This window comes from Polyangium sp. 15x6, from assembly GCF_029960785.1.
GTDB lineage: Bacteria > Myxococcota_A > Polyangia > Polyangiales > Polyangiaceae > Polyangium.
This window is the reverse complement of sequence record NZ_JASBQE010000096.1, coordinates 1-45,366: the sequence shown is the minus strand read 5'-3', so window position 1 is coordinate 45,366 and position 45,366 is coordinate 1. Positions and strand designations below refer to the sequence as shown.

General features: G+C 70.3%; 29 protein-coding genes. 14 read left to right on the top strand and 15 right to left on the bottom strand.

Annotation, left to right across the window (positions count from 1 at the left end; genetic code table 11):
• Positions 1 to 111 precede the first annotated feature (111 nt).
• Positions 112 to 3,192, bottom strand: a complete 3,081-nt coding sequence (locus tag QHF83_RS42360) for a DVUA0089 family protein (protein ID WP_282423786.1) — start codon at positions 3,190 to 3,192, stop codon at positions 112 to 114.
• 289 nt (positions 3,193 to 3,481) lie between these two features.
• The gene (locus QHF83_RS42355; protein ID WP_282423785.1) at positions 3,482 to 4,570 is read right to left on the bottom strand and encodes a phosphodiester glycosidase family protein; all 1,089 of its coding nucleotides are present in this window, start codon (positions 4,568 to 4,570) and stop codon (positions 3,482 to 3,484) included.
• A gap of 271 nt (positions 4,571 to 4,841) precedes the next feature.
• Here QHF83_RS42355 and QHF83_RS42350 point away from each other — a divergent pair, with 271 nt between their 5' ends.
• Positions 4,842 to 8,861 carry a M36 family metallopeptidase gene (locus QHF83_RS42350; protein ID WP_282423784.1) on the top strand — a complete coding sequence of 1,340 codons (4,020 nt, stop codon included), beginning with the start codon at positions 4,842 to 4,844 and terminating at the stop codon, positions 8,859 to 8,861.
• Between the two features lie 3 nt (positions 8,862 to 8,864).
• On the opposite strand, the gene QHF83_RS42345 is transcribed toward QHF83_RS42350, so the two are convergent.
• Together QHF83_RS42345 and QHF83_RS42340 are read right to left on the bottom strand one after the other, a co-directional pair.
• Positions 8,865 to 9,665, bottom strand: a complete 801-nt coding sequence (locus QHF83_RS42345) for an alpha/beta fold hydrolase (protein WP_282423783.1) — start codon at positions 9,663 to 9,665, stop codon at positions 8,865 to 8,867.
• Entirely contained in the window at positions 9,662 to 13,117 is a 3,456-nt protein-coding gene (locus QHF83_RS42340; RefSeq protein ID WP_282423782.1) for a hypothetical protein, read from the bottom strand. The genes QHF83_RS42345 and QHF83_RS42340 overlap by 4 nt, the downstream gene beginning before the upstream one ends.
• Before the next feature lie 249 nt (positions 13,118 to 13,366).
• Here QHF83_RS42340 and QHF83_RS42335 point away from each other — a divergent pair, with 249 nt between their 5' ends.
• The 8 genes from QHF83_RS42335 to QHF83_RS42300 all read left to right on the top strand — a co-directional run bounded on the left by QHF83_RS42335 (position 13,367) and on the right by QHF83_RS42300 (position 23,820).
• The gene (locus QHF83_RS42335; RefSeq protein ID WP_282423781.1) at positions 13,367 to 13,969 is read left to right on the top strand and encodes a DUF4142 domain-containing protein; all 603 of its coding nucleotides are present in this window, start codon (positions 13,367 to 13,369) and stop codon (positions 13,967 to 13,969) included.
• A 309-nt stretch (positions 13,970 to 14,278) separates the two neighbouring features.
• Positions 14,279 to 15,127, top strand: coding sequence for an HAD hydrolase family protein (locus QHF83_RS42330; RefSeq protein WP_282423780.1), 849 nt, complete (start codon positions 14,279 to 14,281; stop codon positions 15,125 to 15,127).
• Between the two features lie 150 nt (positions 15,128 to 15,277).
• Positions 15,278 to 16,852 (top strand): hypothetical protein, encoded by a 1,575-nt coding sequence (locus QHF83_RS42325; RefSeq protein WP_282423779.1) that lies wholly within the window; start codon positions 15,278 to 15,280, stop codon positions 16,850 to 16,852.
• A gap of 18 nt (positions 16,853 to 16,870) precedes the next feature.
• Positions 16,871 to 18,433 carry a VWA domain-containing protein gene (locus QHF83_RS42320; RefSeq protein WP_282423778.1) on the top strand — a complete coding sequence of 521 codons (1,563 nt, stop codon included), beginning with the start codon at positions 16,871 to 16,873 and terminating at the stop codon, positions 18,431 to 18,433.
• A gap of 125 nt (positions 18,434 to 18,558) precedes the next feature.
• The gene (locus tag QHF83_RS42315) at positions 18,559 to 18,885 is read left to right on the top strand and encodes a rhodanese-like domain-containing protein (RefSeq protein WP_282423777.1); all 327 of its coding nucleotides are present in this window, start codon (positions 18,559 to 18,561) and stop codon (positions 18,883 to 18,885) included.
• Between the two features lie 291 nt (positions 18,886 to 19,176).
• Positions 19,177 to 21,657: a serine/threonine-protein kinase gene (locus tag QHF83_RS42310; protein ID WP_282423776.1), complete on the top strand. Its 2,481-nt coding sequence runs from the start codon at positions 19,177 to 19,179 to the stop codon at positions 21,655 to 21,657.
• A 168-nt stretch (positions 21,658 to 21,825) separates the two neighbouring features.
• Positions 21,826 to 22,158 (top strand): DUF2325 domain-containing protein, encoded by a 333-nt coding sequence (locus QHF83_RS42305; protein ID WP_282423775.1) that lies wholly within the window; start codon positions 21,826 to 21,828, stop codon positions 22,156 to 22,158.
• Between the two features lie 18 nt (positions 22,159 to 22,176).
• Positions 22,177 to 23,820 (top strand): acyl-CoA synthetase, encoded by a 1,644-nt coding sequence (locus QHF83_RS42300; RefSeq protein WP_282423774.1) that lies wholly within the window; start codon positions 22,177 to 22,179, stop codon positions 23,818 to 23,820.
• 7 nt (positions 23,821 to 23,827) lie between these two features.
• Here QHF83_RS42300 and QHF83_RS42295 read toward each other — a convergent pair whose 3' ends face one another.
• The 4 genes from QHF83_RS42295 to QHF83_RS42280 are packed head-to-tail and all read right to left on the bottom strand — an operon-like array spanning position 23,828 to position 29,153.
• Entirely contained in the window at positions 23,828 to 24,550 is a 723-nt protein-coding gene (locus QHF83_RS42295; RefSeq protein WP_282423773.1) for an STAS domain-containing protein, read from the bottom strand.
• 5 nt (positions 24,551 to 24,555) lie between these two features.
• Complete coding sequence (locus QHF83_RS42290) at positions 24,556 to 25,722, bottom strand: FIST N-terminal domain-containing protein (protein ID WP_282423772.1); 1,167 nt, start codon at positions 25,720 to 25,722, stop codon at positions 24,556 to 24,558.
• Positions 25,723 to 25,780: 58 nt separating this feature from the next.
• Positions 25,781 to 26,809, bottom strand: coding sequence for a threonine/serine dehydratase (locus QHF83_RS42285; RefSeq protein ID WP_282423771.1), 1,029 nt, complete (start codon positions 26,807 to 26,809; stop codon positions 25,781 to 25,783).
• Between the two features lie 16 nt (positions 26,810 to 26,825).
• The gene (locus QHF83_RS42280) at positions 26,826 to 29,153 is read right to left on the bottom strand and encodes a GH92 family glycosyl hydrolase (RefSeq protein WP_282423770.1); all 2,328 of its coding nucleotides are present in this window, start codon (positions 29,151 to 29,153) and stop codon (positions 26,826 to 26,828) included.
• A gap of 88 nt (positions 29,154 to 29,241) precedes the next feature.
• Here QHF83_RS42280 and QHF83_RS42275 point away from each other — a divergent pair, with 88 nt between their 5' ends.
• Both QHF83_RS42275 and QHF83_RS42270 read left to right on the top strand, forming a co-directional pair.
• Complete coding sequence (locus QHF83_RS42275) at positions 29,242 to 30,759, top strand: serine/threonine-protein kinase (protein ID WP_282423769.1); 1,518 nt, start codon at positions 29,242 to 29,244, stop codon at positions 30,757 to 30,759.
• Positions 30,760 to 30,771: 12 nt separating this feature from the next.
• Positions 30,772 to 33,645, top strand: coding sequence for a TonB-dependent receptor (locus QHF83_RS42270; RefSeq protein ID WP_282423768.1), 2,874 nt, complete (start codon positions 30,772 to 30,774; stop codon positions 33,643 to 33,645).
• Here QHF83_RS42270 and QHF83_RS42265 read toward each other — a convergent pair whose 3' ends face one another.
• The 6 genes from QHF83_RS42265 to QHF83_RS42240 form a co-directional block, all read right to left on the bottom strand.
• Positions 33,646 to 34,632 carry an NAD(P)H-quinone oxidoreductase gene (locus QHF83_RS42265; RefSeq protein ID WP_282423767.1) on the bottom strand — a complete coding sequence of 329 codons (987 nt, stop codon included), beginning with the start codon at positions 34,630 to 34,632 and terminating at the stop codon, positions 33,646 to 33,648.
• A gap of 48 nt (positions 34,633 to 34,680) precedes the next feature.
• The gene (locus tag QHF83_RS42260; RefSeq protein WP_282423766.1) at positions 34,681 to 36,252 is read right to left on the bottom strand and encodes an ABC transporter substrate-binding protein; all 1,572 of its coding nucleotides are present in this window, start codon (positions 36,250 to 36,252) and stop codon (positions 34,681 to 34,683) included.
• A 400-nt stretch (positions 36,253 to 36,652) separates the two neighbouring features.
• Entirely contained in the window at positions 36,653 to 37,702 is a 1,050-nt protein-coding gene (locus QHF83_RS42255) for a hypothetical protein (RefSeq protein WP_282423765.1), read from the bottom strand.
• A 99-nt stretch (positions 37,703 to 37,801) separates the two neighbouring features.
• Positions 37,802 to 38,833 (bottom strand): carboxypeptidase-like regulatory domain-containing protein, encoded by a 1,032-nt coding sequence (locus QHF83_RS42250; protein ID WP_282423764.1) that lies wholly within the window; start codon positions 38,831 to 38,833, stop codon positions 37,802 to 37,804.
• A gap of 12 nt (positions 38,834 to 38,845) precedes the next feature.
• Positions 38,846 to 40,276, bottom strand: coding sequence for a protein kinase (locus tag QHF83_RS42245; RefSeq protein WP_282423763.1), 1,431 nt, complete (start codon positions 40,274 to 40,276; stop codon positions 38,846 to 38,848).
• A 132-nt stretch (positions 40,277 to 40,408) separates the two neighbouring features.
• Positions 40,409 to 41,056: a DUF2267 domain-containing protein gene (locus tag QHF83_RS42240; protein ID WP_282423762.1), complete on the bottom strand. Its 648-nt coding sequence runs from the start codon at positions 41,054 to 41,056 to the stop codon at positions 40,409 to 40,411.
• A 105-nt stretch (positions 41,057 to 41,161) separates the two neighbouring features.
• Between QHF83_RS42240 and QHF83_RS42235 the strand changes: the two genes are divergently transcribed.
• Positions 41,162 to 42,184, top strand: coding sequence for a Glu/Leu/Phe/Val dehydrogenase dimerization domain-containing protein (locus QHF83_RS42235; RefSeq protein ID WP_282423761.1), 1,023 nt, complete (start codon positions 41,162 to 41,164; stop codon positions 42,182 to 42,184).
• Between the two features lies 1 nt (position 42,185).
• Here QHF83_RS42235 and QHF83_RS42230 read toward each other — a convergent pair whose 3' ends face one another.
• Positions 42,186 to 42,980, bottom strand: a complete 795-nt coding sequence (locus QHF83_RS42230) for a hypothetical protein (RefSeq protein WP_282423760.1) — start codon at positions 42,978 to 42,980, stop codon at positions 42,186 to 42,188.
• A 440-nt stretch (positions 42,981 to 43,420) separates the two neighbouring features.
• Here QHF83_RS42230 and QHF83_RS42225 point away from each other — a divergent pair, with 440 nt between their 5' ends.
• Both QHF83_RS42225 and QHF83_RS42220 read left to right on the top strand, forming a co-directional pair.
• On the top strand, positions 43,421 to 44,179 hold the full coding sequence (locus QHF83_RS42225) for a hypothetical protein (RefSeq protein WP_282423759.1): 759 nt from the start codon (positions 43,421 to 43,423) through the stop codon (positions 44,177 to 44,179).
• Between the two features lie 54 nt (positions 44,180 to 44,233).
• Positions 44,234 to 45,235 carry an NAD-dependent epimerase/dehydratase family protein gene (locus tag QHF83_RS42220; RefSeq protein WP_282423758.1) on the top strand — a complete coding sequence of 334 codons (1,002 nt, stop codon included), beginning with the start codon at positions 44,234 to 44,236 and terminating at the stop codon, positions 45,233 to 45,235.
• The last annotated feature ends 131 nt before the right edge of the window (positions 45,236 to 45,366 follow it).

Here is a 45,366-nt window from a genome sequence, read left to right as displayed (position 1 = left end):
GAGAAACCGCGCATCGCGCGGTTTCTCGGCCCTCGGTCCAGGCCGTGCCTGGTCCGGGGTGCAGGGGGCGGACAGCCCCCTGCTGGGGTGCGGGGCAAAGCCCCGCGCCTCTCAGGGCGTGACGCAGAAGATCATCGCCCAGCTATTGAGGGTGCCCTGGTCCGAGGTCGTGTCGTCGATGACTTTGAGCTTCCACCTGCCGACGGGCGACTTGCCGTTGACCGGGGTCAGCGCTGTCTCCGGCGAATAGCAGCCCGAGAAGGGCGCGGTGCCACCGCTGACCGCCGAGGAGCAGGTCGAGTCGAGGATCGTGTTCGTGTAGTTGTCGCCCGAGCTGCCGTTGTCCGAGGTGATGTCGAGCTCACCGAGGCCCGGCGGCTGCAGGTACGCGTCGATGTCCCCGGACCAGGTGTGCGTGGCGTTGAAGAGCACCGCCGCGCGGTTCACCGTGCCGACGTTCGCCACGCCGAGATAGCTGCTGATGCCCGTGGTGTTGCCGTCGAGCAGGGCGATGGGCGTGTCGTACGCCCGGACGACGACGAGGCGCTGGCCCGCCGCGCAGGCCGGGAAGTACGCCGGAATCGTGCAGTCCGAGTCGGCGGCGTCGATGAGCGTGTCGCCGTCGTTGTCGATGCCGTCGTTGCAGTACTGCTCGACCTTCGTGCACACGTTCGGGGTCCCGATGCACTTGTAGTTCGGCTCGAGCAGGCACACGGACGAGCAGCCGTCGCCGCTGACCGTGTTGCCGTCGTCGCAGGCGTCGGTGCCGTTGATCGTGCCGTTGCCGCAGCTCGTCGTGCAGACGCTCGGCGTGCCCGTGCAGGTGTAACCCTGCTCGATGGCGCAGGTCGCGGAGCAGCCGTCGCCGCTGTTCTTGTTGCCGTCGTCGCAGACGTCGGTGCCGTTGATCGTACCGTCGCCGCAGCTCAGGGCGCAGACGCTCGGCGAGCCGGCGCACTGGTAGCCCTGCTCGATGACGCAGCTCGCGGAGCAGCCGTCGCCGCTCGTCAGGTTGCCGTCGTCGCACACCTCGCTGCCCGCGAGGATGCCGTCGCCGCAGAGCGCGGTGAACGTCACCTGGAGCTGGTAGGCGCCGATGGTCGCGTTGCTGGCGTACTCCTCCACGTGCACGTAGTACGTGCCCGGGGCGAGCTTGCGCGCCGCCGCGTCCGCCGACGTGGTCGGATCGATCACCGAGCAGCTGTTGAGGCCGTCGTCGTCGTCCTCGACGAGGACCGTCGTGCAGTTCGACGCGAGGAGGTAGATCTTGGTGTCGTTGCCCGTCGGGCAGGTGCCCACCGACGGGACGAAGGTCTCGATCTTCACGTCCGCGACCGCGGGCACGGTGAACGCGTAGTAGTCATGGTCGCCGATGGGCGTGATCTTGCCGGTGACCGCGAAGGGCGGCATGAGCGGGCCGGTCGCCGTCGCGCACGTGTTCGGCTCGGACTCGACGAGGACGCAGGTGCTCGGCGCGCCGAAGCACACGAAGAACGGCTCGGCCTGGCAGGTGGCATTGCAGCCGTCGCCGGCCGTCTTGTTGCCGTCGTCGCAGCCCTCGGCCGCCGCGTTCACGAAGCCGTCGCCGCAGGTCGCCGCGATGCAGCCCGGCAGGCAGGCATCGTCGTCGTTCAAGTTGCCGTCGTCGCACGCCTCGGTGCCGGCCGGGATGCCGTCGCCGCAGACCGTCTTGCACGCGCTCGGCTCGCCGCTGCACACGTAGCCGAGCTCGGCCTGGCAGCTCGCGGAGCAGCCGTCGCCGCTCGCCGTGTTGGCGTCGTCGCAGGTCTCGGGGCCCTTGACGAGGCCGTCGCTGCAGATCGCGGTGCAGGCGCTCGGGGCGCCCGCGCAGAGCCAGCCCACCTCGGTCGCGCACGCGGCGTCGCAGCCGTCGCCGGCCACGGCATTGCCGTCGTCGCAGGTCTCGGCGCCCGTGAGGAGGCCGTCGCCGCAGAGCGAGACGACGCAGACGTTCCCCGCGCAGATGTTGCTCGTGCAGTCGCCGTTCACGAGGCAGCCCTTGCCGAGGTCGCAGGTCTGGCAGGTGCCGCCGCCGCAATCCGCGTCCGTCTCGGCGCCATTCTTCACGGTATCCGTGCACGTCGCCGTCTGGCAGACGTTGCCCGTGCACACGCCGCTCTTGCAGTCGGTCGGCTGATTGCAGACGAGGCCGTCGGCGCAGGCGGGGCAGTCCGCGCCGCCGCAGTCGACGCTGGTCTCGCTGCCGTTCTGGATGGTATCGCCGCAGGTCGCTCCCTGGCAGGTGCCGTCCGTGCAGACCTTGCTCGCGCAATCCGAGTCGATCGAGCAGACGAGGCCGGTACCGCAGGGCGAGCAGTTCGGGCCGCCGCAGTCGACGTCCGTCTCGTTGCGGTTCGTCACCTGGTCGGTGCAGGTCGGCAAGCAAATCGAACCCGAGCAGGAGCCGCCCACGCAGTCGCTGTCCTCTGCGCAGCCGAGGCCGGGGCCGCAGGGGCTGCAGGTGCCGCCGCCGCAATCGACGTCCGTCTCGGCGCCATTCTCGACGGTATCCGTGCAGGTGGGCGTCTGGCAGGTGGCGGAGTCACACACGCTGCTCTGGCAATCGGATGACACCTTGCAGACGAGGCCGTCGGCGCAGGGGGCGCACACGGCGCCGCCGCAGTCGACGTCCGTCTCGGAACCGTTCTTCACGGTATCGGCGCACTCGGCCGGGACGCAAACGTTGTTCGCGCACACATTGTCGGGGCAGTCCGCGTGCGCGAGGCACTCCACGCACGTGCCCGCGCCGTCGCAGAACTTGCCGTCGTTCGTGGTGCAGGTGTCGCCGGCCGGGAGCGGGTTGTTTTCCGGCTGCCCCGCATTGCAGACGTCCTGGGTGCAGTCGTTCTGATCGTCGAGAATGTCGGTGTCGTCGTTCTCGAGCGTGATCTCGCCCTTCCCGTCGCAGATCTCGCGGGCGCAGTCGCCGGGCATCTGCGTATCGCTCGGGGTGCCCATGGCGGCGAACGTTTCGCCGCAGACGCCCGAGGTGCAGGTGCGCGTGCGGCAGACCGTGTCGGCGCCCGGGCAATCCTCGGGCGTCCTGCACGCGCCCATGCCGCCCATGCCCGTCCCGCCTTCACCGCCGGCGCCGCCGGTGGTGTCCGGGGGAGCCGTCTCCTCGCAGCCCGTTCCTGCGCTCACTGCCACGAGGAGCGCGAAGGTCGCCACGGCGTACCTTGTGATTCCGAACCTTCTCCATCGACTCATGGGCGACATGCCCTTTCTCCCCGTCGGCGCCGTGCCGGCGCGAGGGACCAACGGCCCGCTGTTTGCCAACGCGAGACCTCACCACAGGCGAAAAACCCGGTCAAGGGGGAGATCGGCCCGGAAGCACCCTCCGCAAGCCGTTTTCGGGGCTTATGGCGTACGTGCCTTCCGCCGCATGCTCCCGCCTCCCGTGAACTCTGCGGTCTGCCCTACCCAACCCGTCGGGCGAGGCGGGGGACGCGAGCGCCGGCTAACGGGGCGCGGGGGCGCCGGATTGTTTCTGCTTCAGGTAGAAAAAGTCCCGAGGTGCAGGCTTCGATACATATCCGCTCTTCGTGTATTCGACCTTTTCGATCAGCGTCGACACGACCGCGGGCGGGGTGGAATGGTCGTACAGGAGGAACCGCGTATACGACCAGTTGATGTCGAGCTCCGCAGCGGACACGGCGCCGGCCGATTTCATCGCGGCCGCGAGGTCACGCGCCCATACCCACTCGCCGATCGCAAAGAGGAGCGTCGTTCCGTCCTCGTGCAATCCGATCGCCGTGCGTCGAATCTCGCGATCGCCTCCCTCGGCCGCGCCCCAGAGCCGCGCCGTGTCCTCGTTCGGCAGGCGCGGGTGGAGCGCGCCGCCCTCGAGGAGGCAAGGCGGCGTCTGCCGGTACGACCGGATCTGCGCGGTGACGGGCGCGAGCGCCGGGAAGCTCGCGATACGCACGGATCCGTCCCCGAGCAGCGCCACCGTGCAGCCATCCTCTCGCGGCGGGAGGAAGACGTCGCCGTCGACCATCATCCCCCATTTGCCGTGCTTCGCCATGAAGCCGCCATTGAACACCGCAATCAGCGAGGGCAGATCCGCCGCCGGAACGAGCCCGGGGCGTCGATCATTCGACACCACGGTCGACGTGGGCTCCTCCGTGCCCGCGACGAGGCGCAGATCGACCCGGCGCAGATCGATCGCCACGAGGAGGACGTACGGGTGGGGTTTGATCGGGTGCGGATGGACCATGGCGCGCGCGAGCGCGCCGGTGCCGCGCGCGGCGCCCTCGTCGAGGAGCGTGAAGACGCCGTCGCCGGGTTTGGCGGTGCGGGCGTGGGGCGGCGTGAAGGCGGGCGGCGGAAAAGGAGGACCCGAATTCGTGGGAGCAGCAACCGCTCGTGCAGCAGCGGTCTCCGGAGGGCTTGGTTCCGCAGGCTTCGGCGGCGGCGTCACGACGGGCGGCGCCGCGGGACTCGCGGTGATCCGCGGCGGCGGCGCCGAATGATCGAGGGGAGGGGGCGTCCCGCCGCACCCGGAGGCGAGGATCGAAAGGAACCACGGGAAGAACCGACGGACCATGTCGCGCCGCCATTAGCACAAGTCGCGCGCCTGGCACCTCGAATAGCGAAAGAAAAGCGGCGCGGAGGGAAATTCCAAGCCGTGGTCGACGGAATCTTGCATCATCGTCCGAATACGTGCGGAAGCGCGCGCCGGTCCGCGGCGACACCATAACGTTCAGCGTAAATTCGCTTCCCTCTCGCACGATAAGCGAGTACGCCTCCCTCCTTGGCCCGGCACCCGCCTGCTTCACACGGAGGCGGCGGGCGCGTCCACGTTGGTGGAGGATTCGATGAAGCGCTCCGTTCGTTGTCTCACCATGCTCACGGCGCTGGTCGGCGCTTCCTTCGCTCATGCGAAGGAGCTGCCGAACTTCGATGCTTATTATCGCGCGCAGCCGGCTCCCGCCGGGGGCCCGCGCGTCTTACGGTCCCCCCTCGGCGGACACGTCACGTCGGTGCACCCGCACACCGGCGCTCCCACTTTTTTCTGGGCCTCGCGGGATCAGAGCGGCACGAAGGCGCTCGTCGCGAGCACGAAGCCCGACGTCGCCGCGCGCAAGGCGCTCGTCTCTGCGGCCGAGATGCTGAGGCTCCCGGAGGCCGCCATCCAGGCCACGGTCGTGCGTGAAATTCACGATCGCGGCGCGGGCGGCGTCGTCGTGCGCCTCGGCCAGGAGATCGACGGCGTCGAGGTTTTCCGCGGCGGCGCGAACGTCATGCTCGATCGCAGCCATCGCCTCGTGGCCGCCTCGAACAACCTGCATCCGGCCGGTTTTGCCGGAAACAAGCGGGTCCCGCGCACGTTCGTCGTGACACCCCAGGGCGCACTCGCCAGCGCGTTCCGGGATTTCCACGGCACCGATCTGCCGGTGGCGAACCTCCTTCCGCGCGGTGAAAAAGGTCGTTACCAGACCTTCGATCTCCTGCCCACGCAGGATCACGAGTTTGCCGGCCCCGCGCGCGTGAAGAAGGTGTACTTCCCGCTGCCGGATCGCCTCGTTCCCGCTTACTACCTCGAAATTCGCCCGCGCGAGGTGGGCGAGAAGGACGCGGGGCTCTACGCCTACGTGATCGCGGCCGACGACGGGCGTGTCCTCTATCGGCAGAACCTCTCGCACGACGCGGCCTTCAATTACAGGGTCTGGGCCGACGCGAACGGCGACAAACGCCCCCTCGACGGCCCGCAGGCCGATTTCACGCCGCACCCGACGGGCCAGCCCGACGGCTCCGCGCCCCCGTTCATCGAGCCGGTCCTGGTCTCGATGGATGGCTTCAACAAGAACCCCCAGGGCACGTTCGATCCGTGGTTGGCCTCGGGCGCGACCTCGACGTCCGGCAACAATGTCGACGCGTACGCCGACCACGCCCAGCCGGACGGCTTCGGCAATGGCGACACGCGCCCGAACGTGACGGCGCCCGGCACGTTCGATCGTACGTACGACGTGAACCTCGCGCCGACGGCGAACCCGAACCAGATCATGGCCGCCGCCACGCAGCTCTTCTACGTGACGAACTGGCTGCACGATTACTGGTACGACTCGGGCTTCGACGAGAAATCGGGCAACGCGCAGAAGAGCAACTACGGCCGCGGCGGCGAGGAAGGCGATCCGCTCCTCGCCGAGGCGCAGGACGACGCGTTCAACAACCAGAGCCGCAACAACGCGAACATGCAGACGCCTGCGGACGGCGAGTCGCCGATCATGCAGATGTACCTCTGGTCGGGCGCGAGCGCGCGGAGCCTCACGACGAACCCTGGCGGCAAGGGATACGGCACCGACGTCGCCGAATTCGGGCTGCAGGTCTTCAACACGACCGGCTCCCTCTCGCTCGTCGACGACCAGTCCACGGCCACGACGAACGAGACGCCCGGCACGTTCCGCGACGGCTGCCAGTCCATCAAGAACAACGTGGCCGGCAAGATCGTCGTCATCGATCGCGGCTCCTGCACGTTCAAGCAGAAGGCCGTGAACGCGCAGGCCGCGGGCGCGATCGGCATGATCCTCGCGAACCACCTGAACGAGCCCGCCCCGCCGTACATGCCGAACGGGGACCCGAACCAGGCCGTGACCATCCCCGTCCTGTCCGTCACGCTGGCCTCGGGCAACGCCATCAAGCAGGCCATGATGGGCGGCGATGTGACGGCCACGATGGTCCGCTCGGCCGCGGGCGTCGAGCGTGACGGCACGATCGACAACCACATCGTCGCGCACGAGTGGGGTCATTACCTGCACAACCGGCTCGCGTACTGCGGCTCCAACATGTGCGGCGGCATGGGCGAGGGCTGGGGCGACACGGTCGCGCTCCACATGACCCTGCGCGAGGGCGACGATCTCGACGGCGTCTTCGGGATGAGCGTCTACGCCACGGCGACGCTCGGCGACAGCGGCTACTACGGCATCCGGCGCGTCCCGTACTCGACCGACATGACCAAGAACGGCCTGACCTTCCGGCACATCGCCGACGACCAGGCGCTGCCGGATCACCCGATGGCCGTGATCCCCGCGCCGAACTCCGAGGTGCACAACGCCGGCGAGGTGTGGGCGACGATGATGTTCGAGGCGACGGTCGCGCTGCTCAAGCGCAGCCAGCAGCCGGGCGCGCCCTACGACTTCGAAGGGGCTCGCCGCCGCATGGCCGACTACATCGTCGCGTCGCTCAAGACGGTCCCGCCGGACGCGACGTACCTCGAGCAGCGCGACGCGATCCTCATGGCGGCGTCCACGGTCGACCTGAAGGACATGGAGATCCTCGCCCAGGCCTTCGCCAAGCGCGGCGCGGGCTCGTGCGCGGTCTCGCCGCCGCGTGACTCGAACGACAACGTGGGCGTGGTCGAGAGCTTCGAGGTCAAGGCCTCGGTCTCCGATCTCGCGGGCGAGCTCGACGACGCCGTCCAGTCCTGCGACTCCGACGGGCGCCTCGACGCCCAGGAGTCGGGCCGCGTGACGATCGAGCTCAAGAACACGGGCGTCGCGCCGCTCACGGACGCCGTCGCGAGCGTGACGGCGCAGCAGGCGGGCATCTCGTTCCCGAACGGCACGCAGGTGCAGTTCGGCACGGTCCCGCCCTTCGGGACGGCCAAGGCCACGATCGACGTCGCGCTCGACGGCTCGGTCGCCGGCATCAACTCGGTCAAGCTCGACATCGCCGTGACGAGCGCCGAGACGTGCGAGCCCAAGTCGACGCTCGTCGAGGTGCCGTACATCAACTACGACAACGTGCCGGAGTCGGCCACGATCGAGAGCGCCGAGAGCGACATCGAGACGTGGACGAGGTCGGGCGACGGCGCGGATCGGGTCTGGAGCCGCATCCAGAACGGCCCGCCGAACCACGTCTTCCACGGCGTGGACTCGGGCAGCTTGAGCGACACCGCGTTCGAGTCGCCGGCGATCGTCGCGGGCCCCGGGCCGCTCACGATCACGCTGAAGCACCGCCACGAGTTCGAGGTGGGTCCGCCGCCGCAGGGCGGTGGCACCGTCAACTACGACGGCGCCGTCATCGAGATCTCGACGGACGGCGGGCAGAGCTGGCAGGACGCGGCTCAGTTCGCGATGGTGCCCTACACCGGCACGATCACGAACATCTCCGACAACCCGCTCGGCAACCGCCAAGGGTTCACGAACCGGAACGCGGCGTGGCCGAACTTCAACACGATGACGCTGAACTTCGGCAACTCGCTCTCCGGCAAGACGTTCAAGCTGCGCTTCCGGATCGGCACCGATCCGGCGGCCGGCGCGTACGGCTGGGAGATCGACGACATCGACGTGCAGGGCGCGGTGAACAAGCCGTTCGCGTCGATCGTGGAGGACAGCACGAACTGCGCGGGCCTGCCCGTGGCGAACGCCGGCGCGGACCTCGTGGTGTCGGGTGGTGACGAGGCCACGCTCGATGGTTCGAAGAGCAGCGATCCGGACGGCGATACGCTCACGTACAAGTGGACGCAGACGGAAGGGCCCGAGGTCGCGCTCACGCCGAACGATGGGCCGAAGCCGACGTTCGTCGCGCCGAACGTTCAGGCCGAGACGGTCCTCACGTTCCAGCTCACCGTCTCCGACGGCAAGGGCCTGGCGAGTGACCTCGTGAAGGTGACCGTCACGCCGGGCATGGGCAGCGGCGGCGAGGGCGGCGCGGGCGTCGGCACCGGCGCGGGCGCCGGCGGCGTCGGCGGTGGCCCGATCCTCGTCGACGACGAAGGTAGCTGCGGCTGCGCCGTCGTCGGTGACGAGCAGAAGAGCCCGGTCGTGCCCGCGGCGGCCGCCCTCGGCTTGCTCGGCGCCGTGTTCGCGCGGCTGCGTCGTCGGAACCGCAAGTAATCGTCACGGCCTCGAGGCGGCGGCCCGCTGGGCCGCTGCCTCCAGCGCCTTCTGCCAATCCCCCCGCATCGAAGCGTTCACCGTGTGCCCCACGCCGGGGTAGGTGGTGAGCTCCGCCGAAAAGCCCGCCGCGACGAGCGCGCGCACGGTCTCGGTCGCGCCGGCGAGCGGCACCATCGTGTCCGCGTCGCCGTGGAACGCGTGGACGAGCGGGGCGAACTTTCCCATCGGCCACGAGCTCGGGTAGAGCGGCGGCGCGAGCAGGCCGGCGAGGGGAAGCGCCTCGCCGATGCGCTCGGGGTGTTTGACCGCGAGCGTGAAGCTCAGCATCCCTCCCTGGGAAAACCCCGTCACGATCGGCCGGCCGTGCGTGGGCCGCGTCCGTTCGAGCTCCTCCAGCATCGCGGCGAGCCCGTCGGCCGCGAGCGCCGTGCCTTCCCCGAGCTTCGCAGGATCTCGACGCGCGAGCGGGAACCACGAGAAGCCGTCGCCGTGCGGCGAGGTCCCGTACGGAACGACGACCCGCATGCGCGCTTCGATCCGATCGAACAGCCGAACGAACGACTCCGGACGATCTCCGAGCCCGTGGATCGCCACCACGAGCGGCAGACGTTCGGTCGCGGCGGCGCCGCCCGTCACGCGTTCGAGGTACCGGATCCCCGCCGCTTCGGGCGGCCCGGACGTGGCCTTCGCTTCGACCTTCGGGGCTGCGCTGGCCGGCGGAGGCTCGGGTGGCGTCTCCCGCCCGCACGCGGGCGCGAGCAGCACGAGCGCGACGAGGGCAGCGGCCTTTGCGTGGTTCATGCCGAGGCCAGGCGCGCGGCGCGTTCCCGTTCGAGCCGCGGCGGCGGGAGGATCGACGCGCCGAAGAGCACCCGCCGCGGCGCCTCGCCCGCGACCTCCTCGCGCCACGACAGGGCCCACTCGGCCCAGGGGATGTGCTGATCGCGGAACAGGATCTTCCGTAAATCGAGCGGCTTGGGCTCGACGCCCGGACGCTCGCCGCGCACCACGGGTGGCACGAGCGGGCCGCTGAACCCGGCGTCGAGCGCGTAGATCACCTCGGTCCGGTAGCCTTCGCCCGGCCAGAGCACGAGGCCCTCGTCGGCGATGTCGTACGGCACGTCCTCGCCGAGCGCCGCGCGGATCTGCTCGCGCACGAGATCCACGCCGGCCATGCGGTAAAACCCGGCGATCGCGTTCTCGAAGAGGATCCGATCCGAGCCGTCGAGCGCATCGACGAACCCTGGCTCGGTCACGCTCGCCACGACGAGCCCGCTCTGCTCCTCGAACGCGATCACGGTCTTCGCCTTGGAGATCGCATCACAGGCGAGCTCGAGGCGCAGCCGGTTCGAACCGAGCTCGACGCTCTGCACGGTGATGGCGCCCGCGCGGAAGCGGGGGCATGCCGCGAGCAGGCCGCTCACCTCGCGATCGACGGCGCGCCGCACGGTCTCGCGCAGGTCGTCGAGCTGCTCCTGCAGGCCGCGCAGCGAGCCGTGCCCGCGCTCGACGCCGCGCGACTCGTCGAGCTCCGCGCGCCGCGCCGCGCGCCGAAGTTTTCCGTAGAGCTTGGGCAACGTACCCGAGTGGAACCCGGGCCGCATGAGCGTGCCCACGGTCTCGCCTTGATGCCCGATCGGCACGGGCCCCAGGTTTTTCGCGCGGTTCTCGCGGTAGAGGCGGAAGTTCTCCTTGAACTCCCACACGAGGAAGCCGAACACGCTCGGGAACAGGAACACCGTCGTCGCCGCGATCGTCCCGCCGATGACCGGGCCGAGCGGGGCGAGCGCGTGGTTCATGACCGTCAGCATCTCGGCGAGCTGCTGGATCAGCATCTTCTGCGCGACCGTGACCACCGGGAAGTGCTTCACCGGGTTGATCTCGGGCTCGATGAGCAGCGTGATGTAGAGCCGGATCACGTACGCCACGAAGAACCACACGAGCCCGAGCGTCGCCTTGAGCGGGATCGTGGCGCGCTTGTCGCCCTCACGGAACCGCAGGAATTCGTCGACCCGGTAGAGCGTGCGCTCCGAGAGCTCCAGCATCGCGCGGAAGATGCTCATCACGAGCCGCAGGAGCCCCGGCAGCGCGCGCCCCTTCAGCGCCTCCCAGCCGAGCGCGATCTGGTCGAACACGACCTCCTGCGCGACGAGGCCCGCCCGCGTGTTGAGCAGCACGCTCGCCGCCACGAACACGCCCGCCGCGCCGAGGGGCCCGATCACGCCGGGCACGTCGCGCAGGGGCGTCGCCAGGTAGAGGATCGTCGCGACCACGAGCGGCATCAGCACGTACCGCGCGAGCGCCCGCGCCATGCCGCTCTCCAGCACGCGCCGGATCGGCCCGAGCGAGAAGACCCACCGCGGCAGGCGCACGAAGACGGCCGCGAGCGCGTGGCCGAGCATCGACAAAACCCGCATCGCGCCGGCGCGGATGGCTTCGCTGTGGATGAGCCCGAAGAGCACGGCGGTCATCACGAGCAACGACGGCGTGCTCACGAGGTGCGGCGGCACGAAGCCGAGCGCCTTCGCGGCCGGCCCGACCATGTGCTGCAAGCCCTCCAGCACCACGAACGCGCCGCCGGCCGGCAAGATCACGAAGAGCGTCACGAGCCGGCCGAGCTTCGTCCCGAAGAACACGCTCGACACCTTCTGCAAGGCGCGCAGGTACACCTCGCCGCGGCGGTAGACGCCGTCGAGCGAGACATCGAGCGCCTTGTCCGCGAGCAGCAGCGGATCGCCGCGCACGAGCTCACCCGGGAGCGCGACGTCGGCCATCTTGAGCTGGCTCCGGGAGAGCGCGTCGCGGAGCTGCCCGATGCTCAAGAACCCGCGCGCCACCACCTGATCGCAGAGCTCCTCCACGAGCTTCTTCCGCGCCACGCGCTCGGGCACGCTCGCGGGCCGGAGGCCCACGCCGTCGAGCGTCCCCTCGATGACCGGCCGCAGCGTCTTCCGCACGTTCTCCTCGGCCCGCCGCACCGCCATGCGCAGGAGCCGCGCGATGAGCCGTCGATCCGCGGACGGCATCTCCACGTGCCGTAGCTTTTGCAGGGCGCTCCGCAGGTGCCGCGCGATCTTGAGCGGCCGCGTCGCCGGCAGCTTCCGCACGATCGGGCGATCGCCGAGCGAGAGCGCCCACGTCACGAGATCGACCGCCGACGCCCCACGCTCGTGCGCCACGCAGGCCCGCTGGAGATCGTAGAGCAGCCGCGCCTCGACCGGATACCGGAGCGCTTGCCTCTCGCTCGCCGTCACCGCGAGCGGCATCAGCGACGAGGTCCACGGCACCCGCGGCGCGCCCTCCGCGCTCTCGCCCGGGCCCACGAGCGCCGCGTCGAGCCGCGCGCCGAGCGCGTCGAGATCCCGCTGCACCTGGGCGCGCAGCTTCACCTGCTGATCCTCGCCCGCCGCCGGCATCGCCGCGAGCAGCGAGAGCGCGGCCCGCACGTGGTTCCCCTCGGCGCGCGCCTTCTCGGCCTGGGCCACGAGCTTCTGCGCGCCCGCGACCGTCGTCGCGCGCCGCGACAGGAACGCGGGCAGCACGTCGAGCGCGGGCAGCGCCGAGTACGTCGGTGTCGTCGACTCCTTGCCGAACGGCGTCTCCGAAGGCTCCGCCGCGCCCTCGGGCCTGCACGCCGCGAGCAGCGCGCGCGCGTCCACGTCCCCGCCGATCACCGCGAGCGCTCGCGACGTGTCCCGCAGCGTGGGGAACGTCCTCGCAACGAGGCGCGGGGCGAAGTGGTGGAGCTCCAGCAAGAGCGCGGCGAACTCCGTGTAGACCTCCGCGTCGTCGGCCGGGGGCAGGAGTAGATCGTCGGCCCGCAAGACGCGCCGGATCTCGTCGAACTCCGTTTGCCCGATCCGATCGATCCGCGCCCGGATCCCCGCTTCATCGAGCGCGCCGCGGCGCCGCGCGGCTTCGAGCGCGAGGTGCACGCGCCCGTGGAACGCCCCGCGCCAGAGCCGCGCCAGCACCTCGGCCGGCGACGCGTCGAGGATCTCCGATCCCTTCGGCCTGGGCAGGAGCACCACGTGCTCCGGCAGCCTCTTTCCGGCCTCGCCGAGCTCCGCGGCTGGCACGAGCGCGAGGAGCTCGTCCCTCCCGAGCGCGTAACACGACGCGTGCGGCACCAGGAGCCCGATGCCCACGATTCGCCGGTGGCGCTTGATCACGCGGGCGACGAGGCGACTGTCCACCACGAGCGTGCCGGTCTCCGCGCTTCGCAGGCTTCGCTCGATGGGGGTCGTATCCATGCGGAAGAGCGAGGCGGCGGGGACGGGGACGATCCCGAGCGCCGCGCTCGGCCCCACTTACACCACGGAGCGCGGAGGCACAACGACCCGGGCGGAAAGCATGTTGCCGTCCGGGGCTCCCCGACCTCGGGAGACGGTGGGGCCGGCTCTCGCCACGCGCCGCGGGGCTTCATGGCCATGGGGGCGCTGACGCGTGGATCTCGGCTCTGACCGAAGCGAGCGAGCGGCGCCTTTGAGAGGAGACGACGCATGGCTCACGCATTCCATCGGTCCTTCGGCCGTGCCTTCCTGCTCTTCGCGCTCGGTTCCGTGGGCGCGTGGGGCTGCGGCACGGAGGCGGGGAACAACCGCCCGGGTCAGGCCACGGAGGAGCCCTGGGAGCCGCCCTCGCACGGACAGATTCTGGCCGTCGTGTCGACCATCGATCGAGCCGAGATCGAGGGCGCGAAGACGGCGCACCAGCGGACCACGAACGACGCGGTCCGCGCCTACGCGCAGCGCCTCGCCGACGAGCACGAGGAGGCCGAGACGCGCATTCAGTCGCTCCAGGAGAAGCTCCGGGTCAAGCAGGAGGGGAGCGAGATGCAGTCGAACCTCCGCCGCGAGGCCGAGCGCATGGCCGAGCGACTGCGGACCGTGCCGGCCGCCGAGTTCGACGTCACCTACCTCGACACGCAGATCGCCATGCACCAGCGCGCGATCACGCTCCTCGACGCGCAGCTCATCCCGAACGCCGACTCGACGGAGATCGAGACCTTCCTGCGCGACATGCGCGGCTCGCTGGTCCAGCACCTCACCCAGGCGCGGCGCCTCCGCAGCCGCTTCCCGACCCCCCCGGGCGGCGGGGTCTGACCCCCAGAGAGCCGATAAACACGAAAAATATCCGAGGCGCCCAGATCGGACAGGATACGTCCGATCTGGGCGTCGATTTCCGTCGGCCCCCTGCCATTGCATGATAATCTCGGCTACGGCTGGCGTCATGGACGGGGAGCTGGCGGCCGAGGGCCTCGCCGCGGCCGATCGTGGCCTCCCTCGTCCCGCGCCTCGGGGGCCGCCTTTTTCTTTCCGGCTTTGGCCTCGTTCGCGAAGGAATGGATCCCATGCTTGTCTTGAAAAACCCGAACCCCGGCCATGTTCTGCCGGCCATGCGATGGACGCGCCATGCCGCCGCTCGGTGATCGCCGCACGTATCTGCCGCGCATCGCGGCCCCGCGCTGGGTCGTCTTCGCTGATTTCGACGAGACCTACCTCGCGCACGACGGCTCGCCCGAGCGCCGCCGCGATCGGCGCTCGCTCGAGCAGCTCCTCCTCGAAGAGGCCTCCGCGCTCGGCCTCGTCTTCGGCTGGGTCGCCGACGGGCCCATCGACGTCGTCGCCGCCACGGTCGGCACCCACGGCCTGCGCGTCGTGCCCCATTTCATCGCGAGCTCCTGGGGCGCCGAGCTCGATTTCTTCACCCGCGAGGAAGGCCGCCGCCCGGTCGCCGAATGGGACGCCCGCGTCGCGCAGAGCGGCTTTTCGAGGGCCCGCGTCGCCGCCGCGCTCGACGATCTCCTCCGCCGTGGCGTCCACCTGGTCCGCCGCGAGCAAGCGGGCAGACGCATCGATAGTTACATGTTTCAGCCGAACGGCCGCGGCCGGCACCCCGAGATCGCCTCGATCCTCCACAAGATCGCCGAGCGCCATGGGATCGGCGTCCACGTCTATCCCTGCCACCCCGCGCTCGGCGAGCCCGAGGGCGCCTACGACGTGGATTTCGTGCCGCGGGGCGTCGGAAAACGCCAGGTCGCCGATTTCGTCCTCGAGCGCCTCGGCATCCCGCGCTCCCGGGCCTTCGGCTTCGGCGACGACGTGGGCGACGTCGACATGCTCTCTGCTGTCGAGCACGGCTACCTGGTCGACAACGCTACCGACGAAGCCCGCCGCCGCTTCTCCCGCACCGCCGGGGCCAGTTATGCCCGCGGGATCCTCGACGTGATCGAGCGACGCCTCGAGCGCGTCCACCTCTGATTCGCGCCTCCGCCGCGACACCGCTGTCAGGGCCGCGCGCCGGCCCTGGTAGCAGGATCTCTTCGCGAATCCCGGGAATACGTGTATGGCACATGGTTTGCTGGCCGTGCCCAGCCTTCGTCTTTCCCTCATGCAGGAGATGAAATGCCGATGGAACGACCTTATGCGGCGCGTCGCGCGCTGCTCCACCCGTTGTGGCTCGGATCTCTCGCCGTCCTCGCCCTGAACGACCACGTCCTCAAGGGCGCGGGCGTCCTTCCCGGCGCGATCACGGGCAAACTGAGTGATTTCGCCGGGCTCGTGGTGGCGCCCGCGCTCCTCGCGGTGCTCCTCCGCCTCGGGAGCCGCCGGAGCCTTTTCCTCGCGCACCTCGCCACGGGCGCCGTCTTCGCCGCCATCAAGCTCTCGCCCGCGGCGGCGCGCGCCTTCGAGGCGTTCACGGCGCTCACGCCATTCCCCTGGAAAATCACCGTCGATCCCACCGATCTGATCGCGCTGCCCGCGCTCGCCCTCGCGTGGCGTGTCCTCGTCCCGGCCATGCAGCGCCCGCTGCCCGAGCGCCCTCTGGCCCAGCGCACGGCCGTCGTGTTCGGATCGCTCGCCTGTGCCGCGACCAGCGAGCCCGTCGACCCGCCGCCGACCTGCGACCCCGATTTCTGCGGCGTCACGCCCACCGAGGCTGGCGCGCTCTCCCTCGGCAATACCACGGACGGCGAGCGCCTCGTGCGCCTGCGGCCGCTCAAGGACTCGGTCCAGGTCGATTGCGAGACCCTGCTCGCCGATCCCGAATCCGCGCTTTCGCGCGAGCTCTTCGCGCCGGCCGAGGCGTGGCTCCTCCAGCCGGGCCGGGGTTTGCCTCTCCAGAACAATGACACGGCGGGCTGCGTCGCCTACCTCGTCGACGCCGACGGCCTCTCGCCCACGCTCCTCGCCTGGTCCTCCTCGACGTTCCCGACCCAGCTCGTCTCCACGGTGACGAACTCGGACGACCGCCTCATGATCCCGCTCTCGCTCGATTCGAATGGCAAACTCTCGCTCGGCCCGCACGAGGCCGTCTTCAAGGCGCCCGCGCTCGAAGAGCCGCCCGTCGCCCCCGGCTGCACCACACCCGACGAGAGCGTCGGCATCGAGTGGTCCACGCCGGTCCCCATCGGCGGGCCTTGGATGGTGGAATCCATCATCTCCTCGCCCGACGATTGCCACGCCCTCGTGCTCCAGAACAAATCGACGATGTACGTCTGCGTGCCCAAGGCGGCCATGCCGTTCAAGGCCGGCGACAGCCTCATGATCGACGAGCGTGATGGCATCGCCGGCTCTGCCCCCGAGACGAACGGCGAGCCGCCCGAGGGCAAGATCCTCATCCTCCACAGCGACACACACACCGTGGTCGCGGTGCGCGGCAACGTCCTCGCGCGGTATGGGTTCACGGGCACGGACGCGCCGCTCGGCGAGCCCACCGTCGAGTCCGACCTCGCCGAGGGCTGCACCGGCGCGCACGACGAATGCGGCAGCCTGCTCGTCCCGCTCGAGCTCAGCTTCCTCGGCGCGCACGTCCCGTCGATCTCCTTCCTGCGCGCGGGCAAGAGCATCGACCTCGCGGACGGCTACGGCACGCTGCACCTCGTGCGGGCCGAGGCCATGCCCATCCGCGACACGGAATGCCCGCCCTTCGCTCGCTCCAGCCGTCATTACGAATCCGTCCTCGTCATCCCCGCGGCGCCTTGATTTCGGGAGGAAACCACCATGGACCATCGAATCGGTACAGCGCTCCTTTCGACCTTGCTCGCCTCGCTCGTGCTCACGGGCTGCGCGGCCGACAGCGCGGAGTCGGGCGGCGCGAGCGCCGCTCCGGAGCCCGGACCCGGCGCGACCGGCGTCTCGCAGGGCGGCGCCCAGGACTTCGGCCTCTTCCGCCAGATCCTCGAGGACGGCAAGATCCCGGGCCCCGGCGCGCTCGACGACCTCGGCTTCTTCGCCGAGCACAAGCTCGATTACGCCCCGCCGACCTGCGGCAACGACGTCTGCATGCACGGCCTGCTCGGCGTCATGGGCAACATGATCACGGGCTCGAATTGCACCCTCGTCCAGATCGGCATGAACTCGCCGATCGACGTGAGCAACATCGCGCGCCCGCCCTTGCACCTCGTCGTCGCCGTCGACGTCAGCGGATCCATGGCCGGACAGCCCATGGATTACATGAAGGCGGGCCTCCTCGAGATGATTCCGGCCCTGAAGCCCACGGATCGGATCTCCCTCGTGACGTACTCGACGAGCGCCAAGCTCGTCCTCGATCACGTGAGCGCGTCCGATACCCAGGCGCTCGAGAGCGCCTTCCAGGGCCTCTTCGCCGCGGGCTCGACGAACCTCTACGACGGCCTCTTCACCGCGTTCTCCGTCGCCGATCAGCATTTCGATCCGACGTACCAGAACCGCGTGCTTTACCTCTCGGACGGCATGGCCACCGCGGGCCTGCAGAACCCCGACAAGCTCACCTCGCTCGCCGAGGCGTACGCGAAGAAGGGCATCGGCGTGACCACGATCGGCGTCGGCAAGGATTTCGACGTCGAGGTCATGCGTGATCTCAGCGAGGTCGGCGCGGGGAATTTCTACTTCCTCGAAGATCCGAAGGCCGTCGTCGAGGTCTTCACCGACGAGGTGAATACCTTCCTCGTGCCCGTCGCGCTCGACGTGAACATCGACGTGACCGTCGGCGGCGGCTACGTCGTGCGGGGGATCTACGGGACGAACGGCTGGCAGACGGCCGAGGGCGGCGGGACCATCTCGATCCCGAGCCTCTTCCTCGCGGGCCGCACGAGCTCCGAGGATCCCATTTCCGAGGGCCGGCGCGGCGGCGGCGGCGCGATGATTCTCGAGCTCGTGCCGCGCTCCGGTGCGATCAGCGTGCCGGATCCCTACGAGGTCGGTTCGCTCGTCCTCTCGTACAGGGACCCGCTCACGGGCTTCACGAAGTCCCAGGTCACGGACATCAAGGCCCCGCACGTGTACGAGGATCCGCAAGAGTTCTTCACGGACGAGACCGTCGAGAAGGGGTTCGTCATGCTGAACATCTACGCCGGCTTCAAGCTCGCGGCCGAGCTCACGGCCGACAGCGATCCGCGCACCGCGCGCCGCACACTCGAGGCGCTCCGGCCGAACGTCGACACGTGGCTCGCGGAGCATCCCGACCCGGACATCCAGGACGATCTCAAGTACATCGACCTCTTCATCGAGAACCTGCAGGTCGTCGAGGCGAGCACCACGCCCTACGAGCCGGCCGATCCGCCGCCGCCCTGGCCCGCCGACTGACAAAGCCGGCCCACCGACACCGACACGATCCTGCCCTTCGATCGAGGCGCCGATGCCCGGCGCCTCGATTTCCCTTACGCTTCGAGTCGCGCGTTCCAGCGCGCCCAACCAAGCAAGAAGGGATCATGAAGCACAGGCACATGTTGGTCGCACTCGCGGCCGCCATGCTCCTCGCCCTGCCCGGGTGCAAGAAGCCCGGCGGATCCACGGGCGAGCACGGCGCCGAGGCCGAAGGATTTGGTCGGCTCACGGTCGACGAGGTCGACGCCAAGATGAAGGAGGCGAAGGAGGGCAAGCTCGCCTTCCACGTCATCGACAACAACGCGCGATCGACCTTCGACAAGGGCCACCTGCCCGGCGCGAAATGGGTCGATCACGAGAACGTGCGAGCCGAGGATCTCCCCGCGGACAAGGAGGCCACGCTCGTCTTTTATTGCGCAAACGATCATTGAACGGCTTGCCATGAGGGCGCGGTCGGCGCCCTGAAGCTCGGTTACAAGAAGGTCTTCATCATGCCCGCCGGCCTCGCCGGCTGGAAGAAGGCCGGCAAGCCCGTCGAGCCCTCCTGAACCCGCCCGCCGGTTTTTCCCCGCCGGTTTTTCCGTTCCTCGCATCCTACGCATCCGGAGCTTCCCCCGACGCTCGCGCCTGGGTATAACGGCGCCGCGCGTTTCACAGGGAAAATCGAGAGGAGCACGTCCGTGGGCGACGATCGGAACGAGCTGGGCGAAAGGGCCCCGGGCATGCGCCCCGACGACGCGCTGCCCGACCTCGATCCCGAGCCGCGATCCATCGCGCCGCCGAGCAGCATCCCGCTCTCGCCGGGCACCGTCGTCGCCGACAAGTTTGCCCTCCAACGGGTCATCGCCTCGGGCGGCATGGGCACGGTGTTCGAGGCGTGGGACACGCTCATCGAGCGCAAGGTCGCGCTCAAGCTCATGCACCCGCACTACGCCACCGACCCCTCGATGGTGGCCCGCTTCCGTCGCGAGGCGCAGGCCGCGGCGCGCGTGCAGCACCCGAACATCGTGAACGTGCTCGAGGTCGGCCGCCGCCGCGACGGCGCGTTTTACCTCGTGCAGGAGCTGCTCGTCGGGCAGACCTTGCGCGAGCACCTCGACGCGCGCGGGCCGCTCGAACCCGACGAGGCCCTCGCGATCCTCGTGCCCGTGATGAGCGGCATCGCGGCCGCGCACGCCTCCGGCATCATCCACCGCGATCTCAAGCCCGAGAACGTGATCCTCTCGCGCTCGCCCTCGGGCGAGATCATCCCGAAGATCATCGACTTCGGCCTCGCCAAGCTCCACGACCCGGGCAAGCAGAGCCTCACGCGCCTCGGCATGCTCCTCGGCACGCCGCAGTACATGGCCCCCGAGCAAGTCCTCGCCGAGAAGGTCGACACGCGCGCGGACGTGTGGGCGATGGGCGTCGTCACGTTCGAGATGCTCTCGGGCGTGCAGCCCTTCGGCGCCGACGGCCTCGCCAGGCTGCTCGCCAAGATCGTCTCGTCCGAACCGCCGCCTTCGCTCGACTTCGTCGCGCCCAAGGCCGCGTGGCCCTTCGCGCCCGTGGTCGCGCGCGCGCTCGCCCGCGACCTCAAGGAGCGCTTCGCCACGATCCTCGATTTTCGCGACGCCCTCTGCGAGGCCCACGGCGGCGCGCGCCTGCTCGTCGGGCACGCGGCGCCGCACGCGGGGCAGCTCGCGGTGCCAGGGCTCGTGGACGTCGTCCCGATCGAGGATCCGGTGCTCGACGCGCCCGTGCACGACCTCGCCGAGGGGTTTGCTGCGCAGAATGCCGACGACGGCGGCGGGTACGTCCGGGTCAACCGCCCTCCGCCCCCGCTGCGCCCCGCCGCCGTCCCGCAGCGGCCGCGCGTGCCCGTCTTGACGCCGCTTCCGGCGTCTCGGACCGAATGGGGCGGCCCCGAGAGCCGGAGCCAGACGGACGAGGATCCGGTCAAGCTCGCCGAGGAGGCGCTCGACGTGAACGCCCTCGGCGACGCGATTCGCTGGGCCGAGATCGCGCTCGAAGTGCCCGGCGAGAGCGAGGACGTCCGCGGCAAGGCCTGGCTCGTGCTCGCCATCGCGCACCGCTGGCTCGGCCATTACAGCGAGGCTGCGCGCGCCGCGCAGGAGGCCATGGCCCGCATGGCGCGCGGCTCGAACGGCTGGCATGCCGCGTTCGGGCACCTCGTCATCGCGTATGGTTACCTCGGACGAAAAGATCGCCTGCTCGCGCGCGTCGACGAGCTCGTCCAGCTCGAAGAGGAGGAGGGCGTCACGACCGAGGCGCACCTCGTGAGCGCCTGCCGGCTCGCCATTTTCGTCATTCGCGCGGGCGTCCCGCCGCTCGGCCGCAAGCTCGCGCGGGACGCCCACAGCCGCGTCGCGCGGGCGGGCGCCGTGGGCCCGTTCCTGCGGGCCTGGCTCGCCGCGGCCCGGGCCGAGATCGCCATCTTCGAGGGGGATCCGGCGGCGTATCTGCGCCGCGTCGAGGCCGCCGTGGACGGGTTCACGGAGGCGAGCGACGTCCGGAACGCCTGCGTGCAGCGCACGAACGTCGGGCTCGCGTACATGCACCTCGGCGCTTACGATCGGGCCTGCTTCGGCCTGCGGCGGGCCGTCGCCGTGGCCGAGCCCATGCAGCTCGATTTCGTGCCGTTCGCCCAGGGCGCGCTCGGGTATTGCCTCGCGCACCTCGGCCGCGACGCCGAGGGGCTGCCGATCATCGAGGCGGCCCTCGAGACCTCGCGACAGCGCAAGGATCGGCGCCGCGAGGCGGGCCTGCTCGTGCACGCGGCGCGGATCCGGGCGATGCAGGGCGATCACGTCGGGGCGGTGACGCTCGCGCGCACGGCCGCGGAGGAGGCCGAGGACATCCCGGCCCAGCGCGCGTATGCGCTCGCGGTGCTGGCGAGCTCGCTCCTCGCGGAGGGCCACGCGGTCGCCGCATTGGCGCCCGCGAGCGAGGCGGCGAGCCACCTCGACCGGATTGGCGGCATCGAGGAAGGCGAGGCATTGACGCGGCTCGTGCAGGCCCTCGCGCTGCACGCCACCGGCCAGGAGACCGAGGCCAAGCGCCGCCTCGGCGAGGCGCGGCGGCGCCTCCTGGAGAAGGCCGACAAGATCGGCGACCGGCGCTTCCGGCGAAGTTTCCTGGAGCAGGTGCCGGATCACCGGCGGCTCCTCGAAACCGCGGCGCAATGGCTCGGGCCGGCGTGACGTCACGCTGAGCGTATCGTCCGCCACGGAGACCCGCTCCTTGCCAGCTTGTCAGAGCGCGCTTCGGGCGGGCCGACATTTTGACCGGGAATAAAGCGCGTCACCCTGCGAAATGCGGGGAAATCGCGATCGTCCTTGCTGGCCCGGGGCTTGCGATGGACGCCTGGCATGAGCCGAGAAGCCCTTGCCAGAGAGGTCGAGAAGGATTCGCGTGGTGGTCGGACCGTGCTCGTGATCGGCGGCAGCGGCGGCATGTCGGACAGGTATCGTGACGTCGCCGAGAAGCACGGCTTGACCCTCAAGCACTACGAGACGCGCGTGCCGAAAGGGGTTCGTCGCGACGTGGGGAAGGTCGCGCTCGTCATCATCATGGTGACCATGGTCTCGCACGCGCTGCGGGATCAGGTGCAAAACCTCGGGATCGACGGCGCGCAGGTGGTGTATCTGCGGAGCGCGTCGGTCTCGGCGCTACGAGGCGCGCTCGAACAGTGGGAGGCGTGATAGGCTCCCGGCCCGAGCATGAGCACGAAGCCGAACCCTTACGAAGAATTGCCTCGAACGAAGGCGAACTACGCGCCGCTGACGCCGATCACGTTCCTCGAGCGCGCGGCTGCGGTGTACCCGAAGCGCGTCGCCATCGTGCATGGCCGCATCCGTTTTACCTGGTCCGAGGCGTACGAGCGCGCGCGTCGGCTCGGCTCGGCGCTCGCGCGGCGCGGGATCGGCGTGGGCGACACGGTGGCCGTGCTCCTGCCGAACATCCCGGCCATGCTCGACGCGCATTTCGGCGTCCCGATGACCGGCGCGGTGCTGAACACGCTGAACACGCGCCTCGACGCGGCCACGATCGCGTTCATGCTGGATCACGCGGAGGCGAAGGTCCTCCTCGTCGATCGTGAGCTCTCGGGGATGGCGCGGCAGGCGCTCGCGCTCGCGCAATCGAAGCCGTTCGTCATCGACGTGGACGATCCGATGTACGAGGGGCCGGGCGAGCGTATCGGCGCGCTCGAATACGAGGCCTTCCTCGCGGAGGGAGATCCCTCCTTTTCGCCCCGCATGCCCGAGGATGAGTGGGAGGCGATCTCGCTCAACTATACATCGGGGACGACGGGTGATCCCAAGGGCGTCGTGTATCACCATCGCGGCGCGTACCTGAATGCCATCGGCAACATCGTCACCTGGAGCATGCCGAAGCACGCCACGTACCTGTGGACGTTGCCCATGTTCCACTGCAATGGCTGGTGTTTCACCTGGACGGTGGCGGCGAACGCCGGGACGAACGTTTGCCTTCGAAAGGTCGACGCGCGCCATGTCTTCGAGGCGATCCGCGAGCACCGGGTGACGCATTATTGCGGCGCCCCGATCGTGCACGCGATGCTGGTGAACGCCGATCCCGCGCTCCGGGAGGGGATCGGGCACCGCGTCCACGCCATGGTCGCCGCGGCGGCGCCGCCGGCGGCGATGATCGAGGGCATGGAGCGGATGGGCTTCGATCTGACGCACGTATATGGTTTGACCGAGACCTACGGGCCCGCGGCCGTCTGCGAGAAGCACGAGGACTGGGCGGCGCTCGACATCAGCCATCGCACGGAGCGAATGGGCCGCCAGGGCGTGCGTTACCTCGTCGAGGAGGGGCTCACCGTGATGGATCCCGAGGCCATGGAGCGCGTGCCTGCCAATGGGGAGGTCATGGGCGAGGTCGTGTTCCGCGGCAACATCGTCATGAAGGGATACCTGAAGAACCCGCGCGCCACCGAGGAGGCTTTCCGGGGCGGCTGGTTCCATTCGGGGGATCTCGCCGTCCTCCAGCCGGACGGGTACGTGAAGATCAAGGATCGCTCGAAGGACGTCATCATCTCGGGCGGCGAAAACATCTCCTCGCTGGAGGTGGAGGACACGCTCTATCGGCACCCCGCCGTGCTCGCCGCGGCTGTCGTGGCCGCGCCGGATCCGAAATGGGGCGAGACCCCGCTCGCGTTCGTCGAGACGAAGGAGGGGGCCGCCATCACGGAGGCGGATCTCATCGCGTTTTGCCGGACGCACCTCGCCCATTTCAAGGCGCCGCGGAAGGTCGTCTTCGGTCCGCTCCCGAAGACCTCGACCGGCAAGATCCAGAAATTCTTGCTGCGCGAGCGCGCGCGGTCGACGGACGCGATCGAATAAAAAGACTTCACGAGCGGGCCGCGCGCGGCGTGCGTGAGGCGTGCGCGATGGCCTGCTTCAGGCTCGATCGCGTGCGGATTCGCGAGAGATCCACGCCGAGCTCGATCACCGTGCGGGCCACGTCCGCGCGCAGGCCCGAGAGCTCGACCTCGGCGCCGAGCAGGCGCGCTGCGTGCGCGACCCGGAGCAGGTGCTCCGCGGTCTCGGCCGTCATCGCGTGAATGCCCGTCAAATCGACGACCACGTGCCGCGCCGACGACCGCGCGACCTCGTCGAGCAGCGCGTTCGTCATCATCTCGGCGCGCCGCGCGTCGAGCTCGCCGATGAGCGGCAGCACCACAACACCGTCGAGCACATGGATGATCGGCGTCGAGAGGGCGAGGATCGCCGCTTCTTTCTCGGCGACGAGATCCATCTCGGCCTGAAGCGCGGCCTCGGCCTCCTCGGCGCTCGCTTTTTGCAGGTGCGCGAGCGTGGCGAGCCGCTCCTCGTTCCGCTCGGCGGCCACCTCCAGATCCCGCACCGCGGCCTCCGCCGCGCGCGCCCTTTGCCCGAGTTTTCGGTGTGCCCGCGCGGCCTCGCGGTGGCGCGAGACGAGCATCCGCACGACCGGCGAGGCCGCTTCGCCGCATTGCAGCGGGCATTCGTCGCAGTCCCCGAGCTGTTCCCAGAAATCGTCGAGGGAGCCTGCCGCGCCTTCCTGTTCGAGGACGCAGGACTTGCAACGCATGGCCCCTAGCCCTCGAGCAGCGCGATGGTGAAGGTCTCGTTGTGGCACATGCAGACGCCGTCCACCGGGGACAGCTCGCCGTGCGTGTAAAACCCGGCCTTCGGGATCGACCCGAGCCGCTCGAGCGGCTTGTTGAGCTCGTCGCGATACCTCGTGCCCAGCACGAGCTTGCGCGCCATGCAATCGAAGAGGAGCGCGCACGAAGGGTTTGGCAGGGCACGCAGGGCTCGCTCCGTGGCCACCTCGGCGGCTCGGATCACGTCGTCCCGCGTCCCGGTCGTCATGCGCACGATCGTGCCCTCGGGCAAATCCCCGCCGAGGATGAGCGCTTTGCGCTGGGTATCGATCCCGGCGACGGCCCGGAGCACGGCGATCTCGCCTTCGGCCGGCCGGCACGTGCCTTCGAGGCCGCCCACGACCGCGAGCGGGAACTCGACGGCGACCGAGGCCACGGCGGCCGCGCGGGCGCCGAGGTACTCCTGATAAAGCTCGAGCGCGGGGCGATCGTCGATCGTCCGCACGACGTTGCCCTTCTCGACCCCGGTGATCCGGTGCTCCCCGCCGACCGGGATCCAGCCGCTGCGCGCCGCCGTCGCGATCCGAATGGGCCCCGAGAACACCACGACGGACGCGCCGCCCGAGAGCACCTCTCCGTCGGCGATCTGATAGGCCCGGACGAACTGCCCGAGATCCCCGGCGCCTCCGCCGACCATGGGGAACGTCGCCCCGAGCACGTCATGCAGGCCGTGGAGGACGTGTGGCCCGTTGACACGCAGGCTGTCGTAGAACACGAGGAGCAGGCTTGGATCGAGGGCCCGCGCGCGCTCGCCGAGGCGCCGCCCGAGCGCGCGATCGTCTCCGTCGTTCGATACGTCGGCGAGCGGCGTCACGCGCAATGCGCCGCCGAGCCTGAGCCCCATGGCCGTGACGGACTCCGTGAGGCCGCCGCTATCGTCGATCTCGGCGAAGCTCGAGCACCCCGCGATCCGCACGTCGCTGCCGAGGCGGCCGCGCAGGCCGTCGAGCACGGCGCGGCCGTCGTATTTCGCGGACCCGAAGAGCAACACGAAATCGGGCCGGCCGCCCATCACATCGATGAGCTCGTCCGCGGCGTCGCGGCCCGCGCGGCGGGCGTCGTCGTGGACGATGGATACCGTGGACGCCTCGATCATGGTCTCCCCTCCTCGATAACATCCGATGGTCGGCGAACTTTTGCGTGCCTGTCAAGGCTCAGGCTTCATTTCGTCCTGCCTCCGGAGGGGAAAGAATGGCGCGGAGCGTTGCTTCCGACACGTTGCGCCCGGTAACGACATTCACCACGCGCGGCCGCGCCACGCCGGTCCGGGTGAGATCGATCTTCCCGGCGAGCAGCGCCGCGGCGCCCACGGCGGCCGAACCCTCCACGACGAGGCGCTCCTCGCGCAGGAAATGGCGCATCGCCTCGGCGATGTCGGCCTCCGTGACGAGGACGAGATCGTCGAGGAAGCGCCGGCAGAGGTCGAACGTGATCGAGCCTCGCTCGACATTCCCGGACAAACCATCCGCGAGGCTCGGCAGCTCCTCGGCCTCGGTGACGTGGCCCGCGGCGAGGCTCGCGTGCATGGCGGGCGAGGCCTCGCTTTGCACGCCGACGACGCGGGTGCGGGGCGCGATCGATTTCACGTAGAGCGCGATGCCCGCGGCGAGCCCGCCGCCGCCGACGGGGACGATGACGAGGTCCACGTCGGGGAGATCGGCGAGGATCTCGAGCCCGACCGTGCCCGCGCCGGCGATGACGTCGACGTCGTTGTAGGGCGAGACGAACGTGAGCCCACGCTCGGCCTCGATGCGCCGGCCGTCGGCCTCCGCGACGTCGTAATTGCCCACGGAGACGATGAGCTCGACGGGATAACGCCAGAGTGATTCCAGCTTGGCGGGAGAAACCGTGCGGGGCACGACGAGCGTCGCCCGCGCGGAGAGCGCGGACGCGGCGTGGGCGAGGCCGAGTCCGTGATTGCCCGCGGACGCGGCCACGAATCCGCGCCGAAATACCTCCTGCTCCTCGTCGCGCAATCGTAGGAGCTTGTTCGCCGCGCCGCGCACCTTGAACGAGCCCGTGGGCTGGAAGAGCTCGAGCTTGTGGAAGACGTCCGCCGAGATCGTGGCCGAGAGCGGCAGGCTCGGATCGAGCGGGGTTTTTCGAATGAGGCCGCTCGGCGCGAGCCTCTTCGCCGCGGCGAGCACGTGCCGGGGCGAGACCGGGGGGAGGGGATCGTTCATCGTTGAAATAGGTTTGTCAGGGCGTGGTGACGCCGAAGGGGCCGGGGGCGGGGCCCATCTCGAAGTGGAGCGTGCCGCCCTGGGCGAGATCGCCGTGGAGGATTTCGGGTTTGTCGAGCGCGACACCCTTCCAGGTGGCGGCTTGCACGTAGATGTTCTCGGCCGAGACCGCGGGGGCTTCGATGACGATCGTGCCTCCCTTCACGGCGATCTCCAGGCGAGGGAAGAAGGGCGTGCCGAGGATGTACCGATCGGTGCCGGGGATCGGATAGAAGCCGGCGGCCGTGAAGAGGTACCAGCAGGAGAGGGTGCCGCCGTCGTCGTTGCCGGCGAGGCCGCTGGGTTTGTCGGTGTAATGGGCGTTCGCCACCCAGCGGACGTATTTCTGCGTGAGGTCCGCGCGGCCGACCTGCGCGAAGCCGTAGGCCGCGTGGATGTCCGGCTCGTTGCCGTGCCAGTAGTCGTTCCGCGGCACGGACGACGCAAGATGGTCCTCGATGGGGCGTACTTCGAGGTCGGCGGCGGTTTCGTCGAGGAAGTGCTGGAGCTTCTCCACGAACGGCGCTTGCCCGCCGAGGAGCTCGGCGATCCCGGGGATGTCGTGCTGCGCCCAGAGGCTATGCCAGCCGTTCGCCTCGGCGTAATGGTCCGAGATGGCGTACGGGTCGTAAGCGCTCTCGGCGAAGGCCCCAGCCTCGTCCTTGGCGCGGATGAAGCCCGTCACGGGATCGAAGAGGTTTCGATGGTTTTTCGCGCGCTCGGCGAACATGGCCGCGTCGTCCGTCTTGCCGAGCGCCTTCGCGAAGAGGCCGAGCGCGAGGTCGTCGTGCGCATATTCGAGCGTGTGCGAAGCCGAGCGGCCGACGCTCGACGGCACGTAACCGTACTCCATGTACGGCACGACGTGGCCACGCCCGCCGCGCCCGCCGGGCGGCTCGACCGTATCCACCGCGGCGCGACGCGCGATGGCGTAGGCGCCCTCGGCGTCGAAATCGGTCACGCCCTTGATGTAGCTGTCGGCGAGAACGATGTCGGCGCTCGCCCCGATCATCGTGCCGGCTTCGCCGGTGGCGATGGGCCATTTCGGGAAGAAGCCGGAGATCTCGGCCATCGCATGGAGCGATCGGGCCGTGTCGCGCGCGGCCTCGGGCGCGACGAGCGAATAAAACGGGGTCACCGTGCGGTAGGTGTCCCAGAGCGATTGATCGGTCAGGAAGGAAAAACCGTCCGCGGTGCGCTGCTGCCCGCCGTAGAGGTAACTCCCGTCGACGTCGCTCGACGCGGTGGGCATGAGGAACGCGCGGTAGAGCGCCGAATAAAAGATGCGCCGCTCGGTCTCGGTGCCGCCCCAGAGCTTCATGCGGCCGAGGAGATCACTCCAGGCCGTGGCCGTCTTCGCCCGCGTGCCCTCGAAATCCCAGTCCGGGATCTCGGCTTCGAGGTTTTTCGTGGCGTTCTCCAGCGAGACGAACGAGAGCCCGATCTTCAATTCGATCACCGCGTCCGCGCCGAGATCGAAGGAGAGCGCGAAGCCGACCTTCGTGCCGCTGGCGGCCGTCCCCTCGGCGGGCGCGTCGCCGTTCGACCAGACGCGCGCCGCTTTCCACGGCGCGCGCGTCCGGGCGTCGAAGAAGACGTCGTAGCCCCCGAAGCCGCCCGACATCCCGCCCACGTGATGGAGTTTGCCCCGGATACGTTGCGCCTCGGGCTCGAGCGTGAACTCGGCCTGCGTGACCTCGCCTCCGCTCAGGTGATGATCGAGATCGAAGACGACGTGCCCCTCCTTCGTGCCGGTCGGATACCCGTGGCGGTGCTGCGCCGCGTGGCGCGTCGCCGTGAGCTCGCTGTGGATCGAGCCTCGATCGAGGGTGACCTCGTAATACCCGGGCGAGGCGCTCTCCGTCGCCTTGTCGAAGTGCGACTCGTAGCCGGGCGCCGAGAAGCGCGACGCCTCGAAGGCGTCGATCGGCATCACCCCGAGGACGCCGTAATCGGTCGCGCCCGTGCCGTGCAGGTGCAGGTGCGAAAAGGCCCGGACCTGATCGTCGCCGGCCCAGTAGCCCGAGTAATGCAAAAAATTGATGGTATCGTAGGGCCCGCGGGTGTCGGGGCCGACCTTCGCGAGACCGAACGGCGCCGCCGCGCCGGGGAAGGCGCTGCCATTCGCGTAGCCGAAGCCGCCGCTGCCGACGCGCGGATCGGCGTAGACCAGCGGATCCTCGACGCGCGTGGGCCTCTCCGTGGGCAGGTCCTGCGGCTCGAGCGTGCATCCCGTTCCGCCGAGGACGTTCGTCAGACCGAGCACGAGGAGGGGCGCGAGGGATCGAGCGAGGCGAGGCCGCATACGCGCAGCGAACACGAAGGAGACGCGGCCGTCAACCCGAGCCTTGCGACGACGCGCGAGATCCCTTAGCGTGGATTTCGCGCTCGGCATGAATGACCTCATCGGCGGCCGATACCGGATCGAACGTAAGCTCGGCGCAGGCGGAATGGGGGCCGTCTACGAGGCCACCGATACGCAGAGCGGCGCGCGCGTTGCCGTGAAGCTCGTGACCGCGGAGGTCGCGAGGAACGAGGTGCTGCTCGGGCGCTTCGAACGCGAGGTGCGCGCGGCGCGGGGCCTCGACACGCCGCACGTGGTGCGCGCGCTCGACGCGGGCCGCGACGGCTACGCGGGCCTGCCCTTCCTCGTGATGGAGGTGCTAGAGGGCGAGGACGTGCGCGCGCTCTTCAAGCGGCTCGGCCCGATCCGCCCCGATCTCGCGGTGCGCATCGTGGTCCAGGCCTGCCGCGGGCTCGACGTGGCCCACGCGCAGCGCATCGTGCACCGCGACGTGAAGCCGGCGAACCTGTTCCTCGCGAGCGGCCCGGGGCCCGGCGAGCGCACGGTCAAGATCCTGGATTTCGGCATCGCGAAGCTCGCCCCCGATCCCGAGAGCATGGCCGAGGCCGGCGAGCTGACGAGCTTGACGCAGACCGGCAGCATGCTCGGATCGCCGCTCTACATGGCGCCGGAGCAGGCGCGCGGGCACAAGCACATCGACGGGCGCGCCGATCTCTGGTCGCTCGGCGTGGTGCTCTACCAGGCCCTCACGGGCGTGACGCCGCACCGGGACAGCGGCGCGCTCGGCGATCTCATCATCGCGATCTGCACGGAGCCCGCCGAGCGCGTGGAGCGGCTCGCGCCGTGGGTGCCGCCCGAGGTGGCGGCGATCGTGCACCGCGCCCTCGATCTCGATCCCACGCAGCGTTTCCAGAGCGCCGCGGAGATGCTCGCGGCGCTCGTGGCGCTGCTCCCGCCCGGCGAGGCGAACGCCGCGATCCACGAGGGGATGCTGGTTCCGCTGCCCGAGCCGGAGCGCGCGCGGGTCTCGGTCCTGCCGCGCCCGCCGGCGTTCTCGCAGCCGCCCCCGGCCCCTTCACGGCTGCCGGCGGAGACGGGCCCGCAACTGATGGCGGAGCCTCCGACGATGCGCTGGTCGGGCGCGGCGCTCGGGATCTCGGCCGAGACGCCGGCGGCCATGCAGATCGGCGCGCCCTCGTCGGCGCCCGCGGCGATCACGCAGGCGACGCCGCCGAAGCGCCGCTCGGGCGCGCTCACCTTCGTGGCCATGGCGGCGCTCGCGCTCGTGGTGGGCGGGAGCGTCGCGTTCGTGGGGCTGCGGTTGCCGGAGGGGCCCGGACAAACGACGACGGGACAAACCCCGACAGGACAAACCCAACCGGGGCAGGCATCGCCCGGCATTTCGCCCACGAATACGCCGGCCGCGGAGCCCGCGGTCACGACGGGGCAGGCCGAGGCGGGGGACGTGCCCGCGCCGAGCGCCGCGCCGGCGAGCCCGAGCGCGAGCGGCTCCTCCCGAGGCCTCGCGCCCTGGCCTCGCGCGACGACGCGCGGATCCGCCGCGCCGAAGCCCACGGGCAAGAGCGACATTTACCTGGGTCGGTGACGCGTGTCCTTGATGAGGCCTCCTCGCGTCTTCGGACCGATCCTCGCCGCCGCGCTCGTGCTCCTCGGCGCGGCGCGCGCCTCCGCCGACGGGCTCGCCGACGAGGCCGAGCTGCATTTCCAGCTCGGCGCCGCCGATTACCAGAAGGGCGATTACACGAGCGCGCTCGAACATTTTTTGCTGTCGAACCGGCTCGTCCCGAACCGGCGTGTCGTGTTCAACATCGCGCGTTCGTTCGAGCAGCTCAAGCAATGGCCCGACGCGCACCGCTACTACGTCGACGCCCTCGCCGGGGAGACGGATCCCACGGCGATCGAGGCCTCGAAATCGGCGATCACGCGCCTCGCGCCGAACGTGGCGATCCTCGACGTCGTCACGGATCCGCCCGGCGCCACCATTTACATCGATCGAAAAGATCTCGGCTCGCGGGGCCGCACGCCGCGGCCGCTCGCCGTGAACGAGGGGAAATACCGCGTCATCGCCGAGCTCCCGGGTCACGAGGTCGCGACGAGCGAGGAGGTCGTGGCCAAGCGCGGGAGCGAGACACGCGTCGCGCTCTCGCTCGTGCGGATCGTCGGCAAGGTGAAGGTCGCCGTGACGGGCGCGCCGCGCGCGGCGGTGCGGGTCGACGAGGAGACGGGCCCGCCCGCGTGTTTCGCGCCGTGCGAGCTCGCGCTGCCGCCGGGCAAGCACGAGCTTTACGTGACGGCCGAGGGCGCCTCGGCGCCGGCGCGACCGGTGAATGTGGTGGCGCGCGAGACGACCGAGGTGAACGTCACACTGCGGCCGCCGGTGGGCATCGTCGTCGTGGGGACGACGGAGGCGGGGGCGCTCGTGACCATCGACGGTCGCGCGGCCGGTTTTTCGCCCGCGGTGATTCGCGAAGTGCCCGCGGGCGCGCGACAGGTGCGCGTGAGTTTGCCCGGGCACGCGCCCGTGGTGCGCGACATCGTGGTGCGACAGGGCGAGCAGGTGGATCTCGGCACGCTCGACCTCGTCCCGCTGCGCGAAGTGACGGCGGCGTCGCGGTTCGCCGAGCGGATCGAGGACGCGCCGAGCTCGGTCACGGTGATCGATCGGCGCGAGCTCTCGGCGTTCGGGTATCCGACGATCGCGGAGGCGCTGCGCGGCGTGCGCGGCGTGGCCATCGCGAACGACCGGGGGTACGCGTCGGCCTCGATCCGCGCGATTGGCCAGCCAAACGATTATGGTAGCCGCGTGCTCGTGCTCTCGGACGGGCAGGCGCTCAACGACGACCTCCTGAACAGCTCGTACATCGGCTCCGACGGCCGGGGCGATCTGCACGACGTGGACCGCATCGAGATCGTGCGCGGCCCGGGATCGCTGCTCTACGGCGCCGGCGCATTCTCGGGCATCGTGAACCTCGTGACGCGGTCGCGCGAGGAGCCCACGGGCGTGCATGTGGGCGTCGGGAGCTACGACGGCGCGGTCCTGCGCGGGCGCGGCGGGTTTCACCTGCGGAAAGGGCAAGACAAGGGGATCTGGGCGAGCGGGTGGGGCGCGCAATCGGACGGGTTCGATCTGGAGGTGCCGATCACGGGCCAGGCCGAGCCATTCCGGGCGCGCGGGGTCGAGGCCTTCCAGGCGGGCGGCACGGCCGGGCGCGCGTACTGGGGCCCGGCGACGATGCAATGGCTCGTCCACCACCGGACGCAGTCGATCCCGGTCGGCGCCTACGCGACGACGGCCGGCAATCCGCGGACCTCGTTCGGCGATACACGCATGATGCTGGAGGCGCGCTTCGAGCCGCGCCTGACACAATCGCTGCAATTGCTCGTCCGCGCGCACGCGAACCGTTACGTTTATCACGCGACGTACGCGTTCGACAACGAGGTCGACAACATCGAGGATTTCGCGGGCACGTGGCTCGGCGGCGAGGCGCGGCTCGTGTATTCGCCGGGGCCGCGGCTCCGCGTCACGGTGGGCGGCGAGGGGCAATGGCACCCGGAGGCGACGCTCCAGGGTCGCGAAGATGTCAATCGCGTGACCACGGAGCGATACCTGAACGAGCGGCAGCCTTATCGATTCGCCGCGGGGTATGCGCTCGCGGAGGGCGCGCCGCTCCCGTGGCTCCGGCTCTCCGGCGGCCTGCGCATCGACGTGTACAGCACGTTCGGCGCGGTGTTCGTGCCGCGGGCGGCGATCATCACGCGGCCCGTGAAAGACGGCACGCTCAAGCTGATGGGCGGCCGCGCATTCCGGGCGCCGAGCATTTACGAGCAGCTCTACAACGACAACGGCCAGTCCCACGAAAAACCAACGCAGCAGCTCGACGCCGAGAAGATCTGGTCCGGCGAGATCGAGTACACGCACCGTTTCCTCGAAGACTGGGCGGCGCTCGTGGCCGTGCACGGGAGCCACATCGACGGGCTCATCTTCACGAAGCCGATTCCCGGGCGGCCCACGGTGGCGTACGCGAACAGCGACACGGGCATGCTCGTGCTCGGCGCGGACGCCGAGATCCGGCGCGAATGGCGCAAAGGGTGGATGCTCGCCGCGACGTACGGATATCAGCGCGCGACGTACCTCGACGAGACGCTCGCCGACGCGCGGGTGCCGAACGTGCCGGAGCACCTCGCCGGCTTTCGCGGCGTGATCCCGGTCGTGCCCTCGATCGCGTCGCTCGGGCTCCGCATGACGCTGGAGGCGCCGCGCCTGCTCGTGGGCGGGGGCGCGACGGATACCCAGGTGGTCGGCGATGTGACGGTGTCGGGCGAACTGAAATCGTACGGAATTCGGTACGTCGTGGGGGTGTACAACATCGCCGACCGCCGCGTGCTCGTGCCCGTGACGGACACGTTCCAGAGCCGGACGATGCCCCAGAATGGGCGGACGTTCCTGGTAGATTTGATCGGGACTTATTGATCAGGTCCGGGCGTCGAGCAGGACCTTGCCAAACGACACGTTCGACGCGACGTACCGGTGCGCCTCGACCGCCTCCGAGAGCGGAAACACGCGATCGACGACGGGTCGCACGATTCCCCGAGAGAGCCACGGGCCCATCGTGCGCTCGAGCAATTTCGCCGCCTCGATCTTCTCCTCGATCGGCCGCGAGCGAAGCACCGTGCCGATGACCTCGAGCCGCTTCTGCAAAAGCATGCCGAGCGGAACGGACGCGCTCGCCCCCGCCGTCAAGCCCACGATCACGATGCGGGCCTTCTTCGCGGCCGCGGCGATGGTCTCCGGGACGTAGGCGCCGCCCACGAGGTCGAGCACGACGTCCACGCCGGCCCCGCCCGTGCGCGCGAGGACCTCGGCCGCGAAGACGCCGCCCGGGACGACGATGCCTTCGTCGAGGCCGAGCTCGCGGCATCGGTCGAGTTTGTCCGCGGTGCGGCTCGTGCCGATCACGAAGCAGCCGAGCGCGCGGGCGATCTGCACGCCCGCCGTGCCGACGCCGCTGCCCGCCGCATGCACGAGGACCCGCTCGCCGGGCGCGAGGCGGCCACGCACGAGGAGCGCGTCGAGCGCCGTCAGGAAGGCCTCGGGCACGGCCGCGGCGTCCTCGTCGGAGAGGTTCGCGGGCGCGGGGACGACCTCGCGCTCGTGCGCGATGAGCCGATCGGCATAGGCGCCGCCCGCGACGATGCCATAGACGCGCTCGCCGCCCGAATACCGGGTGACGCCGGGGCCGACGGCGTCGACGGTGCCGACGTATTCGAGGCCGGGGATGTCGGCGGGGACGCCGGGCGGAGCGGGGTAGAAGCCGGCGCGCTGGAGGAGGTCGGCGCGATTGACGCCCGCGAGGTGGACGCGGACACGGACGTGGCCGTGGGGCGGCTCGGGATCGGGCAGGTCGCGGAGCTCGAGGACTTCGGGTCCCCCAGGAGAACGAATGACGACGGCGCGCATGGGCCGCGTGTAAGCAGGTCGCGGCGGGAACGCAAGCCGCGCGTCCGATCACGGGGGGTCTTTGACCATGACCGTCACGAACTGGTCGTTCGACACGGCCCAGACCTCGATGCGGCCCGCGGCCTCGCCGGTCGCGGGCTCGAAATTGAGCGGACCCGAGGTGCCGGTGATGTTGATGGTGCCGCCGCCGGCGAGCGTGCTTTTCCCCTTGGGCCAGGCGGTCGAGGTGATCTCGATCGTGTCTCCCGTGGACAGGCGCCCCATGCCCTCGGCCACCTGCCGGCCGTCGTAGTCCGTGCCCTGGCGCGAGGCCCAGATGACGCCGTACGCGCCGACGTACGTGGCGTCGTAGGCGTGCGCGGTGAACGAGAAGTCGGCCGGATCCCTGTCGAACTGCGCCTGCATGTTCGCGCGGAAGGTCTCGTAGATCTGCCCCGAGGGGCTCGCGGGCGCGGTGCCCTGGGAGCCCGCGATCATCTGCTTCACCTCGGGGGCGAGGTTCGGATCGAGGAGCTTCGTCGCGTCCTTGGCGCCGTCCGTGAAGAAGAACTTCCGGCCCGCGACCGGCTTGCCGACCATCGCCTTCAAGATCTCGACGGTTTGTCCCGCCTGAACCGTGATCACGAGGACGCCGGCGGGGTTGTACATGTCGACGTCGGAGGCGAGCTTGGCGAGCGCCGCGAAATCGGTGAGCTTGGCCTCCTCGATGGGGAAGAGCTGGGATTTGTCGAGTCCGTACCTCTCCCGGAAGACGGTGGCGAGGCCCTGGCCGTACGCGTCGCTGACGTAGGCGACGGCGACGTTGCCACCCGCGACGACGGGGTCGGGCGCGATGACGTCGTTCGCCATGACGAGGCCCTGGTGCGTGTCGCTCGGGCAGGTGCGCCAGAAGAGCCCCGGCTCGTTCGTCTCGAGGCGATCGTCGGCGTCCGTGAGCGCGGGGCTCGTCGCCGAGGGCGAGATGATCACCGTGGGATACTGCTTCTCCTTGATGCGCGCGATGAGCCGGAGCGAGTCCGAGGAGGAGAGGGGGCCGACGATGTACGGGACGCCGAGCGTGCCCGCGAGGTAGTCGAGCGCAGCCTGGTTCAACTCGTCGCGCGCGGCGCCGGTCGCCGTGTTGTTCTCGCCGCCATTGTCGCAGACGACGACGGCCATGCGCTGTCCGCGGTTGAGTTTGTCGCTGCCATTGATCTCGCGGACGGCGACGCGGACCGACTGCGTGAGGACCTCGTCCTTCGTCTCGCCGATGGAGAAGATGCTGCCGATGACGAGCGGCGCGTCAGGGCCGGCGAGGGGCCGGTCGGCGAGGTCCGCCGGCTCGAGGATCGTGCTGCACTGCGGGTGCTTGGGGAACGCCGAGACGCAGACGCCGTCGACGCACGCGCCGCCGCCGCCAAGCTTGCGGCAATCATGGCCCGTGGAGCACGCAGGCGGATCGGTGCAGTACCCCGCGACGCACGTGCTGTTCGGGCCGATCGCAAGGACGCACTCGTCGTCACTCTTGCAGTCGTCCTGCGTGACGTTGCCGAGCGAGCATGCGCCGGAAGCGACGAGGGTCCCGCCAGCCACGAGCAAACCAAGAAGGATTCCAGTTCCCCGGAGAAGTCGTGCAAGCATGAGAGAACCCGAGCGTACCATTGCCTCCCGGTTTCCCGCGAGCTGAGGATGGGTCTCTTCTTGGGGCGCCGCGCCGGGGCTCTGCCCCGGTCCCCGCGGGGGCTATCCGCCCCTCGACCCGGACCAGGGCAAGCCCTGGACTCGGGATGGAAGAACTGCGCTTCGCGCAGTTCTTCCAACGGGCCCGTTGGAAGACCAGGGACAACGCTGCCCGTCGAAAGGTCAGCGCGGCAGTCTTGGCTGGCGGGGTCGTCGCCGGTCTTGCCTCGGCCCGTTCGATGAACTGCGCATCGCGCAGTTCATCGACCCCGGGTCCAGCGCTTGCGCTGGTCCGGGTCCAGGGGCGGACAGCCCCTGGTGGGGCCTGGGGCAACGCCCCAGCACAGCGGCCCCAAGCCGACTAATGCAGGACCGCGTCCTCGCCCTCGTGGAGCTCGATGGCTGCGGCGCCGGGCAGGCGGCGCAGGGCGATGATCTCGCCGGGGGCGCAGCCGAGCGCCACGTCTGGGGAGCTCGACGTCAGGATCCACTGCACGCGCGGCAAGGCGCGGCGGAGACGCGGGACGAGGGTGCGCAGGCGATGGGCGGGCTGCTCGATCTCGACGTCGTCGATGAGCACGACGCCTTCGGCCTCGCGGGGATCGCGGTCCGGGAAGGCGGCGGAGAGCGAGCGCACGGCTTGCGCGCCGAAGGCGACGAGGTGGCGCAGGCTTCGGGGCAGGTCGTCGAACTCGAGCAGACGATTCTCGGCGTCGCGGAAGAGGGGTTCCAGACGCACGGGATCGACGCCGACGAAGGTAAAACCGTCCTCCTCGAGCAGCGCGGCGAGGACGTTGACGAGCGCCGTCTCCAGCCGGGCCGCGGCGGCCGGCGCGCTGTCCGATTTGCGGGACAGGGCGGCCGTGATGCTGGCGAACGAGAGGATCTGCTTCGTCTCGCGGGCGATGTCGGTGCGGCTCGCGTCGTCGAAGCTCGTGGACGCGCGGACGTCGTAGCGGAGCAGCGTGCGCTCGGGCGTCGTGAGGAGCACGGGCGTGCGCGAGAACCAGCGCGCGCCCGAGAGGGAGATCAGGACGAACCCTCGCTCGCCGGCGCGGCGATCGAAGAGCGCCTGCTCGCGACGGCGGAGGAGCGCTTCGTCGTCGCGCTCGTCGAGGCGCGCGTTCGGGCTCGCGACGCAGAGCGGGTGCGGCCGGGCGGGGTCGTCGTCGCCGAGGAGCCAGTCCGCCACCACGAACGGCGGCGCCTCGGGGCGAGGTTCACGCTGGAGCTGAGCGACCGCGTGGCCTGGGCGCGTCGTGGCGATGGCGGCGAGCACTGCTGTCTTGCCCACCCCCTCGCCGCCGAAGATGACGCAGAGGCGCCGGGGCGAGCCATCCGCGTCGCAGAAGGGCAGCGTGATGTCGCCGAAGGGGCCGAGGCCGACGAGGCGGATGCGAGCAAGCAGCACGGTGGCGTCGTTTGTACCACAAGGGCGCGGCCGAGGCGCGGCGCGCGCGGGCTTCCATGCGGGACATCCGCGCGCGTGCGCGACGGACCGCGCGCGAGGTCAGAAATGGCCGAACGCCGAAGCGCCGACGCCGGACGGGCCGATCCACGGGACGAACCCCGTGGAAGGCGCGGGCGCGCCCTTCTTCGGCGCCGTCACGATGCCGAAGATCGCCGCGCCGATCCCCGCGGCGCCGACCACGCTGCCCGCCACCGTCAGCCCGAGCGTGCGGTTCCACTTCGCCTGCAGGGCTTGCGCTTCCGCGGGCGTGTAGGTGTCGTTGCAGGCGTTTCCCGGGCAGTCGCGGCGCACGGTCTCCTGCGCGTCGCTGAAGCTGATCCCGAAGCCCACGGCCACGCCGGCCCCGACGAGCCCGACGCCGCCCGCGATCCAGGCCCACACCGGGATCTGCCGGCCGCCTCCCTCATCGGCCGGGGACTCCGGATTGCCGAATGGATCCACGACGTCCCCGCCGCCCCCCGAGGCCGGGCTCAACGTGACGTCGACGGTGCGGGTTTGTCCGACTGCGACCTGCACTTTTTCCGCCCGCTGACCGAAGCCCGCGGCCGAGACGACGACGGTGTGCTCGCCCGGGTTGACCTTGTACGGCAGCGAGACGGCCGCTTGGGGGATGACCTCGGCGTCGACCTTCACCGTGATCTCGGCGCCGGAGGGCGGGCCGCTCACGTTGATCACGAGCGAGGGGATCTTCGGCTCCAGGCTCTGCGCGAGGGCCTCGGCCTCGGTCATGGCCGTGGCGAAGGCGGCGTTGCCGGCGGAGTTGTCGAAACGCGTCACTTCGAGGGCGACCTCGCGCGCGTCGACGAGGTGGCCCATGGCCTCGTGCACGCGCGCGAGCTCGAGCCCGGTCGAGGGCACGCCCATGATCGCGTGCGCGCCTTGGCAATCCTTGAGCGCCTCGGGGAGCTTCTTCGCGGCGAGTTTTTCGCGACAATTGACGAGGAGCTCCCGCGCCGTCTGCTTGGCGGCGGCCGAAGGCTGTTTTCCCTGGGCGTTCGCTGCCCCGGAGAGCGAGAAGCCGAGCGCGACGATCGTCGCTGTGGCACCGAGTCGAGCTTGCGTGTGGCGCATGGCAGCCGTGGTTCAGAAGCCGATGGTGTCCTTGCCACCCTTGGGCGGCTTGGTCGCGGTCTTCGTGGTCGTGGCGGGCGGGGGTGGGGTCGTCGTCGCGGGCGCGGACGCCGCCTTGCGGGTCGTGAGTTTGTCCTCGGCCGTCGTCGCGGGCGCGGCGGACGCGGCCGGTTCGGCGAGCGCGCTCGCGGCCTGTGGGGGCGCCGGCGCGACGACGGGCGTGGGGGAGGGGGAAGGCATGGGCGCTGCAGTCGAGGCCTCGCCGGGCGCGGCGGAGACGGGCCTGGTGTCGTCGCTTCGGCCGACGGCGAGGAACAGGCCCACGGCGCCGAGGACGAACACGGCCACGCCGGCCGCGATGATCGCGGGCTTCTTGCCCCCGCCCGCGCGCGCGGCGGCCGTGGTCGAGGTCCCGATGAGCGTCTGCGGCGCGCTCGCGGGGACTTGCTGCGCGCTGTACGGCGAGGAGACATAGCCGTGCGTGGAAATCGGGGCCGGCGTCGCGGCCATCGGCCCGCCCGAGTACGGCGCGGGCGTCGGCTCGGGGTGCGTGTGGAGCGATCCGCGCGTGAAGCCGCCGGTCACCGTGTGCGGCGACGGCGCGCCGAGGATGGCTTGCTCGAGCGCCTCGGCCATCTCCTTCGCCGTGCCGAACCGCTCGGCCGGATCACGCCGCAGCATGCGCTGGAACCACGCGTCGACGGCCGGCGGCACGTCGGGCCGGAGCGTGCTCGGGAGATGGAAGGTGCCCGTGTGCACGGCGACCCCGAGCGCGCCGACGGTCTCGCCGTGGAAGGGCACGCGGCCCGTGATCGCGTAGTAGGCGACGACCGCGATCGACCAGAGATCCGAGCGGTGATCGACGCGCCTGGCGCTGAGGAGCTGTTCGGGGCTCATGTAGAGCGGCGTGCCCATCATCGAGCCCGTGGTCGTCGCGCCGAGCGAGCTGTCGGGGCCCATCTTGGCGATGCCGAAGTCGAGCAGCTTGACGAAGGTCTCGTCGTCGATGTTGCAGAGGAAGATGTTGTCCGGCTTGATGTCGCGATGGACGATCCCGAGCGCGTGCGCGCGGGAGAGCGCCTTCGAGGCTTGCGACACGACGAGCGCCACGTCCTTGAGCGGCAGCGGTCCTTCGCGACGGATGCGGCGCTTGAGGTCCTCGCCTTCGAGCAGCTCCATCACGATGTACGGCGTGCCGTCGGTGGTGAAGCCGTGATCGAAGACCTGCGCGACGTGCGGGCTCTTGATCTGCGCCGCGGCCATGGCCTCCGTGCGGAACCGCTGCACGAGCGAAGGGTTCTCGACGTAGGTCGGCGACATGAACTTGACGGCGACCTGGGTCCCGAGCGCGAGATGGTCTGCGATCCACACGCTGCCCATGCCTCCCTTTCCGAGGAGGCGCTGGAGCCGAAGCGTCGGCGTGATTTGCTGACCAGCCTGCATCCGCCCGAGCCTTTCCGCACGACCCGCCCCCCGGGTCTGCATCGGCGAGGGCGGCTCGGTCGGAACGTACACGATTTCGGATCGGGATCGTAGCTTCGTGCCAGATTCCAACGACCCGCGGAGGCCTTGCTTCTAGCGACCTTTTTCGCTCACGGGCCTCCGCGGCCCGGGTTCGCCCTCGGCGAGGGTTTCGTGCTCGCGCACCTGCGTGAGCCCGCGGCTCGACGAGAGCTTCGTCTCCCCGTGGGGGTTTTCGGTGCGGACGACCGACTCCGCATGAGCACGCTCGGGCCGGGCCTCGCTGAGCGGCTTCTGGCTGCCGGGACGCCCGGTGGCGAGGGTGTTTCCCTTGCCAAGCTCGGGCTCGGGCGGCCGGCGGAGGCGGACCGGAGGCGGCGGGAGGGGCTCGCGCGGCGCGAGGAGCTCGCCGAGCTCGGGCGTCAGGTGGCGGCGCAAGCGGAGGCGGGTGGTCTCCGGGAGCTTTTCGCCAAGGATGCCGAGGACGAGCCGGGTGTGCTCGATGGCGAAGCCGAGGAGCGTGCCTTCGCGGTCGGCGACGCGGCGATAGAGCGCGTCCTCGGAGAGGTTGCCGAGGTGCGGGCCGTCGAGGAGGACGGCCGCGAGCGGCTCCGGGAGCGCGTGCGCGAGGGCGCGGGCCTCGTCGGGCACGAGCGTCTCGGCGAACGCCCGGAGGACGGCCTCGGACAGCGTTCGCGCGAGCGACGTTTCTCCGAGCCCACCACGCCACGCGACCTCGTCCAGGAAGGATGACTCGTCCATGCCCGCACCTCCCGCGCGCGCGAGGACCATGCGAGGCCCGCGCCACGCGCGGTCGAGGGGAGCACGCGCTTGCGTCGTGGTGCGATCGGTGCGTTTTTGCGATCCATGGCGGAACGCTTCCTCAGGGAGGCCGCGGCGGGCGGCCCGCGGTGCATTTTCGTCGCGGATCCACGCTCGGGTCTGCGCGCGATCGTGGCCCTCGACGACACGACGCTCGGGCCCGCCGTGGGCGGCGTGCGCACGATGCGCTACCCGTCGGCGGACGCGGCGCTCGCCGACGTGCTCGCGCTCGCGCGGGCCATGACGCGCAAGTGCTCCCTCGCCGGGCTCGACGCGGGCGGCGGGAAGGCGGTCGTGCTCCTCGCCGACGGGCTCGATCGGAAGGCCGCGTTCGCGCGGCTCGGGCAGGTGGTCGAGGAGCTCGGCGGCGTGTTCCGTACGGCCGGCGATCTCGGGACGACGGCCGCGGATCTCGCGGTGATGGCCGAGCACACGCGGTACGTGCACACGGACGAGCGAGGCCTCGCGTCGGCGGTGGCGCGGGGGCTGCTTCGTTGCATCGAGGCGTGCGCGGCGATGCGGGGCGTGCCGCTCGAAGGGCTCTCGGTGGCGGTGCAGGGCGCGGGCGCGATCGGCGCGAGCGCGGCCGAGGTGCTGGCCGAAGCAGGCCTCCGGATCGTGCTCGCGGACGTGGACACACGCCGCGCCGAGGAGGTCGCTCGGAGGATCCCCGGCGCGCGCGTGACGCCGGCGGATCGTATCCTCGTCGAGGACGTCGACATCGTCGCGCCGTGTGCCGTCGGCGGCGTCGTCACGGCCGAGGTCGTCCACGCGATGCGCGCGTGGGCCGTGTGCGGCGCGGCGAACAACGTGCTCGCTTCGCCCGAGATCGCGAGGGTCCTGGCCGCACGCGGGATCCTCCACGTGCCGGATCCGATCGCCTCGGCAGGCGCGGTGATCGATGGGATCGGCCTCGCCGTGATGGGCCTACCGGACCGCACGCCGCTCATCGATCGACTCGGCGAGACGGCGCGCCTCGTGCTCGACGAGGCGAAAGCGACCGGGCGGACGCCGATGGACGTGGCCGAGGCGCGCGCGCTCGCGCGGATCGCGGCGGCGCGGCGTTAGCTCAGAGCCACGACCGCACGAACTCCGCGATCGCGATCGCGGCCGCGACGAACATGCTCGTGCGCGACAGTCGATGCACCACGCCCGGCTGCGCCCAGAGCGGCGGCGGCGCCGGGATCGCCTCGAAATGATCGCCCCAGAGCACGCGCTGCACCTCGGGCGCGCTGCGGTAGTTCGCCTCCGCCGCTTGCGGCTGCGTCTCGCGCGAGGCGCGCACCGTCACGAGCATCGCGACCGAACGGGACTCGCGTTGGGCCGCTTCGAGCGACCTGCGCGCCGCACCCGAGAGCGCGAGCTGCGCAGTGTTCTCCTCGGGCGTGTCCTCCTCGACGAGCACGCTCGTCTCCGTCGTCGAGACGACCCGCGCGCGGACGAGCCCTTCCTCGCGCGCCCCCGACGTGATCTCTCCGAGCGGCACGGTTTGCGGCAGAGCGTCCTTGGTCGCAGCGGGCATCCGGCGCTTCACGAGATGCGCGGCGATGAACTGCACGCCGGCCCAGACCAGCGCGACGAGCACGCTCTGCCCCACGTTCACGTAGGCGAACGCGCGCGCGCCGAGCCCGTTCACGCCGGCGAACGTGTACAGCCCGAGCCCGTTGATCAGCGCGATCGCAGCCGTGCCGGCCGCGTTCATCCCGAGCCCGAGGAGGATGCCCACGGCGTTGATGCCGATCGCGATCGGCCCGACGGCCACGCTCGCGCCGATGGCCACGACGCCGATCGCGACGTTGCCGATGGCGATGAAACCGACCGCGACGTTGCCGAACGCGACGAGCCGGGGGCGTGCGTCATGCAAAGGGCCCAGTCGCCGATCCGGGACCATCGGGAGAAAGGCTAAGCGAGGAGGCGCGGTGTGGTCAACGCGCGCCTCGGTTCGGTCCACGAGGAATCTGCAAAGCTCGAAATTTTCCTGGAACGGCCGTCGTCCGCCCACGGGGACCTGCGCATGGGCCGCGCACCCCCCTGCGGATCCCCTGCCGCATGCGGAGCACATGTCGCACGCGTGCGTACCGTCCGACGCACCTCGCGCCGATGTCGAGGCTGCTCGGATCCGCCCGCGCGTGCTCGCGACCGCCCGGTTTGGTCACCGTTCCCGACCGAATCCAGACGCTCCCGCGTCACGAGCCGCGAAAAACCATTTGCGCGCGCCGCGTCATTTCGCAGCGAAATCGCGTCGTGGGCGTTTGTCCGCGCCGGGTACGCTGTTTGCCCTTGGCGCCCAGCATGCCCGCCCGCGTGATCCTCCCTCGATTCCTCGCCTTGCCGTTTCTCGCGACGCTCGCCCTCGGATCTTCCGGCTGCACCCTCTTCGAGCTGTTCGAGTCCGAGACCACCCTCGCCGACCTCGATCCTGCCAGCGCGCGGGTCGAGGTGGAGCTCGGCGAGTCGCCACGCGTCTCGCTCGCGCTCGTGGCGGAGGGGGGGACGTGCGAGGCGATCACGGACAGCATCGAGGCCAAGGTGGACGATCGGCCGATGGATCTCTTCATGCGCGGCGGCGAGACGCCCACGAAAGACGGCTGGGTCTGCGGCGCGCCCACCTTCCGCAAGGCCCTCGCAGAAGAGAACCTCGGCAAGGACAAGACGCACTTCGAGGTCTCCGACGAGACGGCCCGCATCGCGCTCGACTTCGAGGACCTGCTCGCCGAGCGCACGATCACCCCGAGCCACCCACACAACAAGATCGATCCCGGCGTCGACCTCTCGCTCGCGTGGTCCGCGCCCGGCGATGAGCTCGCCGAGGAGGACATCGACGTGGTGTTCACGTACGAGGACGAGACGCTCGAACTGCCGGCGCCGCCGCAGGTGAGCGTCGTGGACAGGGAGATCGTCGTGCGGATCCCCGAGGGCTCGCCGGCGGGCCCGGCGACGCTCCGCGTGGACGCAAAGGTCCAGGTCGCCGCCACGTCGTGCGAGGGGACGCCGAGCTGCGAGGCCACGGTGAAAGTATCGCCGGAGGTCGCGCTCGAGGTGACGAGCGGCACGGTGCCCTGAAGCGAGCGAGCAGCGCTCCCCAGGCGCGGCGCGGCGCAGTAGACTCGCGCCCCGATGAGTGATGTGTCGTTGACGGAGGCTCCGGTCCTGGTGACCGGCGCGAGCGGGTTCATCGGAGGACGCCTGGCCGAGCGCCTCGCAGCCGAGGACAAGGCAAGCGTGGTCGGCGCCGGGCGATCCTTTCCGGACGAGGCGCGGCTTCGAGGCGCGGGCGTGACGATCCACCGGGCCGACGTGCGCGACGCCAGCGCGATGGAGCGGCTCTGCGAGGGCAAACGCGTGGTCTTCCACCTGGCCGCGTGGCTCGAGCGTGGCAAGGGCGGCGAGGCGGACGCGTACGCGGTGAACGTGGACGCGACGCGCGCGCTCGTCACGGCCGCAGCGCGCGCGGGCTGCGAGCGGTTCGTCCTCGTGAGTACGATCTCGGTGTACGGGCTCCCGTCGACGGATCACATCGACGAGTCGGTGCCGATCGACGTCGCGCAGGCAGATCTCTACGGCCGGACGAAGGCGCTCGGCGAGGAGGCGGCGCGCGAGGCGGCAGCGAAGGCGAACCTCGCGATCTCGATCGTGCGGCCTGCGATGGTGTACGGGCCGCGATCGGGCGGGTGGACGGTGGGCATGCTCCGGCTCGTGCAGAAGGGCGTGCCCGTGATCTTCGGGGACGGTCAGGGCCATGCATATCCCGTCTACGTGGACGACGTGGTCGACATGGTGCGCCTCGTCGCGGCGCGGCCCGAAGCGCAGGGCGAGGCGTTCAACGCGAGCGACGCGCCCATCACGTGGGAGCGCTTTTTCGGCTTCTACGGCGCGATGAGCGGCAAGCGTCCGCGTCGCGTGCCGATGCCCATCGCATACCTCATCGCCCGCGCGAACGAGCTCCTCAAGCTCGGGATCCCCCTCACGGCGGAGCGACTCGAAAGGTACGTGCGGAAGCTCCAGTATCCGACGGCGAAGGCCGAGCGACTCCTCGGCTGGCAGGTGCGCGTGCCGCTCGACGAGGGCATGCGGCGGAGCGAAGCATGGCTCCGCGAGACAGGGAAACTCGGTCGGTAAGGCCCCGCTAGCAACGAGAGGCGTTTCGCTGGGGCGTTGCCCCAGGCCCCACCAGGGGCTATCCGCCCCTGGACCCGGACCAGCGCAAGCGCTGGACTCGGGGTCGATGAACTGCGCGATGCGCAGTTCAT

What these genes read in the sequence shown, in the direction of transcription:
- QHF83_RS42355 (WP_282423785.1), bottom strand. Translation starts at nt 4,570, where the DNA reads ATGGTCCGTCGGTTCTTCCCGTGGTTCCTTTCGATCCTCGCCTCCGGG.
- QHF83_RS42275 (WP_282423769.1), top strand. Translation starts at nt 29,242, where the DNA reads ATGAATGACCTCATCGGCGGCCGATACCGGATCGAACGTAAGCTCGGC.
- QHF83_RS42345 (WP_282423783.1), bottom strand. Translation starts at nt 9,665, where the DNA reads ATGAACCACGCAAAGGCCGCTGCCCTCGTCGCGCTCGTGCTGCTCGCG.
- QHF83_RS42270 (WP_282423768.1), top strand. Translation starts at nt 30,772, where the DNA reads ATGAGGCCTCCTCGCGTCTTCGGACCGATCCTCGCCGCCGCGCTCGTG.
- QHF83_RS42265 (WP_282423767.1), bottom strand. Translation starts at nt 34,632, where the DNA reads ATGCGCGCCGTCGTCATTCGTTCTCCTGGGGGACCCGAAGTCCTCGAG.
- QHF83_RS42280 (WP_282423770.1), bottom strand. Translation starts at nt 29,153, where the DNA reads ATGCGGCCTCGCCTCGCTCGATCCCTCGCGCCCCTCCTCGTGCTCGGT.
- QHF83_RS42240 (WP_282423762.1), bottom strand. Translation starts at nt 41,056, where the DNA reads ATGGACGAGTCATCCTTCCTGGACGAGGTCGCGTGGCGTGGTGGGCTC.
- QHF83_RS42310 (WP_282423776.1), top strand. Translation starts at nt 19,177, where the DNA reads ATGCGCCCCGACGACGCGCTGCCCGACCTCGATCCCGAGCCGCGATCC.
- QHF83_RS42250 (WP_282423764.1), bottom strand. Translation starts at nt 38,833, where the DNA reads ATGCGCCACACGCAAGCTCGACTCGGTGCCACAGCGACGATCGTCGCG.
- QHF83_RS42305 (WP_282423775.1), top strand. Translation starts at nt 21,826, where the DNA reads ATGAGCCGAGAAGCCCTTGCCAGAGAGGTCGAGAAGGATTCGCGTGGT.
- QHF83_RS42320 (WP_282423778.1), top strand. Translation starts at nt 16,871, where the DNA reads ATGGACCATCGAATCGGTACAGCGCTCCTTTCGACCTTGCTCGCCTCG.
- QHF83_RS42220 (WP_282423758.1), top strand. Translation starts at nt 44,234, where the DNA reads ATGAGTGATGTGTCGTTGACGGAGGCTCCGGTCCTGGTGACCGGCGCG.
- QHF83_RS42235 (WP_282423761.1), top strand. Translation starts at nt 41,162, where the DNA reads ATGGCGGAACGCTTCCTCAGGGAGGCCGCGGCGGGCGGCCCGCGGTGC.
- QHF83_RS42295 (WP_282423773.1), bottom strand. Translation starts at nt 24,550, where the DNA reads ATGCGTTGCAAGTCCTGCGTCCTCGAACAGGAAGGCGCGGCAGGCTCC.
- QHF83_RS42325 (WP_282423779.1), top strand. Translation starts at nt 15,278, where the DNA reads ATGGAACGACCTTATGCGGCGCGTCGCGCGCTGCTCCACCCGTTGTGG.
- QHF83_RS42335 (WP_282423781.1), top strand. Translation starts at nt 13,367, where the DNA reads ATGGCTCACGCATTCCATCGGTCCTTCGGCCGTGCCTTCCTGCTCTTC.
- QHF83_RS42245 (WP_282423763.1), bottom strand. Translation starts at nt 40,276, where the DNA reads ATGCAGGCTGGTCAGCAAATCACGCCGACGCTTCGGCTCCAGCGCCTC.
- QHF83_RS42340 (WP_282423782.1), bottom strand. Translation starts at nt 13,117, where the DNA reads ATGGATACGACCCCCATCGAGCGAAGCCTGCGAAGCGCGGAGACCGGC.
- QHF83_RS42330 (WP_282423780.1), top strand. Translation starts at nt 14,279, where the DNA reads ATGCCGCCGCTCGGTGATCGCCGCACGTATCTGCCGCGCATCGCGGCC.
- QHF83_RS42350 (WP_282423784.1), top strand. Translation starts at nt 4,842, where the DNA reads ATGAAGCGCTCCGTTCGTTGTCTCACCATGCTCACGGCGCTGGTCGGC.
- QHF83_RS42300 (WP_282423774.1), top strand. Translation starts at nt 22,177, where the DNA reads ATGAGCACGAAGCCGAACCCTTACGAAGAATTGCCTCGAACGAAGGCG.
- QHF83_RS42285 (WP_282423771.1), bottom strand. Translation starts at nt 26,809, where the DNA reads ATGAACGATCCCCTCCCCCCGGTCTCGCCCCGGCACGTGCTCGCCGCG.
- QHF83_RS42315 (WP_282423777.1), top strand. Translation starts at nt 18,559, where the DNA reads ATGAAGCACAGGCACATGTTGGTCGCACTCGCGGCCGCCATGCTCCTC.
- QHF83_RS42260 (WP_282423766.1), bottom strand. Translation starts at nt 36,252, where the DNA reads ATGCTTGCACGACTTCTCCGGGGAACTGGAATCCTTCTTGGTTTGCTC.
- QHF83_RS42290 (WP_282423772.1), bottom strand. Translation starts at nt 25,722, where the DNA reads ATGATCGAGGCGTCCACGGTATCCATCGTCCACGACGACGCCCGCCGC.